The 57,377-nt window shown below is 67.8% G+C and carries 48 protein-coding genes and 1 tRNA gene (1 of these 49 running past the window's edge); 29 read left to right on the forward strand and 20 right to left on the reverse strand.

Going from position 1 to position 57,377, the window contains the following annotated elements:
* Positions 1-159: 159 nt before the first annotated feature.
* The gene (locus tag K2Y03_RS09390) at positions 160-876 is read right to left on the reverse strand and encodes a hypothetical protein (protein WP_294090317.1); all 717 of its coding nucleotides are present in this window, start codon (positions 874-876) and stop codon (positions 160-162) included.
* Between the two features lie 278 nt (positions 877-1,154).
* Between K2Y03_RS09390 and K2Y03_RS09395 the strand changes: the two genes are divergently transcribed.
* The 7 genes from K2Y03_RS09395 to K2Y03_RS09425 all read left to right on the forward strand — a co-directional run bounded on the left by K2Y03_RS09395 (position 1,155) and on the right by K2Y03_RS09425 (position 6,869).
* Complete coding sequence (locus tag K2Y03_RS09395) at positions 1,155-2,516, forward strand: TolC family protein (protein ID WP_294090318.1); 1,362 nt, start codon at positions 1,155-1,157, stop codon at positions 2,514-2,516.
* Complete coding sequence (locus K2Y03_RS09400; protein ID WP_294090319.1) at positions 2,513-4,237, forward strand: ATP-binding cassette domain-containing protein; 1,725 nt, start codon at positions 2,513-2,515, stop codon at positions 4,235-4,237. The genes K2Y03_RS09395 and K2Y03_RS09400 overlap by 4 nt, the downstream gene beginning before the upstream one ends.
* Entirely contained in the window at positions 4,237-5,547 is a 1,311-nt protein-coding gene (locus tag K2Y03_RS09405; RefSeq protein WP_294090320.1) for an HlyD family type I secretion periplasmic adaptor subunit, read from the forward strand. Before K2Y03_RS09400 ends, K2Y03_RS09405 begins: the two co-directional genes overlap by 1 nt.
* Positions 5,548-5,613: 66 nt before the next feature.
* Positions 5,614-5,769 carry a hypothetical protein gene (locus K2Y03_RS09410; protein WP_294090321.1) on the forward strand — a complete coding sequence of 52 codons (156 nt, stop codon included), beginning with the start codon at positions 5,614-5,616 and terminating at the stop codon, positions 5,767-5,769.
* A gap of 125 nt (positions 5,770-5,894) precedes the next feature.
* The gene (locus K2Y03_RS09415) at positions 5,895-6,125 is read left to right on the forward strand and encodes a hypothetical protein (protein WP_294090322.1); all 231 of its coding nucleotides are present in this window, start codon (positions 5,895-5,897) and stop codon (positions 6,123-6,125) included.
* A gap of 313 nt (positions 6,126-6,438) precedes the next feature.
* Entirely contained in the window at positions 6,439-6,597 is a 159-nt protein-coding gene (locus tag K2Y03_RS09420; RefSeq protein ID WP_294090323.1) for a hypothetical protein, read from the forward strand.
* 125 nt (positions 6,598-6,722) lie between these two features.
* Complete coding sequence (locus tag K2Y03_RS09425; RefSeq protein ID WP_294090324.1) at positions 6,723-6,869, forward strand: hypothetical protein; 147 nt, start codon at positions 6,723-6,725, stop codon at positions 6,867-6,869.
* A 35-nt stretch (positions 6,870-6,904) separates the two neighbouring features.
* Here the strand turns inward: K2Y03_RS09425 and K2Y03_RS09430 are convergent, their stop codons facing one another.
* Complete coding sequence (locus tag K2Y03_RS09430) at positions 6,905-7,795, reverse strand: hypothetical protein (RefSeq protein WP_294090325.1); 891 nt, start codon at positions 7,793-7,795, stop codon at positions 6,905-6,907.
* Positions 7,796-7,861: 66 nt separating this feature from the next.
* Between K2Y03_RS09430 and K2Y03_RS09435 the strand changes: the two genes are divergently transcribed.
* From K2Y03_RS09435 to K2Y03_RS09460, 6 genes are all read left to right on the forward strand, one after another.
* Positions 7,862-8,134 carry a PqqD family protein gene (locus K2Y03_RS09435; RefSeq protein ID WP_294090326.1) on the forward strand — a complete coding sequence of 91 codons (273 nt, stop codon included), beginning with the start codon at positions 7,862-7,864 and terminating at the stop codon, positions 8,132-8,134.
* 30 nt (positions 8,135-8,164) lie between these two features.
* On the forward strand, positions 8,165-10,102 hold the full coding sequence (locus K2Y03_RS09440; protein ID WP_294090327.1) for an asparagine synthase-related protein: 1,938 nt from the start codon (positions 8,165-8,167) through the stop codon (positions 10,100-10,102).
* A 43-nt stretch (positions 10,103-10,145) separates the two neighbouring features.
* Positions 10,146-10,628: a lasso peptide biosynthesis B2 protein gene (locus tag K2Y03_RS09445; protein WP_294090328.1), complete on the forward strand. Its 483-nt coding sequence runs from the start codon at positions 10,146-10,148 to the stop codon at positions 10,626-10,628.
* Between the two features lie 274 nt (positions 10,629-10,902).
* Complete coding sequence (locus tag K2Y03_RS09450; RefSeq protein WP_294090329.1) at positions 10,903-12,678, forward strand: ABC transporter ATP-binding protein; 1,776 nt, start codon at positions 10,903-10,905, stop codon at positions 12,676-12,678.
* 133 nt (positions 12,679-12,811) lie between these two features.
* Complete coding sequence (locus K2Y03_RS09455) at positions 12,812-13,717, forward strand: alpha-L-glutamate ligase (RefSeq protein ID WP_294090330.1); 906 nt, start codon at positions 12,812-12,814, stop codon at positions 13,715-13,717.
* Positions 13,717-14,742, forward strand: a complete 1,026-nt coding sequence (locus K2Y03_RS09460; RefSeq protein WP_294090331.1) for an LLM class flavin-dependent oxidoreductase — start codon at positions 13,717-13,719, stop codon at positions 14,740-14,742. The genes K2Y03_RS09455 and K2Y03_RS09460 overlap by 1 nt, the downstream gene beginning before the upstream one ends.
* A gap of 266 nt (positions 14,743-15,008) precedes the next feature.
* Here K2Y03_RS09460 and K2Y03_RS09465 read toward each other — a convergent pair whose 3' ends face one another.
* The 4 genes from K2Y03_RS09465 to K2Y03_RS09480 all read right to left on the reverse strand — a co-directional run bounded on the left by K2Y03_RS09465 (position 15,009) and on the right by K2Y03_RS09480 (position 23,681).
* Entirely contained in the window at positions 15,009-17,057 is a 2,049-nt protein-coding gene (locus K2Y03_RS09465; protein WP_294090332.1) for an NAD(+) synthase, read from the reverse strand.
* A 63-nt stretch (positions 17,058-17,120) separates the two neighbouring features.
* A complete protein-coding gene (locus K2Y03_RS09470; protein WP_294090333.1) occupies positions 17,121-19,361 on the reverse strand; it encodes a penicillin acylase family protein in 2,241 nt (746 codons plus the stop codon).
* Between the two features lie 137 nt (positions 19,362-19,498).
* Complete coding sequence (locus K2Y03_RS09475; protein ID WP_294090334.1) at positions 19,499-22,396, reverse strand: TonB-dependent receptor; 2,898 nt, start codon at positions 22,394-22,396, stop codon at positions 19,499-19,501.
* Between the two features lie 193 nt (positions 22,397-22,589).
* Complete coding sequence (locus K2Y03_RS09480) at positions 22,590-23,681, reverse strand: CaiB/BaiF CoA-transferase family protein (protein ID WP_294090335.1); 1,092 nt, start codon at positions 23,679-23,681, stop codon at positions 22,590-22,592.
* A 196-nt stretch (positions 23,682-23,877) separates the two neighbouring features.
* Here K2Y03_RS09480 and K2Y03_RS09485 point away from each other — a divergent pair, with 196 nt between their 5' ends.
* The 7 genes from K2Y03_RS09485 to K2Y03_RS09515 all read left to right on the forward strand — a co-directional run bounded on the left by K2Y03_RS09485 (position 23,878) and on the right by K2Y03_RS09515 (position 30,748).
* The gene (locus tag K2Y03_RS09485) at positions 23,878-24,504 is read left to right on the forward strand and encodes a response regulator (protein WP_294090336.1); all 627 of its coding nucleotides are present in this window, start codon (positions 23,878-23,880) and stop codon (positions 24,502-24,504) included.
* Between the two features lie 168 nt (positions 24,505-24,672).
* Positions 24,673-25,131 carry a DUF4402 domain-containing protein gene (locus tag K2Y03_RS09490; RefSeq protein ID WP_294090337.1) on the forward strand — a complete coding sequence of 153 codons (459 nt, stop codon included), beginning with the start codon at positions 24,673-24,675 and terminating at the stop codon, positions 25,129-25,131.
* Between the two features lie 145 nt (positions 25,132-25,276).
* Positions 25,277-25,774, forward strand: a complete 498-nt coding sequence (locus K2Y03_RS09495; protein ID WP_294090338.1) for a DUF4402 domain-containing protein — start codon at positions 25,277-25,279, stop codon at positions 25,772-25,774.
* Positions 25,775-25,876: 102 nt separating this feature from the next.
* A complete protein-coding gene (locus K2Y03_RS09500) occupies positions 25,877-26,335 on the forward strand; it encodes a DUF4402 domain-containing protein (RefSeq protein WP_294090339.1) in 459 nt (152 codons plus the stop codon).
* A gap of 279 nt (positions 26,336-26,614) precedes the next feature.
* The gene (locus K2Y03_RS09505; RefSeq protein ID WP_294090340.1) at positions 26,615-27,094 is read left to right on the forward strand and encodes a DUF4402 domain-containing protein; all 480 of its coding nucleotides are present in this window, start codon (positions 26,615-26,617) and stop codon (positions 27,092-27,094) included.
* A gap of 101 nt (positions 27,095-27,195) precedes the next feature.
* A complete protein-coding gene (locus tag K2Y03_RS09510) occupies positions 27,196-28,020 on the forward strand; it encodes a hypothetical protein (RefSeq protein WP_294090341.1) in 825 nt (274 codons plus the stop codon).
* Positions 28,021-28,051: 31 nt separating this feature from the next.
* On the forward strand, positions 28,052-30,748 hold the full coding sequence (locus K2Y03_RS09515) for a carboxypeptidase-like regulatory domain-containing protein (RefSeq protein WP_294090342.1): 2,697 nt from the start codon (positions 28,052-28,054) through the stop codon (positions 30,746-30,748).
* A 4-nt stretch (positions 30,749-30,752) separates the two neighbouring features.
* On the opposite strand, the gene K2Y03_RS09520 is transcribed toward K2Y03_RS09515, so the two are convergent.
* Positions 30,753-33,458, reverse strand: coding sequence for a PAS domain S-box protein (locus tag K2Y03_RS09520; RefSeq protein WP_294090343.1), 2,706 nt, complete (start codon positions 33,456-33,458; stop codon positions 30,753-30,755).
* Positions 33,459-33,566: 108 nt separating this feature from the next.
* Here K2Y03_RS09520 and K2Y03_RS09525 point away from each other — a divergent pair, with 108 nt between their 5' ends.
* Positions 33,567-34,175: a uracil-DNA glycosylase family protein gene (locus tag K2Y03_RS09525; RefSeq protein ID WP_294090344.1), complete on the forward strand. Its 609-nt coding sequence runs from the start codon at positions 33,567-33,569 to the stop codon at positions 34,173-34,175.
* Here the strand turns inward: K2Y03_RS09525 and K2Y03_RS09530 are convergent.
* The 3 genes from K2Y03_RS09530 to moaA all read right to left on the reverse strand — a co-directional run bounded on the left by K2Y03_RS09530 (position 34,165) and on the right by moaA (position 36,258).
* Positions 34,165-34,239, reverse strand: a tRNA-Asn gene (locus K2Y03_RS09530). The two genes, K2Y03_RS09525 and K2Y03_RS09530, sit on opposite strands and share 11 nt — an antisense overlap.
* A gap of 223 nt (positions 34,240-34,462) precedes the next feature.
* Complete coding sequence (locus tag K2Y03_RS09535) at positions 34,463-35,242, reverse strand: NAD kinase (protein ID WP_294090345.1); 780 nt, start codon at positions 35,240-35,242, stop codon at positions 34,463-34,465.
* Positions 35,239-36,258, reverse strand: a complete 1,020-nt coding sequence (gene moaA, locus K2Y03_RS09540; protein WP_294090347.1) for a GTP 3',8-cyclase MoaA — start codon at positions 36,256-36,258, stop codon at positions 35,239-35,241. Before moaA ends, K2Y03_RS09535 begins: the two co-directional genes overlap by 4 nt.
* A 393-nt stretch (positions 36,259-36,651) precedes the next feature.
* Between moaA and K2Y03_RS09545 the strand changes: the two genes are divergently transcribed.
* Entirely contained in the window at positions 36,652-38,676 is a 2,025-nt protein-coding gene (locus tag K2Y03_RS09545) for a bifunctional diguanylate cyclase/phosphodiesterase (RefSeq protein ID WP_294090348.1), read from the forward strand.
* A gap of 84 nt (positions 38,677-38,760) precedes the next feature.
* Here the strand turns inward: K2Y03_RS09545 and mfd are convergent, their stop codons facing one another.
* Both mfd and K2Y03_RS09555 read right to left on the reverse strand, forming a co-directional pair.
* A complete protein-coding gene (mfd, locus tag K2Y03_RS09550; RefSeq protein ID WP_294090349.1) occupies positions 38,761-42,210 on the reverse strand; it encodes a transcription-repair coupling factor in 3,450 nt (1,149 codons plus the stop codon).
* 32 nt (positions 42,211-42,242) lie between these two features.
* Positions 42,243-42,509, reverse strand: a complete 267-nt coding sequence (locus tag K2Y03_RS09555; protein WP_294090350.1) for a succinate dehydrogenase assembly factor 2 — start codon at positions 42,507-42,509, stop codon at positions 42,243-42,245.
* Between the two features lie 77 nt (positions 42,510-42,586).
* On the opposite strand from K2Y03_RS09555, the gene recG reads away from it, so the two are divergent.
* Complete coding sequence (gene recG, locus K2Y03_RS09560) at positions 42,587-44,641, forward strand: ATP-dependent DNA helicase RecG (protein WP_294090351.1); 2,055 nt, start codon at positions 42,587-42,589, stop codon at positions 44,639-44,641.
* Between the two features lie 143 nt (positions 44,642-44,784).
* Here the strand turns inward: recG and K2Y03_RS09565 are convergent, their stop codons facing one another.
* From K2Y03_RS09565 to serS, 5 genes are all read right to left on the reverse strand, one after another.
* Positions 44,785-45,108: a PilZ domain-containing protein gene (locus K2Y03_RS09565; RefSeq protein WP_294090352.1), complete on the reverse strand. Its 324-nt coding sequence runs from the start codon at positions 45,106-45,108 to the stop codon at positions 44,785-44,787.
* 109 nt (positions 45,109-45,217) lie between these two features.
* A complete protein-coding gene (tyrS, locus tag K2Y03_RS09570; protein ID WP_294090353.1) occupies positions 45,218-46,444 on the reverse strand; it encodes a tyrosine--tRNA ligase in 1,227 nt (408 codons plus the stop codon).
* A 59-nt stretch (positions 46,445-46,503) separates the two neighbouring features.
* Complete coding sequence (locus K2Y03_RS09575; RefSeq protein ID WP_294090354.1) at positions 46,504-47,598, reverse strand: M23 family metallopeptidase; 1,095 nt, start codon at positions 47,596-47,598, stop codon at positions 46,504-46,506.
* A 12-nt stretch (positions 47,599-47,610) separates the two neighbouring features.
* Positions 47,611-48,375, reverse strand: coding sequence for a 5'/3'-nucleotidase SurE (gene surE, locus K2Y03_RS09580; protein WP_294090355.1), 765 nt, complete (start codon positions 48,373-48,375; stop codon positions 47,611-47,613).
* Positions 48,375-49,655 carry a serine--tRNA ligase gene (gene serS, locus K2Y03_RS09585; RefSeq protein WP_294090356.1) on the reverse strand — a complete coding sequence of 427 codons (1,281 nt, stop codon included), beginning with the start codon at positions 49,653-49,655 and terminating at the stop codon, positions 48,375-48,377. The genes surE and serS overlap by 1 nt, the downstream gene beginning before the upstream one ends.
* Before the next feature lie 184 nt (positions 49,656-49,839).
* Here serS and K2Y03_RS09590 point away from each other — a divergent pair, with 184 nt between their 5' ends.
* From K2Y03_RS09590 to K2Y03_RS09600, 3 genes are all read left to right on the forward strand, one after another.
* On the forward strand, positions 49,840-50,658 hold the full coding sequence (locus tag K2Y03_RS09590; RefSeq protein WP_294090357.1) for a hypothetical protein: 819 nt from the start codon (positions 49,840-49,842) through the stop codon (positions 50,656-50,658).
* 663 nt (positions 50,659-51,321) lie between these two features.
* Positions 51,322-51,789 (forward strand): RNA polymerase-binding protein DksA, encoded by a 468-nt coding sequence (gene dksA / locus K2Y03_RS09595; protein WP_294090358.1) that lies wholly within the window; start codon positions 51,322-51,324, stop codon positions 51,787-51,789.
* Between the two features lie 80 nt (positions 51,790-51,869).
* The gene (locus K2Y03_RS09600; protein ID WP_294090360.1) at positions 51,870-52,241 is read left to right on the forward strand and encodes a PilZ domain-containing protein; all 372 of its coding nucleotides are present in this window, start codon (positions 51,870-51,872) and stop codon (positions 52,239-52,241) included.
* Between the two features lie 78 nt (positions 52,242-52,319).
* Here K2Y03_RS09600 and K2Y03_RS09605 read toward each other — a convergent pair whose 3' ends face one another.
* Entirely contained in the window at positions 52,320-52,475 is a 156-nt protein-coding gene (locus tag K2Y03_RS09605; RefSeq protein ID WP_294090361.1) for a YdcH family protein, read from the reverse strand.
* A 182-nt stretch (positions 52,476-52,657) separates the two neighbouring features.
* On the opposite strand from K2Y03_RS09605, the gene K2Y03_RS09610 reads away from it, so the two are divergent.
* Both K2Y03_RS09610 and K2Y03_RS09615 read left to right on the forward strand, forming a co-directional pair.
* Complete coding sequence (locus K2Y03_RS09610; RefSeq protein WP_294090375.1) at positions 52,658-52,855, forward strand: DUF465 domain-containing protein; 198 nt, start codon at positions 52,658-52,660, stop codon at positions 52,853-52,855.
* A gap of 78 nt (positions 52,856-52,933) precedes the next feature.
* Positions 52,934-53,386, forward strand: coding sequence for a DUF1465 family protein (locus tag K2Y03_RS09615; protein WP_294090362.1), 453 nt, complete (start codon positions 52,934-52,936; stop codon positions 53,384-53,386).
* A 10-nt stretch (positions 53,387-53,396) separates the two neighbouring features.
* On the opposite strand, the gene K2Y03_RS09620 is transcribed toward K2Y03_RS09615, so the two are convergent.
* Positions 53,397-54,377 (reverse strand): nitronate monooxygenase family protein, encoded by a 981-nt coding sequence (locus K2Y03_RS09620; protein WP_294090363.1) that lies wholly within the window; start codon positions 54,375-54,377, stop codon positions 53,397-53,399.
* A 112-nt stretch (positions 54,378-54,489) separates the two neighbouring features.
* Here K2Y03_RS09620 and K2Y03_RS09625 point away from each other — a divergent pair, with 112 nt between their 5' ends.
* Positions 54,490-57,084 (forward strand): M1 family metallopeptidase, encoded by a 2,595-nt coding sequence (locus K2Y03_RS09625; RefSeq protein WP_294090364.1) that lies wholly within the window; start codon positions 54,490-54,492, stop codon positions 57,082-57,084.
* Positions 57,085-57,100: 16 nt separating this feature from the next.
* Here K2Y03_RS09625 and K2Y03_RS09630 read toward each other — a convergent pair whose 3' ends face one another.
* Positions 57,101-57,377 carry the 3' portion of a gamma carbonic anhydrase family protein gene (locus tag K2Y03_RS09630; protein WP_294090366.1) on the reverse strand. Its footprint extends 251 nt past the window's final position, so the window shows 277 of its 528 coding nt (coding positions 252-528); its start codon lies beyond the right edge, outside the window; its stop codon occupies positions 57,101-57,103.

Genomic DNA, 57,377 nt, shown 5'->3' on the forward strand with positions numbered 1-57,377 from the left:
CGCCCGTAGCTCAGCTGGATAGAGCATCAGACTACGAATCTGAGGGTCGGACGTTCGAATCGTTCCGGGCGCGCCAATGAAAACCCCGCCAAAGCAATCGCTTGGCGGGGTTTTTGTTTGCCGGTCGCGCTGGCGCTTCTGACTTTCGTCCGGCGTCGTTCAAGCGATCGGAATACCCGCCAGCGGCGCCCAGTCGAGCGGCATGTCGCCAACCAGCAGGGTTGCGGCATCGCCGCCAAAGGCAACGGCGCCATCAAGCGTTGGCGTTGCCGGCGCGTCGAGCAGCGCCTGTACCGATTGCGGGAAGATCACTGCCTGAGCCGGGCCGCCAAAGCCGCGCTCCGCGGTTGCCAGCGACAGTTGGAGCAGCGGCGGCGCAACTGCCACCGATGCGCTTTCGGCCGGAACGGGAGCGGTCGCTGGCGTCACCACGACAAAGGCCGGCAGCGACTCGGCAATGCCCGTCGGCGGCGTGCCCGGCGTGGCGGCGGCCGCAGGCGGTGCAGCGGTGATTGCGGGTGCAGCCGGCGTGACAACGTCTTGCGCGGGCAGCGATTCGGGCCGGCCGACCGGCGTGATCGTCGCTTCCGCCGGCAGCGACACCGGCGCCACATCGCGCACCGGGAGCAGCGCGGCGCTGTCGACGACGGCATCGACTGCGGGGACGATGATGCTGGCGGCCGGCGCCGCTGCGGCTGGTGCCGCGCCGGTTGCCGGCAGCAATGCCAGATCAGGGGTCAACAGGCTGGCAAAGCTTGCAAGTTCAGCCTGCTGCTCCCCCCATGAAGGGGCAAGGCCGCCATCGACGAAGACGGGCAGAATGCCATCCGCCGTAATGGTGGCGTTTGGCGCAGCATTGACCGGACGGCGCACCATCGACCCAGCTCCAAAAATAGTCCATCCCAAAGGGGTCGAGAGCGGATTGGCTTCCAAACAGCGCCGCTCGATCGACATCCTTGCCGATAGGGAAGGATTGTGACGATTCTGTTGCAAATTCAAAACTTAGCATTGCCATTGACATGGCGATGTCACCCCCGAAAAGGCACCACGATGCTGGCGCCGATTCGGGCGCGGCGCAGCCCGGTTAGAGGCGGTCCGATAGTCCAGTGGTTTCGCGGTTGCTCAGCGCTTCGGTCGCGCGGCGGGGATTCGGCGTGGGTGCCGCGCTTGCCCTTTGCGCCGCCGCTGCCGCGCCCGCGCAACAGGCGCCGCAGGGCGGCCCCGCGGAGGCCGGCGATCCCGTGCTGGCACTGAGTGAGGCGCGTGCGAACCCGGAGTCGTTCCGCGCTGCGATCGGCGCCGCGATCGAGCGGCAACCCAATCTGGCGGTGGCGCTGGCGATTGCCGATCAGGCCGAGGCGCAGGTGGGCCAGGCCCGCGCCGCTCGCTTGCCGAGTGCCGAGCTGAACCTCACCAACTTCCGCGTCATCTCGCGCGATTTTTCCAACGATCCGCTCAACGTGCTGGAACGGACGCGGCCATCGCTGCGCACCGACGTGCAATTGAGTGTCAACCAGACGCTCTTCGATTTCGCCGCCGGCGCCAACCGGCTGAAGGCGGCAAAGCTGCGTGCTTCTGCGGCGATTGCCGATGCCGAAGGCAGCGCGGCGCAGATCGCGGCGGAAACGATCACCGCCTGGTATGAGGTGACCGGTTTTCGCGCGCTTGCGCAGTTCACGCGCGGCTTTCTGGAGGTGGAGCGCGAGCTGCTGGAAGGCCTTGACGCCCGGATTGAGCGCGGGGTTGCGGCACCTGTCGACCGTGCGCGGGCGCAAGCCGCGATCGCGCGCAGCACGGCACGGCTGGCGGACTTCGAACGGCGCAGCGCCGGAGCGGCGGCGCGGTTTCAGGCGTTCACCGGCCAGGCGCCGCCGCCCGGGCTGCAGCGCGCGCCAGCGGCGTGTGCGCTGCCCGCCGATGCCGAGAGCGCTGCCGCCATCGCGGCCCGCCGCGCGCCCGCCGTGCGCAGTGCCGATGCCGTGGCACGCGCCGCCGCGCGCGACGCTCAGGCGGCGGAAAGCGACCGGTTGCCGCTGATCACCGGCGGGATCGACGCCGGCCGCTTCGGCCTGATCGAAACCCCCTTTGATTATGAAGTGCGCGCGCGGCTGGGCCTCAGGATGCGGCTGTTCGGCGGGATCGATTCGCGCATTGCCGAGGCCGGCGCCCGCGCCCGCGCAGCACAGGCCCGCGCCGACCAGGCCCGGCAGGATGCGGTGCGCGACGCGACCGTCAGCTTTGCCGATGCCAGCGCGCTTGCCGACCAGCTGCGCGCCGTGGAAGCGCAATATCTCGCCGCCCGCCGCACCCGCGACGGCGTGATCGAGCGCTTCCGCGTCAATCGTGGCACGCTGTTCGATGTGCTCGCCGCGCAGGAAGAGATGTTCCAGGCGGCAGTCAGCTATGTCCAGGCCCTCTCGGATCTGGACGCGACGCGCTATATTGTGCTGGCGCGCACCGGCAGCCTGTTGCAATGCCTGCGCGTGGAAGCGCCCCGGCAAGGCCAAGTGCAATGAGCGTCGACCCGTTGATCGTCCCGCCCAAGCCGCGCTTTGCAGCATGGCTGATGGCGCCCATGCGGCGCAACAGCAGCGTTTACGCCAAGGTCGTGATCGCCGCCGTTCTCATCAACGTCTTCGGCTTCATTGCCTCCATCTTCTCGATGGTGGTTTATGACCGGGTGATCCCGCACAATGCGATCAATTCGCTGATCGGACTGTCGATCGGCCTGGGCGTTGTGGTGCTGTTCGATTTCGCGCTGAAGCTGTTGCGCGCCTATTTCGTCGACGTGGCCGGTGCCGATATCGACCAGCAAGTGGGCGAAACCGTGTTCCAGCGGATCATCGCCATGCGGATGGAGCTGCGCAAAGGCTCCACCGGCGCGCTGGCCGGCATGATGCGCGAGCTGGAGGTGCTGCGCGAATTCTTCGCCTCGGTCACGATGGTCGCGATTGTCGATGTGCCGTTCATCATCGTCACGCTGATCGTGATCGCAGCGATTGGCGGCTGGCTGGTGCTGGTGCCGGCGCTGCTGGTGCCGCTGGTCATCCTGGCCGGCTTCCTCACCCAGCCGGCGATGGATCGGCTGTCGTCCGACACGATGCGCGAGGGGTTGGCCAAGCAATCGGTGCTGGTCGAGGCGATCGGCGCGATTGAAACGGTGAAGGCCGCCGGCGCCGCGCCCATGCTCAGCGGGCGCTGGCGCCAGGCGCTCAATGCGCAATCGGGGCTGGCGCTGCGTCGGCGGCTGATCGGCTCGATCGCCACCACCTTTGCCGGATCGGCCGGCACGCTGGCCTATTCGGGCGTCGTCATTCTGGGCGCGGTGCTGATGGGCTATGGCTATCTGACGGTCGGCGCGCTCACTGCCTGTTCGATCCTGTCCAGCCGGGCGATTTCGCCGCTGGGGCAGATCGCGCTGCTTGCCTCGCGCCTGTCGGCAACGCGCACGGCCTATGCGCAGATTTCGGCGCTGATGGAGCAGCCGGTGGAAGGGCCGGCGGGGCAGGGCCTGAGCTTTGCAACGCTGACCGGCGCGGTCGAGCTGCGCGGGGTGTCGTTCCGCTATCCGGGTGCGGCGGAGCCGGTGCTGCGCGACGTGTCGCTGAAGGTGGCGCCGGGCGAACGGGTCGCGCTGCTGGGCAAGGTCGGCTCGGGCAAATCCACGCTCGCGCGGCTGATCCTGGGGCTTTACCCGCCCGAGGAAGGCGTGGCGATGCTCGACGGCACCGACATTCGCCAGCTTGACCCGGTGTTCCGCAATTCAATGGGCGCCGCGCTGCAGGAAAGCGTGCTGTTCACCGGCACCATCCGCGAGAATATCACGCTGGGCCGCCCTGGCATTGACGATGCGGAGATGCTGCGCGTGGCCCAGCTGGCAGGGGTGCATGAGTTTGTCGGCCGGATTGCCAATGGCTATGATCTGCGGCTGGCCGACCGGGGTGAGGGGCTTTCGGGCGGGCAGCGCCAGTCGATCGCGCTGGCCCGGGCGCTGGCGGGGCGGCCGCAGCTGCTGGTGCTAGACGAACCGACGAGCGCGATGGACAACCATACCGAACTGGCGCTGATCCAGCGGCTGGCGGAGGAAGTGCAGGGGCGCACGTTGATCCTCATCACCCACCGCCCGCAATTGCTGGCGCTCGCCAACCGGGTGATCGTGTTCGACCAGGGGCGGATCGCCGCCGATGGCCCGCGCGACCAGATTTTGCGCAGCAACATCCAGACCCGGGCCGCCTGATGAACGCGCCGATGGCCGCCCCGCCCATTCCCGAGATGGCAAAGCCGCGCGTGCGGCGGGCCTCGGCCTGGCTGCTCTGGGGCATTGTCGGCTTTTTCCTGCTGTTTCTGGTCTGGGCATGGCTGACCCGGCTGGATCGGACGGTGCGGGCAGAAGGGCGCGTCATTCCCACCTCGCAGCTGCAGGTGATCTCCAACCCCGAAGGCGGGATTGTGGAGGCGATCCGGGTGCGGGTGAGCGACACGGTGGCGCGCGGCGACCCGCTGCTGATGCTGGACCGCACGCAAATGGGCGCGGAACTGGGCAGCGGCCAGGCGCAGGTCGGCGCGCTCGACCTGAAGATCGCGCGGCTGGAGGCGGAAGTGGCCGGCCGGGTGCCGCGCTATCCGGCCATCGCCAGCGCTGCGCTGGGCAGCCAGATCGCGGTCGAGCAGGCACTGCACGGCGCGCGCATGGCCGATCTGGAAAGCCTGCGCGCTGCTGCCGATGCGCGGCTGACCCAGGCCGAGCGCGAGGCGGCGGCCGCCCGCTCGATGCTGGCCGCGCGCCGCACCATGGCAACCGCGCGGGCGACCGAAGCCGATCTTGTCGCGCCGCTGGTCGACAAGGGGCTGGAGCCGCGCCTCAGCCTGGTTCAGGCGCGTGCATCGGCCGATGCCGCCCGCAGCGAAGCGATGGCGGCGCAGTCGGCACTTGCCCGGGCCGAGGCGCAGATTGCCGAGGCGCGTGCCCAGCGCGCGGTGGCCGTTGCCCAATGGCGCGCCCAGGCCGCCAACGAGCTGGCCACCGTGCAGGCCGAGCGCGCTGCAAAGGGCGAGGCGCTCCCCGCGCTTGAAGAGCGCGCCGCGCGCACCATTGTCCGCGCGCCGGTTGCCGGCACCATCAACCGCGTGCTGGTAACGACGACGGGCGGCGTCGTGCAGCCGGGCCAGCCGCTGGTCGAGATCGTGCCGGCGGGCGAAAGCCTGCTCATCGACGCGCGCGTGCTTCCGGAGGATATCGGCACGGTGGCGCTGGGCCAGCGCGCGCGGGTGTCGCTCACCGCCTATAACCGCGCCACCTATGGCCAGCTGGAGGGGCGCGTGGTCGCCATCTCGCCCGACGCAACCGTGGATGAGCGCACCGGCCGCAGCCACTACACCATCCGCGTGAAGACCAGCCTCGGGCATCTGATCGGCCCCGATGGCAAACGCCATGCGATCGGCGCCGGCATGGTGGCGGAGGTCGACCTGCTCGGCGAGCCGCGTACCATCCTGGAATATCTTTTATCTCCGGTACTTGAGGTTGGCCGAACAGCGTTTCGGGAGTAGAATGTAACGCAGGGGTCATATTCCCGCGCAAAGGTCGGCGTGCGGGGAGCAATGGAGCCAAGTCGGATGACCAAGAAACCTGAACAGCTGTCGTCGCGGCAAACCAAGCGTGCCCAATCCGCGCGCAAGCCCTGGTCGCGCCCCACACTGACGATCGGCCGCGTGGCCGAAGCCGAAATCGGCGTGCTTGCCCGCAGTGACGGCGCCTTCACGACGTCTTGAGCGCCAGCCGGTACCAGTCTGACTAGGCCAGCCCGTTGCCGGCGCGGCCGATGCGTTCGCAGCATGATTGATCACAATATCTTCCCGTGCGGCCGATCCTCGGCATGTCGCGGAAGGGGAAGATGATGCCGAACGCGAACGATCATGCCAGGAGCGTGCTGCTGAACCGCGCAAGCCCAGGGGCGCCACCCAGGATTGGCATCGACCGTGTTGAGGAGGCGCAAGTCAACTTTATAAGGAGCAATGACGGCGTTATCAGCGCCGCCTCATCGCTTTATCAGACGATGGACCAGCACTGCTGGAGCGCATCGTGGCTGTTGGTCGCCACCGTTGATGGTCCTGCCAATCTGCTGTAGCCTAGACCATTGTCTTGTTGACGGAGATCAGGATGACGGTGTCGAAGCTTCATGAACAACCTCATCGCCATGCCACCCCGGCCGCTAAGCAGCGTCAGCGCTGGGCGCGACCCACGCTCAGCATTGGTCGCGTGGCGGAGGCGGAAATGGGCCCAATCGCGCGTAATGATGGGGGTTCTTTTTCTACTTCCTGAGCGTCTCGATCAGCGCGATGGACCAGCACTGCTGGAGCGCATCGTGGCTTTGGTCGCCACCGTTGATGGTCCGCCAATCTGCTGTAGCCCAGATCATTGTCTTGTTGACGGAGATCAGGATGACGGTGTCGAAGCTGCATGAAGAACCTCATCGCGATGCCACCCCGGCCGCTAAGCAGCGTCAGCGCTGGGCGCGACCCACGCTCAGCATTGGCCGCGTGGCGGAGGCGGAAGTCGGCAGGTTTTTACGCTTCGACAGCGTCTTCGATCTGTCTTGAGCGCTAGCCGGTGCCGGCCTGACTAGGCCAGCCCGTTACCGGCGTGGCAGATGTCCTTGCAGCGTGATTGATCCCGGCACATTCCCGTGCGAACGTCCCCCGGCATGTCGCGGAAGGGGAAGATGATGCCGAAGTCGAACGATCGCGCGCAGGGGCGTGCCGCTGCTCCGCGCAAGCCTTGGGCACCGCCCAGACTTAGCATCGGCCGTGTGGCGGAGGCGGAACTGCAGGGCGTTACCCGGTTCGATGGCGCCGTCTTTTTTGCCTCCTGACGCCGCATTAGCTTTCTGCCCATCGTTCGGGCGGTTCAGCGCACATTGGCGCCAACCGCCGCTTCGATCAGCGCAATCGTCGGCGCCAGCATGCCGAAATTCATCGGCCGGCTGAGCCGATAGCCGGGGCAGGCGCGGCCGATGCCAGTGGCGGCCTCGAAATAATCACCTTCCTGCCCCATCGCGCCGACCAGCCAGGGGCGATAGGCATTGGCGCGGATCAGCGTGATCATGTCGAGCGCGCGCAATGGCTCCAGCCGGGGCGCCCCGTCGGCCTGATCAAGCGCGATCAGCGCGCCGACCGGTGCCCAGTCCATCGTCATCGCCGGCGGATCGACGAAGAATTTGTCCATCCGCGCGGCCACTTGCGCGCCGCGCCGGTCGGCCAGATTGAGCCCTGCGACCGATGCATCCCACAATTTGTGCCGCCGGCCATCGGGCGCCACCCAGGGCTGGCCGGCCGCGTCAAAGCGGATCGCGCAGAAATCATCGGCGACATGGCCATGGCCGGCCTGGACGAGCGCGGCCGCCAGCGTCGATTTGCCTGCGCCCGACGCGCCGCAGAACAGCACCACCTGCGCGCCGATCCGCACCGCACTCGCATGCAGCACCACCTGCCCGCGCTGATGGACGAGCGCGCCAAAGCCCGTGCCGCCCAGATAGAGCGCCACCAGCGCCATGTCCGCGTCCGGGGCGGGGTCATAGGTGATGGCCTGTCCGGCGCGCATCGCCATGCGCACCACGCCGGGCACGTCCACTGTCATCAGCTCGCGCGGTGCTGGCGGCGGATCGGCGGCGGGCGCCACCGCGCCACGCTGGATGACGACATCGGCGACACCCGCCGGCGCCGGGATCAGCCCGGGCAGGACCAGATCGCTGCGCGTGCGCAGCCCGCCAATCGCATAATGATAATCGGCTTTGCGCAACCCCGGCTCCCTCTCTAAGCTGGTATCAGGGCCGGCTTGCCGGCGCCATATTGGGCGAGGGGCGCAATGCAGATTATCCGCAGCACCGAATGGCTGTCTGCCAAAGTTGGCGATGAAGTGATGATGATGAGCGCAGCAAGCGGCGTTTACATGGGGCTGGATGCGATTGCTGCGCGCATCTGGGACTTGCTGGAGGAGCCCAGCGACATCGACAGCCTGTGCGCGCGGCTGGTTGGCGAGTTCGAGGTGGAACCCGATGAGTGCCGGCGGGATGTGGAGGCATTTCTGGACGATCTGGCGCGGCAGGGCGCCGTCACTCTGGCCGGCGCGCAAGCCTAGCCGGGCCGAACCGCGCGTGGCGCTGCCCCGATGACAGCGATTGCCGCCTGCTGGCACAGCAATGGCAGACCTGGTGCCGCCGCTGCCCTTGCGCGGATGCAGGCGGCGCTCAAGCCCTATGGCCCGGATGACCAGCGCCACTGGCATGATGATGATGTGGCACTGGGGCGCAACCTGTATCAGCGGTTGCCCGAGGATCGCCATGACCGCCAGCCGCTGATCAGCGGCTGCGGGCGCTATGCGCTGGTCGCCGATGTGCGGCTGGACAATCGCGACGAGATCGCCGCCGCGCTGGGCGAGCCGGCGTCCTCCGCCGATACGCGCTGCGACGCGGCCTGGCTGCTCGCCGCCTGGGAGCGCTGGGGCGAGGGGGCGTTCGACCGGCTGTTCGGCGATTTCGCGCTGATCCTGTGGGACCGGCACGAGCGCCGGCTGCTGCTGGTGCGCGATCCGATGGGGCGCCGGCCGCTCTTCTTCCATCGCGCCGGCGCCCTGGTGGCGGCTGCGACCATGCCCAAGGGACTGCACGCGCTGGCCGACGTGCCGCGTGCGCCCAGCCGCGATGCCGCCGCCGAGTATCTGCTGCTGATGCCCGCCGCCGAACGCGCGACGATGTGGGAAGGGGTGGAGCGCGTGCCGCCGGGCGCGGTGGTGACGGTGACGACGGACCGGGTGGCCGTGCGCCACTGGTGGCAGCCGCGCCGGCCCGAGCCCGATGGCACGCCGGGCGACTATGCCGAGGGGCTTCGCCATCATCTGGACCAGGCGGTTGCCGCCCGGCTGCGCGGGGCGGGCGATCTGGTCGCCACGCATCTCAGTTCCGGCTTCGACAGTTCGTCGGTCACCGCGACTGCTGCGCGGCTGATGGCGGCGCAGGGTGGCCGGGTCAGCGCCTTTACCAGCGTGCCGGCGGCGGGATATCCCCCCATCAACAACCCGGACGCGATCATCGACGAAGGGCCGCTCGCCGCTGCCACCGCTGCGCTCTATCCCAATGTCGAGCATGTGCTGCTGCGCACCGGGCATGTGTCGCCGGTGGAAACGCTCGACCGCGATTTCTTCCTGTACGATCTGCCGGTGCTGAACCGCTGCAACATGACGTGGTACACAGCGTCGCTGGATGGCGCGCGGCAGCGCGGCGCCAACGTGCTGCTCACCGGCGAAGTCGGCAATATGAGCCTGTCCTATAATGGCAATGAATATCTGGTCGAGCTGCTGCTGGCGGGCCGCTGGGGCCGGCTGGCCCGCACCGCCTGGGCGCTGAAGCAGCGCGGCACGCTGCGCTGGCGTGGCATTGCCGCCCGGCTGGCGCGCCCCTTCTTCCCGCCGGCGCTGGAGAAAAGGCTGCGCGGCGACCGGTCGTCAGTGATCGGCGACCCGCTTTACCATAGCGCGCTTCGGCGCGAGATTTTCGAGCGCGAGGCATTTCGCGAACGCGCGGCGGCGCGCGGGCACGACGTGGATTACCGGCCCTGGCGCAATGGCTGGGACATGCGCCGCTGGGTGCTGGGCCGGGTGGATATGGGCGCTTATGCCAAGGGTTTTCTGGCCGGCTGGGGCGTGGATGTGCGCGACCCGACCAGCGACCGGCGGCTGGTTGAGTTCTGCCTGTCGGTGCCGATGGGCGAATATGTGCGCGACGGCCAGTTCCGCAGCCTGGCCCGCCGCGCGCTGGCCGATCGACTGCCGGCCGAGCTGCTCAACGCGCGCGGCAAGGGCGTGCAGGCGATCGACTGGCATGTCGGCGCGGGCGCGGCGCGCGCGGCGATTGCCGGCGAGGTTGCCCGGCTGGCCGAAGACCCGCTGGCCGCCGAGCTGATCGATCTGCCCCGGCTCAACGCGCTGCTCGCGGTCTGGCCGGAAACCGGCTGGGATAATGTGGCGCAGACGGATGCCTATCGGCTGGCCCTGTTGCGGGGTGTCTCCACCGGGCATTTCCTGCGGCGCGCGCGCGGCGGCAATGGATGATCGCGCGGTGGACGCCGGTGCGCGCGGCGGTTAGCTTGAGCGGATGCGCCAGTCCCCCGTCCTTCGCCGCGCGCGCACGCTGGCCAGCCTTGGCCCCGCGCGGCTGGCGCTGCTCGCGGAGGCGGCCCTGGCGCTGGCCTGGGCGCGGCTGACCATCCTGTTGACGCCATCAATGGCGCCCGCGTCGCGCTGGGGTGTGCTGGTTCCGGCGGACGATCCGGGGGCGGGATCCGGCCTGATCGCGAGCGACGCGCACCGGCTGGCAACCGCCAGGCAGATCGGCTGGGCAGTGGCGACGGCGGCGCGGCTGGTGCCGTTTCGCGCAGTCTGCCTGCCTCAGGCGCTCGCCGCGCGCGCGATGCTGGCGCGGCGCGGCACCCCGAGCGTGCTGCACTTCGGCGCCCGGCGCGATGACGCGCGCGCGATGGTGGCGCATGCCTGGCTCGACGCGGCCGGCGCACGCGTGACCGGCTATCCCATCGACCCCGGCATCGCCGAGATCGGGGCGTTTGTTAACCATCAGTAATGATGTAAAATTTTGTAGCTATTCTTTGCTGGTTTTGAATGGCGATCTGCATCGCAGCGCAGTGATGGGGCAAGGGATCGCTTCTTTCTCGCCGATCGCTGATTGTCGAACTTGGCATAAACTTGCGACAAAGGGATGCGACGCTTGGCTCGTTGATGCCATAGTGGTGAACTCGCCTATCCCTTGTAGCAGATAGTAGATTTACGATGGTTGTTTTGTTTGCACTGCACGCGCCGATATGCGGGTCGTCAAGCCCATCGCAGGGGCAGAGGTAATGCTTACGCAGAACAAGTCCGAAGCTCGCGTGATCGTTGCCCTGGCGACGTTCTTGAACGCCTTTGCGCGCCATGCCGGGATCAAGGGGCTGTGGGCTGTGGCGCTGTCGGTGGGGGCTGCGCTGACGGAGGCGGCGTCGCTGTTCCTCGTCGCGCCGGTGCTGGGCATCATTGCCGGCAGCCGCAGTGGCTGGTCGGGCTGGGGGGCTGACTATTGGACGCAGCTTTCGCCCATCCAGCAACTTGGCGTCGTCGTGCTTGTGCTGGGCCTGTTGTGGTTTACGCGGTCGATCATCGCGTGGCTGCGCGACCGCATCCTGGTCGAGCTCCAGCTCGGTTTCGTTGAATATCAGCGGACCAGCCTTGTCCACGCGCTTGCCCGCGCGCCCTGGCGCCAGGTGGTCGCGCTGGCGCATGTGCGCGTCAATCATGCGCTGGGGCAGGATGTGCTGCGCGTCGGGCTGGCGCTCCAGATGCTGATCCAGGCGGTGGTGGCGCTGATGGTGCTTGCGGCGCTGGCGACGGCGGCATTCGCACTGTCGCCGCCCTTGGCGTTGTTGGCATTGTCGATGATGGCACTGGCCGGGTTCAGCCTTCGCCTGGCGATGCGGGAGGCGCACGCACAGGGGTCGACCATGGTACAGGCCAATCTGGATCTGGCCGATACGCTTGCCCGGTTTCTGGGCGGGTTGCGGGTGGCGGCCAGCCAGAATCTTCAGGACGCCTTTGTCGACCGGTTCCGCCAGGGACTGGCCGATGTGCGGCTGAGCAACATCCTGTATCAGCGTCGCCAGAGTCAGGCGCGGCTGGTGGTGTCGGGTGCAGCGCTGATGGTGGGTGGCGCGGTAGCGTTTCTGGGGGCGGTGTGGCTGCAAACGCCGATCCCGCAGCTTGTTGCGCTGATCTTTGTCCTGGCGCGGATGGGCTGGCCCGCGAGCCACGTGCAGGAGACCGTTGCCCAAATGCTCCACGCGCTGCCGGCCTATGCCCAGCTGCGCGCCGTGATCGACGAGCTGGCCGCGCCGCCGCCCGCGCCCGACACCGCAGCAGCGCTGCCCGCAGCGGGCGGAGCGATCCGGCTGGTCGACGTCCGTTATCGCCACCCGTCGCGTGACGGTGCGTCTGCCCCGGCACCGACGCTGGAGGGCGTCTCGCTCACCCTGCGGCCGGGCGTGCTGACCGGGCTGACCGGCGCATCGGGCGCCGGCAAGTCGACGCTGGCGGACATCCTCGTGGGGCTGCTCGAACCTGATTCGGGCGCGCTGATGCTGGGCGATCAGCGGCTGGGTGCGGCTGATCTGGTCCGCTGGCGCGACGAAATTTCCTATGCGGTGCAGGAGCCCTATCTGTTTCACGCCAGCGTGCGCGACAATCTGCTCTGGGCGGCACCGCACGCCGACGCCGGCAGCATTGCCGCCGCGCTGCGCGATGCGGCGGCCGATGATCTGATCGCCGCGATGCCGCAGGGGCTCGACACCATCGTGGGCGAGCGCGGCACGCTGCTTTCCGGCGGAGAACGGCAGCGACTGGCGTTGGCGCGCGCGCTGCTGCGCGGCGGACGGCTGCTGGTGCTGGACGAGGCGACCAGTGCGATCGACGTCGCCACCGAAGCGCGCATCTTTGCCGCCCTGCGCCGGCGCGTCGCACATCAGGCAGTGCTGGTCATCGCTCACCGTGCCGAAACGCTGGCCTTTTGTGATGAAATGCTGCTGCTGCGCGATGGCCGCCTGTTTCCGGCGCGGCCGGTGCTGCCGCTGGCCGGCGTGGCGGGTTAGGGTTTTTCTGAGCTTCTCCGAAGCCGCACCAGCCCGCCCTGCCGCCCGTAACGCCACTGGCAAGTGCTGCGTATATTTGGCAAGCACCTCTTCCCGCGCCGATTCCGGCGTTTGACCGCAGATACGAGACGCTATGCACGATCTTGCGATTTTCTATGAACACCCCGCCTGGTTCACCCCGCTATTCGCCGTGCTCGATGCGCGCGGGGTCGATTATGTCCGCATCGGCATAGAGGGGCACCGGTTCGATCCTGCCGGATCGCCGCCACCGGCCCGCGTGGTGCTCAGCCGGCTCGCCATGTCGAGCTTCCTGCGCTCCCCCGATCACGCCATCTACTACAGCCACGCGCTGTTCGCGCATTGGAAGGCGCAGGGCGCGCGCATCATCAACGGAGCGGATGCGCTGGCGGTCGATTCGAACAAGGCGCGCCAGCTTGCGCTGATGAGCGGGCTGGGGCTGGCCGTGCCCGAAACCCGCGTCGTCCACCGCCCGGCAGACATTGTCGCGGCCGCCGCCGAACTGCGCTTCCCGCTGGTAGTGAAGGCCAATGTCGGCGGGTCGGGCGCGGGCATCATGCGTTATGAAAGCCCGGAGGAGCTGGCGGCGGCGGTGGCCGAGCGCTTCCTGCCGACCAGCATCGACGGCGTTCTGCTGGTGCAGGAATATGTGCCGGCCGAGGGCGGGCGCATCACCCGGATCGAAACGCTGGAGGGGCGCTATCTCTACGCCATCGACGTGGCGGGCGGCGGGTTCGATCTGTGCCCGGCCGATGCCTGCCAGGTGGATGGCAAGCCGATCGAGATGGTCGCCGCGCACCCGGCGCCCGAGCTGATCGACGCGGCCGAGCGGATCGCCCGCGCGGCCGGGCTGGACGTGGGCGGGATCGAGGTGATGATCGACCACCGCGACGGCACGCCGCGCTTTTATGACATCAATGCGCTGTCCAATTTCGTCGCCCGGCCGCTCGACGTGCTGGGCTGGGATCCGCATGAAAAGCTGGTCGATTATCTGCTGGCCGAGATCGGGAAGGTGAAGTGATGCGTTACGGTTACTGGATGCCCGTGTTCGGCGGCTGGCTGCGCAATGTCGCGGACGAGGGGATGGAGGCGAGCTGGGCCTATACCAAGCGGCTGGCGCAGCGGTCGGAGGCGATCGGCTATGACCTGTCGCTGATCGCCGAGCTCAACATGAACGACATCAAGGGCGTGGAGGCGCCGACGCTGGATGCGTGGTCGACGGCGGCCGCGCTGGCGGCGGTGACCGAGCGGCTGGAGCTGATGGTCGCGGTGCGCCCCAATTTCCACCACCCCGCGCTGTTCGCCAAGGCGGCCGCCAATATCGACCAGATTGCCGGTGGTCGGCTGGCGCTCAATGTCGTGTCGAGCTGGTGGGCGGACGAGGCGCGGCGCTATGGCCTGCAGTTCGACCAGCATGACGACCGCTATGCCCGCACCAGCGAGTGGCTGACCATGGTCGACGGGCTGTGGAGCGAGGACGAGTTCGATTTTGCCGGCCGCTATTATTCGGCCGAACAGGCGATCTGTAGCCCCAAGCCCGTGAAGAAGCCCACCATCTATGCCGGGGGCGAAAGCCCGGCGGCCAAGGCGTTGATCGCCAGCCAGTGCGATGCCTATGTCATGCATGGCGATCCCGTCGAGGCGGTTGCCCCCAAGATTGCCGACATGGCCGCGCGGCGAGAGCAGATGGGCAAGCCGCCGATGCATTACGGCATGGCCGCCTATGCCATCGTCCGCGACAGCGAGGCGGAGGCAAAGCGCGAGCTGGCCCGCATTACCGAGGTGAACGAGCTGCCCGCCGGCTATGACAATTTCGATCAGTGGCTGTCCGGCACCCAGCTGGAACGCGAAATGAAGATCCAGGAATATTCGGTCTCCAATCGCGGGCTGCGCCCCAATCTGGTCGGCACGCCGGAGCAGCTGCGCGAGCGGATCGAGGAATATGAAGCGGCCGGCCTCGACCTGCTGCTCCTCCAGATGAGCCCGCAGGAAGAGGAAATGGAACGCTTCGCCGCGCAGGTGATCAAGGCCCCGGTCGCGGCTTAGGTTGGCCATACTCCTCCTCCCCTTCAGGGGAGGAGGTCGGGAGGAGGGGCGTTGATGCCGGGCACGGCGCTTTTTTTGGCGAGGCCCCACCCCAACCCCTCCCCTGAAGGGGAGGGGCTTTGTTCAGTAGCGGCTTGAGGTGGTTTCAGCGGGGCTGAAACCGTTACCGCACCGGCCCGCTCCCCCACCCGGCCACCCATGAAATACTGCCGTTGGGTGGCCGGGTGGGGGAGTGGGCCGGTGCCGCGTCAGCGTAGCCAAAAAATCTAAGGCACGCCGGCGCGCAGTTCATCGATCCACACCGTCGCTTTTGCGTCGCTGGGCGCGCGCCAGTCGCCGCGCGGCGAGAGCGCGCCGCCGGTGGACACTTTGGGGCCGTTGGGGATCGCCGAGCGCTTGAACTGGCTGGTCTGGAAGAAGCGGTGGCAAAAGCGCTCCAGCCAGTGCTTGATCACCGGCAGATCATAGGCGACGCGCGCCGCTGGCGGCAGGTCACGCGGCCAGCGCCCCGCGTCCGCATCACGCCAGGCATGCCAGGCCAGGAACGCGATCTTCGACGGCGCCAGGCCATAACGCACGACATGGTGCAGGAAGAAATCGTTGAGCGCATAGGGGCCGACCGCCGCCTCGGTCGACTGGATCGCGCCCGGCGCATCGGCGGGCACCAGTTCCGGGCTGATCTCGGTCGCCAGGATCGCCGCCAGCACCCGGTCGGTCTCGGCATCGAACTGCTCGGTCGAGATCGTCCAGCGGATGAGATATTGAATGAGCGTCTTGGGCACGCCCGCATTCACCGCATAATGGCTCATCTGGTCGCCCACGCCATAGGTGCACCAGCCCAGCGCGAGTTCGGACAGGTCGCCAGTGCCCACCACCAGGCCATGGTGCAGATTGGCCAGCCGGAACAGATAATCGGTGCGCAGGCCCGCCTGCACATTTTCAAACGTCACGTCATACACCGGCTCGCGCTTGGCATAGGGGTGGCGCAGGTCGTGCAGCATCTGCTCCGCCGCCGGGCGGATGTCGATCTCGTCGCCCGCCACGCCCAGCGCGCGCATCAGCGCCCAGGCATTGGCCTTGGTACCGGCGCTGGTGGCAAAGCCGGGCAGGGTATAGGCCAGAATATGGTCGCGCGGGCGGCCCAGCCGGTCCATCACCTTCGCCGCCACGATCAGCGCATGGGTTGAATCGAGCCCGCCCGACACGCCGATCACCAGCCGCTCGGCCCCGGCCGCGCGCACCCGCTGGCATAGCCCCTCCACCTGAATGTTGAACGCCTCGTAACAGTCGGCATCCAGCTTTTCGGGCGTGTTGGGCACGAAGGGAAAGCGCCTGAGCGGCCGGCGTAGGCCGATATCGGCAAAGTCCGGCCGATGGTCGAAACCGATGCGGCGATAGCGGGGGACGGCCAGCCGCGCGGCGTCGGCAAAGGTGCCGTTGCGCTGCCGCTCCAGCCGCAGCCGGTCGGCGTCGATATCGGCAATGGTGAGCGCGTCGCCCGCGCCGAACCGCGCGCTTTCGGCGAGCAGCTCGCCCATTTCGTGGATCAGGCTCTGCCCGTCCCACGCCAGATCGGTGGTGCTTTCGCCAGGGCCGCTGGCTGAAAACACATAAGCACACAGCGCCCGCGCCGATTGCGCGGCGGCCAGCATCGCCCGTTCGCGCGCCTTGCCGATCACGATGTTGGAGGCGGACAGGTTGCAGCAGATCAGCGCGCCGGCCAGTGCCGCCTGGGTCGAGGGCGGGGTGGGCGCCCAATAATCCTCGCAGATTTCGGCGTGAAAGACGAAGTGGGGCAGGTCGTCGGCCGCGAAGATCAGGTCGGTGCCGAACGGCACGTCATGCCCGCCGATGCGGATGGTGGCGCCGGCAATGCCGGCACCGCTCGCAAACCAGCGCTTTTCATAATATTCGCGGTAATTGGGCAGGAAGGTCTTGGGAATGCACCCCAAAATCCGCCCGCGTGCGATGATGACCGCGCAATTGTACAGCCGGCCGCCATGGTCCAGCGCGGCGCCCGCCACCAGCACCGGCCGCAGCTTGGCGCTGGCCTCGGCCAGCTTCACCAGCGCGGCCTGTGTTGCCGATTGCAGCGCGTCCTGCAGGTGCAGGTCGTCGATCGCATAGCTGGACAGGTTGAGCTCGGGGAACACCAGCAGGTCGACATGCTCGGCATGGGCGCGGTTGGCGAGCGCGATGGCGGCGGCGGCATTGGCGGCCGGATCGGCCACTGCCACCGCCGGCGTGGCCGCGGCCGCGCGGATCAGGCCGTGCCGGTGGATCGAGTAGAAGGGGTGCGGGCGGGCTTTCAGCATTGGCGGCCTTCTACGCGCGATTGCGCGGCCGTGCCAGCCGCGCGCGGGCGCAGAGCGGCGGCCTTACCGGCCGGGGCGATAACGGCGCTCGATATGATCGTTCAGATCCTCTGTGTAGAAATAGACCGGGCGCAGATCGCCGGTTGCGTAGCGGTCGGCCTGATCGTTGAAGTGGCGCGATTTGGGGTCACCGCTTTCGCCGCCGGCCGACACCGCGATGGCGCGCACGCGCGGGCCGAACTCCACAATGGCGACGAAGCTGTTGCCAAGCGTACCATAGCGGCGCTTTTCGCCCGGCGGCGTGCGCGTGCCGAACGAGGCGAGCGAGCCCCATTGCGCGCTGGTGAAGCCCACCGGCACGCTGTCCTCTCCATCGCTGAAGCGCGCGGTGATTGCCGGGCTGATCCGCTGGAAGCGGTTGACACTGCCCCAGGGCACTTCCCACCCGCCGAAATCGGCGGTCAGCCGGTCGAGCGCCTTCGCCAGTGCTGCCAGCTGAACCTCTGCCGGGGCCTCCGCCATCAGGCGATAGCGGTCCAGCCCGACCGCATTTGTGCCCGCGCCGGCGGTGGCCAGCCACAGCGCCTCGCCCCAATGCACGGCAAGCGTCGTCGCGGTGGAGCCGGTGCCCCAGCGCCGGTCCCACCCTTTCAGCAGCGCAACCGGCGCCGCCAGCCGTGCCTTGAGCGGATGATCAGCGGCCAGCTTGTCCCAGGCGCTGACCAGCGGCGGGATCATCGGGTCGAACGCGGTCAGATGCGGGTCGTAGGCGGCCACGCGCAGCGCCTCGATCGACCAGTCGCTGCGCCCGGTGCCGAGCAGTTCGAGCGCATGCAGCCCGCGCGGATTTTCCCCCACCTGGTCCATATAGCGCGGGAAGCGCCGGGCGCTGGGGCTGGCACTGCCCGCCGCGCTCCACGGCCAGTTGTTGGTGTTCACCACCCAGCCGGGCGCGGGCGAGATGATCTGGGGCAGTTCCTGCACCGTGTGCAGCCCCTGCCAGTCGGTCGCGGTCACGCTGCCGTCGACCGGGCGGCGATAATCGAACCGGTCGTTGCGCTTGGGCACGAATTGCGGGTGGAGATAGGCAATGTCGCCGCTTTCGGACGCGAGGATCGTGTTGTTGGAGCTGTTCGCCCGCCGCGCCGATTCCTTGATGTAATCGGCCAGCGTCGTCGCCTTGGTGCGCAGGAAGCTTTGCGAGAGCGCGGCGACCGGGCGGTTCATCAGCGCGGTGGCGATCCATTTGCCATCCGCCACGCCCGTCACAGGGCCGTGATGCGTGGCATAGGTGGTGAAGCGCCGCTCGGCAAAGCGCCCGTCGCGGGTGCGATAGCGCAAGCTGATCACCTTGGTGCGCACCGGCCGCTGCTCGCTGCCATAGCGATAGAAGCGGTCGCCGCCCTTCTCCAATATCGTCTCGGCGAATTCGTCGACGGTGTCGACGCCGCTCGATGTGTGCATCCACCCCAGATGCTCGTTGAAGCCCTGATAGATGAAGAACTGGCCCCAGGTGGCGGCGCCATAGGCGTTGAGGCCGGTGTCGCTCGTCACCTGCTGTTCAGCGCGGAAGAAGAAGCTGGTGTGCGGGTTGATCAGCAGCAGCGCATGCCCGCCCTGCGTCAGCCGCGGCGCGATGGCGATGCCGTTCGAACCCCTGGGCTCCTGATAGGCGCCGGGCGTGCCGGCGGCGGCGAGCAGCGCACGGCGATAAGCGGCGCTTGCCGCCTTGCCGCCGTAAAAGGCCTGCAACCGGTCCAGCGGCACCCGTTCGATATCGCCGCCAATGCTGCCTTCAGAAAAGCTGAGCGCCATCCACGGCTCGAACTGGCGGATGACGCGCGGGCGCACCTGCGGATGGGTGAACAGATAATAGTTCAGCCCATCGGCCCAGGCGACCATCAGCTGTTGCAGCCAGGCCGGGCTTTCGACGTAGCGGCGGCGCAGATCGGCCGGGTCGACATAGAGCCGCTGGCGCAGATCCTGCCAGATTGCGCGCTCGCCCTCTGCCTCGGCCAGCCGGCCCAGCGCGGTGAGATAGTTGGTTTCGATGCGGTTGAAGTCGTCTTCTGCCTGCGCATAGATCATCGCGAACACCGCGTCGGCGTCGGTCGGCCCACGCACATGCGCGATGCCCCAGTCGTCACGGGTGATCATGGTGCGCTGGGCGCGCGCGGCCCAGCGGGCGCGTTCATTGGTGTCGGCGCCAACCTGGGCGGCAGCGGGGGCGGCAAGGCTGAGCACGATACTGGCAGCGCCGGCCAGCAGGACGGTCGATTGGCGGGCGAAAATCATGGCCGTCATGCCTATCAGCCATGCCGTGCCGCGCAAAGAAAAACCCGGCGCGCCACGAATGACGCGCCGGGAGTACCGGGGAATGATGCGCTTCCCAAATTCTGGAACGATCAGGCCGCCATCTGGTTGCCTGATCGCTCCCTTTATCAGTTGAACGTGATGCGAACCCCGGCCACGAAGCGACGGCCGAAGCGCTCGAACTCGATCGTGCGCTGGCTGACGCCGGCATAGCGGCGGCCCTCGCCGTTCAGCAGGTTCGACGCATCGGCATAGACTTCGAAATTGGGCGTGATCGCATAGCGCGCCGAGACGTCGAGCTCGTCGTCCGCCGCCCAGTAGAAGTCACCGCCCGTCGTCGTCGCACCAGTCGCCAGGTTGAGGTCGCCCAGGCCGTCGAGCCAGTCCGAGCGATACTGATACTGCGCGCGGATCGAGAAGCCGTATTTCTCGTAATACGGCCCGATGTTCAGCACATAGTCCGACGTGCCGGGCAGGCGCACCGTGCGGGCATCGGCGCCGTTGGAGGTGCGCGCCGAGCTGCGGTTGAGCGTGGCGTTCATCTGGATGCCGAAGCCGCCCAGCCAGCTGTCGCTCTTGTCGAAATCGTCGACCTGGAACTGTGCGGTGGCTTCCGCGCCATAGATATAGCCCGAGCCGCCATTGACGATGGTGCTGAACACATATTGCGAGCGGTCAACACCTTGGGTGTTCAGCACGTCGCTGCCAAAGGTACGGGTGGAGCCGAACAGCACGTTGCTGACATCCTTGTAGAAGGCACCCAGCGAGAAGAAGCCGCCGAACTTGGGATAATATTCCCAATAGACGTCAACGCCGCGCGCACGTTCCGGCCGGGCATCGGGATTGCCGCCCGAAATCGTCAGGTTCGCGTCGTTGAAGGTGAAGTTGGGGCGCAGCACCGGATAATCCGGGCGAGCGGCGCCGGTGTTGAACGAGAAGCGCAGCTTGTGCTCGTCGGTGATGTTCCAGTTGACGTGCAGGCTGGGGAACACGCCCAGGAAATCACGCTGGACGGTCTGCAGCACCTGCGGCAGCGCATTGGCCGGCTGGCCGGGGCGCAGCGCCGGGTTCTGCGAGAAGGCCTGCGAGGTGTTGCGCACATTTTCCACGCGCAGGCCGTAAACGATATTGCCCCAGTCGAGCGTCGTTACCCCCATCGCCCAGCCCGAGGTGACCTGCTCGTTCACCTTGAAGAAGTTGCCCTGGGCAAAGACCGGCTGGGCAAAAGGCGAGACCGCGTTCACCAGGCCCTGGATCGCATCCTTCGAGAAGTAGCGGAAGTTGAAGCCCAGCGGCAGCTGGCCCAGATAGGGCTGGGGAATGGTGATCGCATCAAGCGTGGTCGGCACGCCAGAGCGCGCGAACACCGTCTGCGTGCTGCCCGGCACCAGGGTGGCCGGGTTCACGTCCAGCAGGAACTCGTGCACTGTCTTGGTGCGGGTGTCGAACTGGAAGCCGGCGGTGAACTTGGTGTCGCCGAACAGCTCGGTGCGGCGCGAGGCAACGATGCGGCCGGTATAGGCGTCGGTCACGTCGGCCGCCCGCAAGCTGCGGATGCGGCTGAGCGGGATGGCGAAATCCTCGAACTGCTGCACGCGGGCGCCGCGCGACAACGTGCCGTCCGCCGCGCGCAGCGTGCGGTACAGCTCGACACGCGCATCGCTGGGGTTGCGCAGGTCATAGAACACCGTGGGGCGCTGCGTGGCGGTGGCGCCGTTGGTGCCGAAGCCGGGGCTTTCATAGTTGATCTGCGCCGGGGCCGAGCGGTCATCGACCGACTGGGTATAGTTCACCCGCCAGTTGAACTCCCACTTGCCGACTTCATGGTCGCCGCCGATGGTGTTGGTCTGCACCGACTGCAGGAATTCGCGGCTGAGCGCGTTATAGTTGATGTCGATGCCATAGACCGTGCCCAGGAGCGGCGTGTTGCCGGCGCACACATCGGCATAGCCCGTCGTGTTGGGCGCCAGCACCGGCGTTGCCGGGCAGGCAGTGGTCAGCTGCGGCACGCGGCCCTGCTGATCGTCAAAGTCGTAAATGCCGTTCCAGCGCAGCTCGTTGTCGGTGAACGCCGAATAGACCGAATAAGCGAATAGCCGGTTCTGGTCATTGGGGCGCCAGTCGAGCCGGATGGTGCCGCTATAGTTGCGGCGCATCAGGCGATAGAGCTTGTTTTCGGTTTCGCGCGCCCAGATGCGCGGGCCGACTTCGCCGGCACCCAGCGGGCGGCGGTCCTGATCGACCGATTCCCAGTCCGTCTCGAAATTGTCGGTCGCCATCTTGCGTTGATACCAAGTGCCGGACACCAGCACGCCGATATCGCCGATGCCGGTGTTCCAGCGCTTGGAAAGCACCGCCGTGCCTTCAAATTCGGTGCCGCCACCCAGATCGCCATAACCGCCGCCCAGACGGAATGCGGCGTGGACGTCGCGGTAATCCAGCGCCGAACGGGTGACGACGTTGACCTGACCGGCAATGGTTTCGGCGGTCAGATCGGGCGTCACCGCCTTTTTCACGATGATCTGCGCGGCAATTGCCGAGGGGATCGAGTCAAAGCGCGCGTCGCGGCCTTCCGGGCTGATGATGTTGATGCCGTCGAACGCCAGCGTCGTCCAGTTGAGCGGCGCGCCGCGGATCGAGATGTAGCGCGCCTGGCCCTGGTCGCGCTGCACGGCCACGCCGGGCAGGCGGCCGGCCGCCTGGGCGATGTTCTGGTCGGGCAGGCGGCCCACCGAGTCGGCGGACAGCACGCTGACCAGCGAGTCCGAATTCTTCTGCACGCGCAGTGCCGCATCCTGCGATTCGCGGATCGGGCGGGTGCCCGAGACGACGACTTCGTCGCCAGCGGCGGTTTCGATGGTGGTGGTGTCGCCGGTCGGCGTCGTCTTGGGCAGCGAGGGGGTTTCCTGCGGCTTGGTCTGTGCCTGGGCGCCGGTGGCCGCCAGTGCGGTGAAGCAGGCGCCGCCGAGCAGCAAGGCACGAACAGCAACCACCGCGCGGGCGCGCGGGTTGAGCATCGACATCATCATTTCCCCCTAGGCCGCGCGACGATTCGCTGCGGTAGGTCGCGCCTAGGGGAGATTTGCTACATTGATTTTGCGCAATGGTGACTAAAGAATTGCCATTAAATGACGATATCGCGTCCTTATGATGACATTATTATTGCAGCGGAAGGCATCATTGCGGTCGCCCAACCCAAAATAGTTGCTTTCGTTCAATTTACGCGCTGGCGCTCGCGATATCGGCAACCAGTGCCTGATCCGCCCCGGCAGTGGGGGCAGCCACAGGTATCGGCGCGGGTGTTGCCGAAAAGCGCGGCGCCGGCGCCGGCTGAACCGCGCCGCCCACCGTCACAAAGGTTTCGCGCGCCACATTGTGCGGGTGGGCGGGCGCTTCCGCCAGCGAGAGAACGGGCGCGAAGCACACGTCGCTCGCTTCCATCAGCGCGCACCAGTCGGCGCGGCTGCGCGTGCGGAACACCGCCGCCAGCTTCTGCTTCAGTGCCGGCCAGGCGGCGCGGTCGAACTGCGCGTCGAACGCCGGGTCGTCGGCCAGCCCCGCCTTGGCGCGCAGCAACGCATAGAATTGCGGCTCGATCGACCCGATCGCCACATGGCCGCCATCGGCACATTCATAGCAATCATAAAAGGGCGCGCCGCCGTCGAGCAGATTGGTGCCGCGCGTGTCGCTCATCAGCCCCTGCGCGTGGAAGCCATAGCTCATCGCCGCGAGCAGCGCGCTGCCGTCGGTCATCGCGGTGTCGATCACCTGGCCCGGCGCGCCGTTCTTCACTGCCAGCAGCGCGGCGACCATGCCGAACGCCATCACCATGCCGCCGCCGCCGAAATCGCCGATATAATTGACCGGCGGCACCGGCGCCTCGCCCGGCCGGCCGATGCCGTGGAGCACGCCCGACAGCGCGATGTAATTGATGTCGTGCCCGGCCGCCTGGGCATAGGGGCCGGTCTGCCCCCAGCCGGTCATCCGGCCATAGACAAGGGTCGGATTGTCGGCGAGCAGCACGTCCGGCCCCAGCCCCAGCCGCTCCATCACGCCGGGGCGGAACCCCTCGATCAGCCCGTCCGCCTCGCGGCACAGCGCGCGGGCGGCGGCGACTCCCTCGGCGCTTTTCATGTCGAGCACCACCGAGCGCCGGTTGCGCAGCAGCGCTTCGCGCGGGTCCAGCCGGGCGCCGGGGCGGTCGATGCGGATCACCTGCGCGCCATGGTCGGCCAGCATCATCGCGGCAAAGGGGCCAGGGCCGATGCCGGCAAATTCGATGATCCTCACCCCCGCCAATGCGCCCGCCATGCTGCTCTCCCTCGTCGCTTGCGAACGACGCTAGCCAGATGGCGCGGCGCGCGCAAATCGGCGCTGGCGGCGCTGCCGATGGTCGTGCGGGCCGGTGTCGCGATACCGTAGATGCAGGTCTTTGCTACCGTAGTTCTACGATGTATATCCGCCAACGTTGTCATGAAGACGTGGGCTTTGGGGGAGGCATCCGACAGTGGCGCGGACGGTTTATGTTGTTGATGACGATGCGCTGGCCCGCGACTGGCTGGAGGAAACCATCACCCTGCTGCCCGATGTCCGGGTGGAGCAGATGACGTCGGGGCATGAACTGCTTGCCGGGCTCGACAGCCTGGAGAATGGCGTGGTGCTGATCGACCTGGCCATGCCCGGTCTGACCGGCATCGAAACGCTGGCCAAATATCGCGAGAATGTGGCCCGTTTCCCCACGATCCTGATGTCGGCCCAGCCCGATATCCGCGATGCGGTGGCGGCGATGCGGCTGGGCGCGCTGGATTTTCTGGAAAAGCCCTGCTCGCCGCGCGACCTGTTCGACAAGCTGCGAATGGGCTTTGACAAGATCGAGGAACAGCAGCGCGCGGACGAGGCGCAGGCCGACCTGGTCGAGCGCTTCGCGTCGCTCAGCGAGCGCGAGCGGCAGGTGCTGGAACAGCTGATCGACGGCCGGGTGAACCGCGAAATCGCCGCCGCGCTCGACCTCAGCGTGCGCACGGTGGAGGTGTATCGCGCCAAGCTGATGATGAAGCTGGGCGTGTCCAGCCTGGCCGAGGCAGTGACCAAGGCCATCTCTGCCGGCTTCGCCGCTGCCCCGGCGGGCGCCTAGCCGCCATTGTCCGGCAACAGAAAAATCGTCCGCGCATTCGTCGTTAACGCAACGATAAGCCTGTTTCCTTACGTAACAATACGACTCCGGTGGCAAATCGGGGTCATGGCAACGGTTCGCAGCTTCTCACACCCCTTGATGCGGTCGCTGTCATATTTTGGATCGGCCTTGGGTCTGTTCGCGTTTTCCAGCGGCGCGAACGCCGAGACCCGGCCGGCACCCACCGCCGATGCGGCCGTTGAAATATTACGGGCCGCATCGGCGGCGCAGGCGCAACCGCTTGATTTCGGGCGGGTGCTGCCATCGCCATCGGGCGGGGACTTTGCGGTCCACCCCGATGGCCGGATCGATTGCACCGGCGGCCTGGTGTGCGACCAACGCGCCCGGCCGGCCGAATTTCGTGTGACCGGCTCGGGCGAGCAGGTGGCGGTCGGCGTCTCCGACGCCGCCGCGCTGGTGGGGCCGGAAGGCGTGACGATTCGCCTGGTGCCGATGCTGTCGACGCGCACCTTGCAGCTGAGCGGCGGCGATGCGCTGTTAACAGTGGGCGGAACGATTGCGATCGGCCCTGCACAGCCCCCGGGCCGCTATGCCGGGCAATATGAAATAGATATTCAATATCAATGATTTGAACGAACATCGCCACCCGTGCCGCGCACCAAATTGTGGTGAGCACTCCCTTAACCAATCCCAATAACCGACTGTGGAGGGCTTGGCGGCATGTTGTGCCTCGCCGGTCGCTGGGACCGGTTGAAGTGTTCAAGGAGTGCATATGAAGAGCTTTGTTGCAAAGGCCCTCGGCGTAGCCGGGGTCGTCGCTGGTGGTGCGCTGTTCGCGGTGCCGGCGCAGGCGCAGTCCGCCACGGGCGACGCGACCGTTCGTATCCTGCAGGCGATCACCGTCACCAAGGCGGCCGATCTGAACTTCGGCAAGGTGCTCCCCTCGGGTGCGGCCAGCACCGTGGCGATTGCGGCCGATGGCAGCCGCACTTGCGGCGCGGGCCTTTCGTGCTTCGGCACCACCACGGCCGGTGCGTTCAATGTCACGGGTTCGGCCGGTGAAACCGTGTCGGTGGCGATCGACAATCCCACGATCACGCTGTCGAACGGCGCGCAGTCGATGACGGTCGCGCTGACCGCTTCGACCAACTCGCTGCAGCTGGTGGGCGGCAATGGCAGCTTCCGCGTTGCCGGCACGCTGAACGTCGGCGCGAACCAGGCCGCTGGCACCTATAACGGCCAGTATTCGGTCTCGGTCAGCTATCAGTAAGCAACACCCCCGTCACGCCGCCGGTTCCCCCGCCTTGATCTCCCCGGCGGCGGCTTGAGGGTTAAGCCGGGCTTCACCTATCCGTGTAATGCTTGCCGGATGGTGAAGCCCGGTCTTTACAGCGCACTGGTCGCCGGTGCCGCCTTGCTGGCGGTGCCGGCGCACGCGCAAAATCCACGCCGCGCGCCCCGCGTGGAGGCGGCAACCCCGCTCAGCTTCGGCAAGATCGCCGCCGGCACGCTGGCCGGCACCGTCACCGTCAGCCCCGATGGCGCGCAGAGCTGCACCGGCGTGCGCTGCCTGGGCGGCGCGCGTGCGGCCCAATTCACCATCACCGGCGCCAAGGATTATCTGGTCGCCATCACCCTGTCGCCGGCAACGCTCAGCAACGGGCAGGGGGCGACCATGCCGGCCAGCTTTGTCGCGTCGAGCGCGACGATGGTGCTGCGCCCGGGCAACAACAAGAACCCGTTCACCGTGGGCGGCACGCTGCGCATCGCCGCGCGCCAGCCGGAGGGGAGCTATGCCGGCACCTATATGGTGACGGTGGATTATCTCTAAGCGCCGCCCCGGTGCGCTGATATTGGCTGTTATCCCGTCATCCCGGGCTTGACCCGGGATCCCGCTTTTCCACGGCCGCTGCAAAGGCAGCTGGACCCCGGATCAAGTCCGGGGTGACGGGTCTCTCTGCTTCCGCGCATGCCCACCACACCAAAATCACGGTTAGCGGGATGCTAACCATATTGCGGCATCACTCCCCGTCAGCCGGCCCGCTGGAAACGTCGTCGGCGATCGAGATTTGATCTCTTGGGGTGTGGGATGACGCGATTGACATTGATGATGCCCGGCGTTGCCGCCGGGGTGATGCTGGCGTGCATCGCGGCGCCGGCAGCGGCGCAGAGCGCGCGCGGCGATACCACCGTGCGCGTGCTGCAGCCGGTGACGGTGGTGAAATCGGCCGATCTGAACTTTGGCCGGGTGCTGCCCGCCGCCACCGCTGCAACCGTGGCAGTGGCGGAGGATGGCACGCGCACCTGCGGCGCCAATCTGCGCTGCTTCGGCAGCACGACGGCCGGCGCTTTTACGGTGACGGGCAGCGCCGGTGAAACGGTGAGCATCACTCTTGCCAGCCCGACGGTGACGCTGCGCAACACCGGCGGCGCGCAGACGATGACGGCGACCATCGCCATCTCGATCCGCTCGCTGGTGCTGACCAATGGCACCGGCACCTTTCGCGTCGGCGGCACGCTGAACGTGGGCGCCAATCAGGCGGCCGGCACCTATACCGGCCAATACACCGTATCGGTGAATTACCAGTAGAATTGAAAACCAAAATGGTTCGCACGCTGGACCCGCGCGAACCCGCAACACAGCAGCCGGCACGCTGGAACCGACGCCGGCCACAGCAAGGGGTAAGGCAGATGTTGGGCAGGATGATGATGGCAGCGCTGGTGGCGCTGGGGGCTTTCGGTGCGGCGCCCGCCCGGGCGCAGGGCGACCTGCTGGTCGCGCCGACGCGGCTGGTGGTGAACGGCACCGGCGGCGGCGAAGTGGTGGTCAGCAACACCGGAGACCGCACCACCACCTATCGCATTTCGCTGGTGCTGCGGCGGATGGACGCCAATGGCCAGATCCGCGCGGTGGACGAGGCCGAGGCCAAGCCCAGTGAGGCGATTGCGCTGGAAATCATGAACTATGCGCCGCGCAAGATCACGCTCGCGCCGCAACAGGCGCAGACGGTGCGCATCGGCGTGCGCGTGCCGCCGACGCTGGCGCCGGGCGAATATCGCGCGCACCTGCTGTTTCGCGCGGTGCCCGATGCGGCAGCGGCGGATGCCGCCCCCACGCCCGCGGCCGATGGCATGTCGATCGCGCTGACGCCCATCTATGGCGTTGCCATTCCCGTGATCGTGCGGGTGGGCGAGGTGCCGGGCGAGGCGCGGCTGGTCGGCGCACAGGTGGCGACCGCCGGCGCGCCGGGCATTCAGGTCGATCTGGCGCGCAGCGGCAACCGCTCCGTCTATGGCACCATCGACGTGATGGCGCCGGGCAGCAAGGCGCCGATCGCGACCGTGAAGGGCATTGCCGCCTATCCCGAAATCACCCAGCGCAGCGTGCTGGTGCCGGTTGATCCGGCCAAGCTGGCGGCGGTGCGCGGGCCGCTGACGGTGCGCTTCACCGAAACCGATCCCGCCGGCAAGGGCGGCGTGAGCGAAGTGCCGGTGCGCGCGACCGCCGCGCGCTGACCGGGGCCGAGCGGGGCAGGGGACGAACACGGTGTCGGCGCCCTGGCGCCGTGGCGCGCGCCGCCCGGGCGCCTGGCACTGGCCGGGCGTGCGGGCGGCGCTCGCGCTGCTGTGGCTGATGGCGGGGCTGGCGCTGGCCGGCCCCGTTGCCGCACAGCTGCGCACCGACCCCGATGACCAGCTGCTGTTCGATGCGCGGGTCGGCAATCTGCAGGTGGGCAATGGCGTGCGCGCCTATAACACGCGCGCCGGGCTGTGCCTGGATTTCAACGACGTGGTCGATGCGCTGCAGATCGCGATCACGCTGGACCCCGGCGGGCGCAGCGCGCGCGGCTGGGCATTTGAGGAAAGCCGCCGGATCGAGATTGACCGCGACAAGGGCGAGGCGCGCTTCGGCAACGAATATGCCAAGATCGGCGCGGAGACGATCTGGGAAAGCCGCACCGGCTGGTGCGTGCTGGCGGACGATCTGGGCAAATGGCTGGGGCTGGGCTTCGACCCCGACGTCACCAACGCCATCCTGACCATCCGCGCGACCGGCACATTGCCGCTGGAAGCGGCCGCGCGGCGCGCGATCAACGCCGAAAAGCTGCGCACCCGCCCGGGCGACGACAAGCCCGAGCTGCCGCGCGTGGCGCTGCCCTATCGCGCGTGGCGCATGCCCGTCATCGACGTGAACGCGGCGCTCGCGGTCGATCGCTCAGGCACCGGTCCCATCACCAGCGTGCAGCGGTGGGAGGCTTTTGCCGCCGGCGAACTCGCGTTCCTGTCGGCCGAGGCGCGGCTGTCCTCCACCCCGGGCGGCGCGCCCCAGGCCTTTCGCCTGCGGCTCTATCGCAGCGACATCGACGCTGGCCTGCTGGGGCCGCTAAAGGCCACCGAATTCGCGCTGGGCGATGTGATGAGCCCGTCGACCCCGCTCACCGTGCAGGCGACGCCGGGGCGGGGCGCGTCGATCACCAACCGCCCGCTTGGCAGCGCAACCCGTTATGATCTGATCGATTTTTCCGGGCCGCTGCCGCGCGGCTGGGACGTGGAGCTGTATCGCAACGGCGAATTGCTGCGCAGCACGACGGGCGGCGCGATTGGCCGTTATGAATTCCGCGATGTCGAGCTGCGCTTCGGCGTCAACAGTTTCGAGCTGGTGCAATATGGCCCGCAGGGGCAGGTGCGGCGCGAGCGGCGCAGCTATAATATCGGCCAGCAAGCCCCGCGGCCCGGCGAGACCTGGTGGTATGCCGGCATTGTCGAGGACCGGCGCGACCTGATCGAATTTTCGCCCCCCATCCAGGCCGGGCTCAGGCGGCTGGGCTGGCGCGCCGATGTGGGCGTGGAGCACGGCCTGGGCAGCGGCGCGTCGCTGGCGCTGGCCGGCCACCGGGTGACGACGCCCACCGGCGCCGCCGACTTCTTTGGCGAGGCGAGCGTGCGCGCCAGCCTGATGAGCTTTCTGGCCGAGGTGAATGTCGCCCAGGCGGCGCAGGGCGGCACCGCTTTGCGCCTCAACGCCTTTGGCCGGGTGTGGAACACGACGGTGTCGGTCGAGGCGATCCGCAACCGCGGGCTGACCAGCGAACGGCTCGACGCGAGCCAGCGCGAGGTGACCGCGATCACGCTCGACCGGCCGTTCCGGCTGGCCGGGCTGTTCCTGCCGGTGCGCTTCGATTTGCGCTCCACCGTCTCGCGCGCGGATGAAACGCTGCAATTCCAGTCGCGCATGTCGGTGGCGACGCGGCGCGTGTCGGCCAGCGTGCTGTTCGGCTGGCAGCAGGTCAGCCCGCGCGGCGGCAGGCCGGTGTCGGAGGCGATTGCCGGGCTGCTGTTCAACACGCGGCTGAAGGGCATCAGGCTGCGCGGCGAGGCGGGCTGGACGGTGGCGCCGTCGTTCCGGCTGAACAACGCGATCGGCACCGCCAATTTCTCGCTCTCGCAAAAGGATGAGGTGCAGGCGAGTCTCGGCTATGCCGGGCGCGGCGTGGGGCCTTATGCCGCGCTGGGCTATACGCGCGATCTGGGCGCGGTGTCGCTGACCGCGAGCGCGCAGGGCGACAGCAAGGGCGGCTTTTCGCTGGGGCTGGGGCTGCAGTTCAGCATCGGGCGCGACGGGCAGGGGCGCTATGGCAAGTTCCGCTCGGTGGCGCAGGCCAGCTCCGGCAGCATCCGCGTGACGGCGTTTCAGGACCTGGACGGTGACGGCCGCCGCGATGCCGACGAGCCGGTGGTGCCGGTGCCCGGGCTGCTGGTGAACGGCGTGCCCCAGCCGATGCACCGGACCAAGGGACAGGCCGACGCCGCGCAGCTGCTCGACGGCTTCGATCCCGCCCGGCCGGTGGCGATCGCGCTCGACGAAGGCGCGATTGCCGACCCGTTCGAGGTGCCGACCAGCAAGGGGGTGGCGGCGATTCCGCGCGCCGGGCTGGTAACGGCGGTGGAGCTGGGCATCACCGGCACCTCCACCGTCGATGGCACGCTGATGGTCGGCGGGCGCCCGGCACCGGGCGAAGCGATCGAGCTGGTCGATGCGGCCGGCACCGTCGCCTACAAGCTGCGCACCGAATTTGACGGCTTCTTCACCTTCGAACGGGTGCGCTATGGCCGCTACACCCTGCGGCTGGCGCGCGGCGGCACCCCGCTGGCGACGACGCGGATCGAGGTGGGGCCGGACCGGCCCGCCATCCGGCTGGGCAATGTGCTGATCACGGATGCTGCGCGGCTGGCGGCGAAATAGGCGCTCAGGCGCGGGCCATCAGCAGGGGGTCGAGCGCGGCCTGGGTGCTGGCGATGGCGGCGGCCACGCCGGCCGCTTCGACGCGGCGCAACTCCTTTTCGCAGCGCGCCGCCGTCTCCCCCAGATCGATTTCGCCGAAGAAGCCCGCGGTTCCTGCCAGCTTGTGGAGCGCATCGGCAAGGATGACGGCGTCCTCCACGCCCGGTGCCTCCCCGGCGGCGGCAAGCGCCGCGCGCACGGCCATTTTGCGCTGCTCGAACCGCTCGCGCAGCCGTTCGGGCGGGGCAGCGGACGCGGTGGGGCGGGGCGGCGCGTTGATCGCGTGCCGCTCGATCGCGCGCGCCAGCGCATCGAGCGAGACGGGTTTCGCCAGATGGCCCTGCATGCCGGCGGCGGTGCAGGCGGCAATGTCTTCGGGATAGGCATTGGCGGTCAGCGCGATGATCGGCAGTGCGTCTGCCGCCAGCCCGCCCTCGCGCAGCGCCCGCGCCGCCGCCACGCCATCCAGCACCGGCATCCGCATGTCCATCAGCGCCAGTGCATAGGGGTGGCCGTCTGCCGCCGCACGCCGGGCGAGGGCCACCGCTTCCTCGCCATTGCCGGCGATGGTGGCGTTGATGCCCAGCGCGCCGGCCATTGCCCGCATCAGTTCCTGGCTGATCGGGTCATCCTCCGCGATCAAAATATCGAGCCCGGCAATCGCGGCCTGGGCCGTGTCTGCGGCGGGTGCGGCCGGCTCTGCCTCGTCGCCCGCCGGCACCAGCGGCAGGGTGAGCATGAAGGTGGAGCCGGCACCCGGCACGCTCTGCGCGTCGATCGATCCGCGCATCAGCGCGGCAAGCTCGGCCGAAATCGCCAGCCCCAGCCCGGCCCCGTCATGGCGCTGGTCGCGCGCCGGATGGCTCTGCGCGAAGGGGTCGAAAATCGCCTTCAGCGCGGCCGGTGAAATGCCGATGCCAGTGTCGCGCACCGCAATCCGCAGCACCGGCGCACCATCGGCCATGTCCTGCCGCGCCGACAGGGCAACGCTGCCCTTTTCGGTGAACTTGGCGGCATTGCCGAGCAGGTTGACGACGATCTGGCGCAGCCTCAGCGCGTCGCCCATCACCCGGCGCGGCAGTGCCGGATCAATGGCAAGCTCCAGCGACAGCCCCTTGGCCGCCGCGATCGGATCGAAAAGGCGCAGACAGGTGGTCAGCATCTCGCCCAGATCGAAACTCTCGCAGGCGATGTTCAGCCGCCCCGCCTCGATCCGCGACAGATCGAGAATGTCGCCCAGCAGCCGCATCATCGACGTGCCCGATTGGGCGATCAGATCGACATAGCGGCGCTGCACCTCGTTAAGCGGGGTGTTGTGCAGCAATTCGGTAAAGCCGACCACGCCGTTCATCGGTGTGCGGATCTCGTGGCTCATATTGGCGAGAAAGATGGATTTGGCGGCGGTGGCGCGTTCGGCCCGCTCCTTGGCGCTGTTCAGTTCGTCTTCAAGCGCCTTGCGCTCGGTAATGTCGAGATTGATGCCGGTATAGCCGATCACCTTGCCCTGCTCGTCGCGCAGCGGGCTGGACAGCGTTTCCACCCACACCACCTTGCCGTCCGCCCGTAGCCAGCGATGGGTGACCCTGACGCCGCTGCCCCGGTTGATCGCCTCTTGGGTAAGCTGCAGAATATTGTCTCGGTCGTCGGGGTGAAGCAGGCGCAGCCATCCATCGCCCAACGCCTCGAGCGCGGTCATCCCGGTCAGTTCGGTCCATGCCGGGTTGACATAGGTGCACAGGCCCGTGTCATCGATGCGGAAAATCCCCACCGGCGACATTGCCGCCAGCACCTCGAAACGCTGTTCGCTGGCGGCCAGTTCGGATCGCGCCGACATCTGCCCGGTCAGGTCGATGATCACCCCGAAAAAGCCGGTCAGCGTCTTGAAGCTGTCAAACTCGGCCGTGGTTGTTACCTGCACCCAGACATCGGCCCCGTCGGCGCCGCGAAAGCGCATCATCCGCGTGCGTTGCGGCTGAGTGGGTGAAAAGCCCTGCCATAGCGGCGCCTTGTCGAGCCCGTCTTCGCTGGCGAGCGTCGCCACCCATTGCATGCCGCGCACCTGATCCATCGTCATCCCGATGCGCTCCAGCGCGACCTGGTTGACATAGACGACGCGGCCCTGCGCATCCGCCTGGAAGATGCCGACCGGCGCCAGTTCGCTCATCCGGCGGTAGCGGCGCTCGGTATTGAACAGTTTTTCACGCATGGCGCTGTTTTCGGTCACGTCGCGGATGCGGCCGCTGGTGCCCGCCGGCACGCCATTCTCTATCCGGCGGGTGGCGGTCACCTCGGCATGGCGCCAGGTGCCGCTCTTGTGGCGATAACGCTGAACGATCGACGGCTTCTGCAGCTCACCGCTCAACAGGCGGGGGAACAGCCGCTTTGCCTCGGCGAAATCTTCCGGGTGCAGCAGCCGGGTAGAGGGGGTGCCGATCGTCTCCGCGACCGAATAGCCGGAAAACGCCTCCCACGCGTCGCTCAGATAGTCCCAGCGCCCTTCTGCATCGACGCTGAACACCACCTCGCCGACATGAGCGAGCACGGTATCGGCGCGTTCATTGGCTTCCTTCAGCGCTCCCCGCAGCCGCGCCCGGTCGCGCAGTGCCATGACCAGCGCCGCCGCCAGACCGGCCGCCACCGCAAACAGCATTGCCCCCGCGACCAGCCCCATCAGCGCCCGTCCTCTGCCCCCTACCCATCACGGTGTAGCGTGCCGGTGCACGCTTTGCCAGAATCCGGCTAAGACACGGTTCACGCCCGGTGAAAGCAGGTGAATGGCATGGCGGAGGGCAAGGCCGACAGCGTGCGCGCGCTGCGCGATCAGATCGCGGCCTGCGTCCATTGCGCGGCCATGCTGCCGCACGATCCGCGCCCGGTGGTGCAGTTCGGCGAGGGCGCGCGGCTGTTGATCATCGGCCAGGCGCCGGGGTCGCGCGTTCATGCCAGCGGCGTGCCGTGGGATGATGACAGCGGCGACCGGCTGCGCGACTGGACGGGCATTGGCCGCGCCGACTTCTATGATGCCGACCGGGTCGCGCTGGTGCCGATGGGGTTCTGCTATCCGGGCAAGGGCGCCAATGCCGATCTGCCGCCGCGCCCCGAATGCGCGCCCTTGTGGCATGCCCGCGTGCTGGCGCTGCTGCCGCCGGACCGGCTGACCTTGCTGGTGGGCATCCATGCGCAGGACCATTATCTGGCTGACCGGCGCACGTTGACCGAGCGCGTGCGCGACTGGGCGACGGCCGGCCCGCGCGTGTTTCCGCTGCCCCACCCCAGCTGGCGCAGCACCGGCTGGATGAAGCGCAATCCCTGGTTCGAGGCGGACGTGCTGCCGGCGCTGCGCGCGGCGGTGACGGCGGCGCTGGGCAAGGCGGAAATGGCTCCCTGAGTAGGATTCGAACCTACGGCCGCTCGATTAACAGTCGAGTGCTCTACCGCTGAGCTATCAGGGAATGCCTGCGGGAGAGCGCGTCTATAGCGCCCGCCGCCCGCGATGCAAGAGGCTTTGGGCGCCGGGTTCAGAGTCCGCTTGGAAATGCGATTTCATCGCATTTCGGCGGTGCCGGCCCGCTCCCCCGCCCGGCCACCCAGCGGCAGTATCTTATGGGTGGCCGGGCGGGGGAGCGGGCCGGCACCGTGCAAAAACTGGCTCTCGCGCCAATTTCCGAACACCCCTCAGACCGCGAACTGCTCCATGGTGATGCGGTCGTCGAGCGCATGCGCGGGGTCGAACAGCAGCGACAGCTCGCGGCTGCGGTCGATCGCTACGTCCACCACGGCCACGTCGCGCACTTCATGCTGGTCGGCGACCGCGCTCACCGGCCGCTTGTCCGGCTCCAGAATGCGCAGGGAAATCCGTGCCTTGTCGGGCAGGATGGCGCCGCGCCAGCGCCGCGGGCGGAACGGGCTGATCGGGGTCAGCGCAATCAGCGCCGAGCCGAGCGGCAGGATGGGGCCGTTCGCCGACCGGTTATAGGCGGTGGAGCCGGCCGGCGTCGCCGCCAAGATGCCGTCGCACACCAGCTCGGGGATCACCACGCGCTCGTTCAGCGTCACTTCGATCTTGGCGGTCTCGCGCGTTTCGCGCAGCAGCGAAACCTCGTTGATCGCGGGCAGCAGGTGGCGCGCGCCGGTCATCGTCTCGGCGCTCATGCTGAGCGGCGACACTTTGAACGTCTTGGCCTCGGCCAGCCGCGCGTCGAGGCCGTCCACGCGCCATTCGTTCATCAAAAAGCCCACCGTGCCCAGGTTCATGCCGAACACCGGCAGCGGATCGCCCGGCCGGTCGAGCAGGCGGTGCAGCGTCTGCAGCATGAAGCCGTCTCCGCCCAGCGCCACCAGCACATCGGCCTCGTCCTCGCTCACCCATTCGGCGGTGTCGCGCAGCGTGCGTGCCGCCGCCTGCGCCTGGGGCGTGGGCGATGCCGTCAGCGCGCGGCGGGGATAGGGGCTCATCCGCCGGTCACGCTCATGTGCCGCGCCACCGCCGGCGCCGCGCCCGCGCTGATGCGGAAGTCGTGCGCAGCGGGTTTTGCCGCCAGCGCCGCATCGATTGCGGCATCCAGCCCCGCGACGCCGCCATCGCGCAGCGCCGCCTTCAGGTCGACCCGGTCTTCCTGCCCCAGGCACATATAGAGCAGCCCTTCCGTGGTCAGCCGCACCCGGTTGCACGCGTCGCAGAAATTATGGGTGAGCGGGGAGATGAGGCCGAGCTTCGTGCCCCAGGGCGCCACCCGCCAGTATCGCGCCGGCCCGCCGCTGCTGTGGTCGCTGGGGGTGAGCGTGAAGCGCGAAGACAGGTCCGCAAACACCCGCGTCAGCGGCAGGAAGCGGTCGGCGCGGTCCTCGTCGATGCTGCCCAGCGGCATGGTTTCGATCAGCGACAGATCGAAACCGTTTTCGCCGCACCAGGCGAGCATCGGCGCGATCTCGCCCTCGTTCAGCCCGTGCAGCGCGACCATGTTGATCTTCACTGCCAGCCCGGCGTCGCGCGCGGCGAAAATGCCCGCCAGCACGCGCGCCACATCGCCGGTGCGGGTGATGAAGCGAAACCGCTCGGGGTCGCGGCTGTCCAGGCTCACATTGATGCGGCGGATGCCGGCGCGATACAGCGCGTCCGCGTGCTCGGCCAGGCGCGTGCCGTTGGTGGTCATGGTCAGCTCGTCCAGCCCGGCGCCGACATGCCGGCCCAGCCGCCGGGTCAGCTCGGCCACATCGCGGCGCACCAGCGGCTCGCCCCCGGTCAGCCGGATCTTGCGCACCCCGCGCGCGATGAAGCGCTCGGCGATGATCGCGATTTCCTCCAAGCTCAGCAGCTGGGCGCGCGGCAGGAAGGTCATTTCCTCCGCCATGCAATAGCGGCAGCGCAGGTCGCACCGGTCCGTCACCGACACGCGCAGATAGCGGATCGCGCGGCCATGACCGTCAACCAGCGCCGGGGCGGGGATGGGGGCAGGGGGCGCGCCGTGCATGCGCCAAGAGCTAGGGCTTCGTGGCTCTGGCGGCAAGGGTGCGGGCGATGGTGCGGGGCGGTGTTGCCGCAACCGGAACAGGTCGTCACGTCGGCGGCGGCGTTCGTGTCGACTGTAGCGGCGGCGCGGGGGCCGGGTGGCGGGCTTGTCAAACGCCCGTCGAGTTCGCGCGGCGCGAGCGGGTGAAGGGCGGCGCCGACGCGATCAGGCTGCGGCCCGCCACAGAGTAGCCGTCACCCCGGCCCCCGCGCCGGGGTCCCGCTTCTTCTTCCGCAAAGGCAGCGGGACCCCGGATCAAGTCCGGGGTGACGCGAGGATGGTGGTGCCCGGCCGCATGCCGCTCCGGCTGCTTCATGGATTGGCTTCGCGCGCAGCGCCCGCTACGCTGGCGTGATGATGACGGCGGCCAGCGAGGAGGGGAGCACCGTGCCCGATGGCGCGCTGACGCCGCTGTTCGTGCTGTCGTTTCGCCAGCGTGACGAACTGGCCGCGCTTGCCGCGCGCGGGGGGTGGCAGGTGATTGCCGCGCGCCGAGCCGATGGCGTGGCCGAACGCTTTGCCGCAAGCGGCGCCAGCGTTGCGGTGGTCGATGCGCGCGGCGCGCTGGGCGACGGGCTGGCGGCGGTGGCAGCGCTGGGCGGGCCGGCGGCGGCGCGCGGGGCGGCGCTGCTGGTGCTGGTGTCACGCGGGGATACCGGCTCGGTCGCGGCGTTTCATGACGCGGGCGCCACCCATTTCCTGTCCAGCCCGCATAGCGAGGTGGAATTTGTCCAGGCGCTGCGCTTTGCCGCGCGCCATGCGGAGCGGCTGGCCGCCCCCATGCGGGAGAGCGAGCCGGCGCAGCCGCTGGGCTGGCGGCTGGAGGGGCGGCGGCTGGTGCTGACCCCGGCGCTTGCCGCGCTGCTCGACCTGCCGGAGGTGGTGCCACCGCGCCGGCTGCTCGCGCTGATGTCGCGCGCCGACCGGTCGGTGGCGCTGGCCACCGCGCGGCGGCTGTTGCTGCACCGGCTGCCGACCGCCTTTGCGCATGACACCATCGGCATGGGCCGGGTGGTGCAGCATTTGCAGCTTTGCCCGGCAAGCGGCACGCCGGAGGCGCTGATCGAGCGGCTGGCCGGCGTGCCCGATGCCGGCGCGGTGATGCGCGATGCGATGTCTGGCGTGCGCGACGCCGCCACCGCGCGGCGCTGGCTGGCGCGCCAGCTGGCGGAAGGGCGCGGGCAGCAGGCGGCGCTGATCGCGCTCAACCGCTTCGACATCGTCAACACCGCTTATGGCCGGGTGACGGGGGATACGTTGCTGCGCGCGGTGCAGCGCCGGATCGAGGAAGTCGCGGCAGAGGCCTTTGGCCGGGGGGCCGTGGTCGCGCGGATGGGCGGTTCCGACTTTCTGCTCGCCGCCGATGCCAGCACCGCGCGGATGGAGGCCGCCGCCGGGCGCGTGGCAGAGGCGCTGTCACGCCCCTTCATTGCCGGGGGTGCGGTGGTGGTGCTGGGCTGCCGCATCGGCATTGCCTCGGCAGAGCCCGATGACGATGCCGCCGCCCTGCTGCGCCGCGCGGGCGAGGCGCTGGAAATCGCGCGGACCAGCGACACGCTGACGCTCTACGTCGCGCGCGCGGGCCAGCCCGGCGCGATCGACACGCTGGCGGTCGACCTGCGCCAGGCCATCGATCAGGGCGAGATCGACATCGTGTTCCAGCCACAGGTGGCGGTGGCAACGGGCGCGATCACCGGGGCGGAGGCGCTGGCGCGCTGGGAGCATCCGGTGCTGGGGCCGCTGGGCGCGGAAACCTTGTTCGCCGCCGCCGCCCGGGCCGATCTGGTGATCGGCCTGTCGGACCATATCCAGCGGATCGCGCTGGCGCAGGCGGCGGCCTGGCCGGCGGCGCTGGCGGGGCTGCGCCTGGCCATCAACCTGACGCCTGCCGACATTGCCCGGCCGGGCTTTGCCGACATCTTTCTGGACCGGGTGGACAGCAGCGGCTTTGCGCGCGCGCGGCTGACCGTGGAAGTGACCGAGAACGGCCTGATCGAGGATCTGGGCGCGGCATCGGGCCTGCTCGCCACGCTGCGTCAGGCCGGGTGCCGGGTGGCGATCGACGATTTCGGCACCGGCTATTCCAGCCTGGCCTATCTGAAGGCGCTGCCGCTCGACTATCTCAAGATCGACAAGAAACTGGCGCAAGACATCACCGGCAGCGCGCGCGACCGCATCGTGGTGCGCGGCGTGATCGATATGGCGCGCTCTTTGGGGCTGTCTGTCATCGCCGAAGGGGTGGAGACGCCCGAGCAGCTCGACCTGCTGGCGCGCGAAGGATGCCAATATTATCAAGGGTTTCTGTGCGCGGGGCCAGTTGACGTGTTGGAACTGGAGCGGCTGGCGACGACCACGCGCCAATCCGTGCGCGCGGGGTGATTTCCAGCTAAATCAACGGGTTGCGTGGAAGTGGAATGCTGGACAACGCGCCCTTAGTATCCACGAGACGCTCTACTTAACCCCTCACCCCGCCGCTTTGGCCAACCCCCGTGCCAGCTGCAGCGTGCCCTGCAGCCGTGCCTTGCCGTCGGTCCAGGCGCGGGCCAGCACCAGCTTGCTGTCGGGCCGCAGCTTGGCGATGCCGCCCAGCCGTTCGACATAGGCAAGGAGCGCCGGAACATTGGGTGGCCGGTCGTCGTGAAACGCGACCAGCGCGCCGCGCGGGCCGACATCGATCTTGGCCACCCCGGCGCGCTTGGCGTGGAGCTTGATCTCGATCAGCCGGATCAGATTCTCGGTCGCCTCGGGCAGGGTGCCGAACCGGTCGATCAGCTCGGCGGCGAACGCCTCGATCGACTGCGGCGCGTCCAGCTCGTTCAGCCGGCGGTACAGCCCCATCCGCAGGTCGAGATCGGGGACATAGTCCTCCGGGATCAGGATCGGCGCGTCGATGGTGATCTGGGGGCTGAAGTCGCGGCGCTCCTTCAGCATGCCGCCGGCCTTTGCCTCCAGGATCGCCTCCTCCAGCATCGACTGGTAGAGTTCGTAGCCCACTTCCCGGATATGGCCGGACTGCTCGTCGCCCAGCAGATTGCCGGCGCCGCGAATGTCCAGATCATGGCTGGCCAGCTGGAAGCCGGCGCCCAGCGATTCGAGGTCCGACAGCACCTTCAGCCGCTTCTCCGCCGTCTCGGTCACGATGCGGTCGGCAGGCGTGGTGAGATAGGCATAGGCCCGGGTCTTGGCGCGCCCCACCCGGCCGCGCAGCTGGTAAAGCTGGGCGAGGCCAAAGCGGTCGGCGCGGTGGATGATCATCGTGTTGGCGCTGGGGATGTCGAGCCCGCTTTCGACGATGGTGGTCGACACCAGCACCTCGAACTTGCGGTCGTAAAAGGCGGACATGCGCTCCTCCACCTCGCTCGGGCTCATCTGGCCATGGGCGACGACGTAGCGGATCTCCGGCACCTGCTCGCGCAGGAATTCCTCGATGTCGGGCAGGTCGGCAATGCGCGGGGTGACGAAGAAGCTCTGCCCGCCGCGATAATGTTCGCGCAGCAGCGCCTCGCGGATCACCACCGGGTCCCACGGCATCACATAGGTGCGCACCGCGAGGCGATCGACCGGCGGGGTCTGGATGACCGACAGCTCGCGCAGGCCCGACATCGCCATCTGCAAGGTGCGCGGAATGGGCGTGGCGGTGAGGGTGAGGACATGGACATCGGCCTTCAGCGCCTTCAACCGCTCCTTGTGCGCGACGCCGAAGCGCTGCTCCTCGTCGACGATCACCAGCCCCAGCCGCTTGAAATCGACCTGCTTGGCCAGAATGGCATGGGTGCCGACGACAATGTCGAGCGTGCCATCGGCCAGCGCCTCGCGCGTCGCCTTGGCTTCGGCCGGGGTGACCAGACGGGAAAGGCGGCCGACGCGCAGCGGAAACCCCTCGAACCGGCTGGCGAAATGGTTGAAATGCTGGCGGGCGAGCAGGGTGGTGGGGCACACCACCGCCACCTGCAGCCCGGCCATCGCCGCGACGAAGGCAGCGCGCAGCGCAATCTCGGTCTTGCCGAAGCCGACATCGCCCACCACCAGCCGGTCCATCGGCTTGCCGGCGGCAAGGTCGTCCAGCACATCGGCGATGGCACGGTCCTGATCGTCGGTTTCCTGATAGGGGAAGCGGTCGACGAAGGCGGCAAAACCGCTCTCGTCGGGCAGCGCCACCTCGCCCGAGCGCAGCGCGCGTTCGGCGGCGACCGCGATCAGCTCACCGGCAATCTCGCGGATGCGCTCCTTCATCCGGCTCTTGCGACGCTGCCAGGCTTCCCCGCCCAGCCGGTCGAGCGTGCCCGTCTCGTCGCTGCCATAGCGGCTGAGCACGTCGATATTCTCGACCGGCACATAGAGCTTGTCGCCGCCGGCATATTCCAGCGCCACGCAGTCATGCGGGCTGGTGCCGACGGGGATCGAGACCAGCCCGGTATAGCGGCCGATGCCATGGTCATTATGGACGACCAGATCGCCCGGCGAGAGCGTCGCCAGTTCGGCCAGGAAGGCATCGGCCGATTTGCGCCGCTTGGCCCGCCGCACCAGCCGGTCGCCCAGCATGTCCTGCTCGGTCAGCAGTGCGATGTCGGGCGCGGTAAAGCCATGGTCGAGCGGCAGCACGACGAGTGCGACATTGCCGCCGGCGGCCAGGCCCAGGGCCTCCTGCCAGCTGTCCGCCTTCATCAACCGCTTCACGCCATGATCGGCGAGCAGGCCGGCCAACCGCTCGCGCGCGCCGGTCGAATAGCTGGCGAGCACCAGCTTGCGCTCACGCGTCACCCGCGCGGCATGGGCGGCGACCGCTTCATAGACATTGGCGCCGGTCGCGCGTTCGGGCGCGAAATCGCGCGGGCCGTCGATGCCGAAGCCGATCACCTGCGCGCTGTCCGGCTCGTGGAAGGGCGTTGCCAGATGCGCGGTCGCCGCCGTCAGCGAGCCCGTCCATTCGTCGGCGGAAAGATAGAGCAGCTCGGGCGGCAGCGGGCGATAGCTGCCGGGATCGGCCGACTGGGCCTTCACCCGGTTGGCGTGATAATCGGCGACTGCCTCGAACCGCGCTTCGGCCGCCCCGGCAACGCCGCTGGCCCGCACGATGACGGCATCGTCGGCCAGATGATCGAACAACGTCGCCAGCCGTTCCTCGAACAGCGGCAGCCAATGCTCCATGCCGGCCAGCCGCCGCCCCTCCGAAATCGCCTGATACAGCGGATCGCCGGTGGCGCTGGCGCCGAAGCGTTCGCGGTAGCGGCTGCGGAACCGCTTCACGCTGTCCTCGTCGAGCAGCGCCTCCGATGCCGGCAACAGGGTGAAACCGTCGATCCGGCCGGTGGTGCGCTGATCGGCGGGGTCGAAGGTGCGTACGCTTTCAATCTCGTCGCCGAAGAAATCGAGCCGCAGCGCCTGTTCAGCACCGCTGGGGAACAGATCAACGAGCCCGCCGCGCACCGCGAATTCGCCGGCATCGGTCACCGTCTCGACGCGGGTATAGCCGTTCGCCTGCAGCAGCGCCGCCACCCGGTCGCGCGCAATCCGGGCGCCGGGCGCCAGCGTTGCGACCAGCTGGCGGATGCGGAAGGGCGTCAGCGTGCGCTGGCTGGCGGCGTTGGCGGTCGTCACCAGCAATTGAGGCTGGCGGCGCGGCGCCTGCAGTGCGTGGAGCGTCGCCACCCGCTCCGCCATCACGCGCAGCGTGGGCGAGGAGCGATCATAGGGCAGACAGTCCCATGCCGGAAAGGTCATCACCGCCAGCTCGGGCGCGAAATAGGGCGCGGTCGCGGCAATTGCGCGCATCTCCGCCTCGTCCGCCGCGATCAGCACCGCGCGCCCCTTTGCCCGCGCCAGATCGGCCAGCAGCCAGGGCAGGAAGCCGCCCGGTACCCCCGCCAGCGTCAGCGGCTGCGCGGCGGCCAGAATCATGTGAAGGTCGGTCATCGCAATGTCCTTGGCGCGGCGCGGGCCGGTGCTCAGTCGGCTATCGGCACGTAGTTGAGCACCTTCAGCGCGGCCAGGATGGGCCCTTGAAAGGCGGGCGGGGGCACCGCCATGCCGGTTGCCCAGGCCATGATATCGACGTCCTGCTCTTCCAGCAGCGCCTCGACAATAGCGATGTCGGCGTCGTTCCAGCCGGGATGCGCGGCGTCGAAGAAGCCGCCGATCAGCAGATCGGCCTCCTTGGTGCCGCGGTGCCAGGCGCGGTAGCGCAGGCGCTTCAGCCGTGTCTCGCGATCCATGCCCGTTTTCCCATCGCCAATTGGCCGACAGCGCTTGGAGAACGCCGCCGGCTCGGGTTAGAGCGAGGCGCATAGCCATGCGCCCGCAAATCCTCAATCCACTGTTTGCCGAGGTCACCGCGCTGAAAGGCGTGGGGCCGGCGCTGGCGCGCCCGCTTCAGCGGCTGAAGATCGCGCGGGTGCTCGACGTCGCGCTCCATCTGCCCAGCGGCTGGATCGACCGGGTGCCGCGCGACACGCTCGACATGGCCGATGCCGGGCGCACGATCGTCATCACGCTGACCCCGTTCGATTATCGCCAGGGCGGGCGCGGGCCGGTCAGGGTGCAGGCGCTGGATGGCGCGGGCAACCATGTGTCGCTCGTTTACTTCGGCGGCAATGCCGGCTGGGTGAAGAAGCTGCTGCCGCTGGGCGAGGCGCGGCGCGTGTCCGGCCGGCTGGAGATGTACGGGCAGGAATTGCAGATCATCCACCCCGATTATGTGCTGCCGCTGGACGAGGCGGACGGCATTGGTGGGCGCGAGGCGATCTATCCGCTGTCCGAGGGGCTGACCTCGAAACGGCTGGGTCAGCTGGCGGTGCAGGCAATCGAACGCGCGCCGGCGCTGCCCGAATGGATCGAGCCTGGCCTGCTGGCGCGGCGTGGCTGGCCGGCGTGGCGCGATGCTCTTGCGCAGGTGCATGCCGATCCGCAGGACGCGGTCGCGCGCGCGCGGCTTGCCTATGACGAGGTATTCGCCAACCAGCTGGCGCTGATGCTGGTGCGCGCGTCGAGCCGGGCGCGCACGGGGCGGGCGCTGGCCGGCGACGGACGGCTGCGCGCGGCGCTCCAGCTGCCCTATGCCCCCACCGGCGCCCAGGCGCGCGCAATTGCGGAGATTGAGGGCGACCTAGCGCAGTCGGCGCCGATGCTGCGGCTGCTGCAGGGTGATGTCGGTTCCGGCAAGACGCTGGTTGCGGCGATGGCGCTGCTGATCGCGGTGGAGGCGGGGGCGCAGGGGGCGCTGCTTGCCCCCACCGAAATTCTGGCGCGGCAGCATTTCGACAATCTGCAACGCCTGCTCGCCGGCCTGCCGGTGAACCTTGCGCTGCTCACCGGCCGCGACAAGGGCCGCGCGCGCGAGGCGACGCTGATGGGGCTTGCCGATGGCAGCATCGACATCCTGATCGGCACGCACGCCATTTTTCAGGAAGCGGTTGCCTATCGCGACCTGGGGCTGGTGGTGGTGGACGAGCAGCACCGCTTTGGCGTTGCAGAGCGGATGATGCTGACCGCCAAGGGCCAGAACCCGCATCTGCTGGCGATGACGGCCACCCCCATTCCGCGCACGCTGACGCTGGCCGTCTATGGCGAGATGGACGTCAGCCGGCTGGACGAAATGCCCCCCGGCCGCCAGCCGATCGAAACGCGCATCATCAGCGAGGATCGGCTGGACGCCGTGATCGATGGCCTCGGCCGGCATCTGGCCGCCGGTGGTCAGGCCTATTGGGTATGCCCGCTGGTCGAGGAAAGCGAAAAGACCGACCTTGCCGCCGCAGAGGCGCGCGCGGCGGCCCTTGCCCTGCGATTTCCGGGTCAGGTCGGGCTGGTGCATGGCCGGATGAAGGGCGCGGAGAAGGACGCGGTGATGGCCCAGTTCGCCGCTGGCCGGCTGGGCGTGCTGGTTGCCACCACGGTGATCGAGGTGGGTGTCGATGTGCCCAATGCGACGCTGATCGTGATCGAGGCGGCCGACCGCTTCGGCCTTGCCCAGCTGCACCAGCTGCGCGGGCGGGTGGGGCGGGGGACGGGCGCCTCCAACTGCCTGCTGATCCGGGGCAGCCAGCTGAGCGACACCGCGCGCGCGCGGCTGGCGCTGCTGCGCGAAACCAATGACGGTTTCCGCATCGCCGAGGAAGATCTGCGGCTGCGCGGCGCCGGCGAACTGCTCGGCACGCGCCAGTCGGGGGAGGCGCAGTTCCGGCTCGCAACGCCCGAGATGCTGGGCGAGCTGCTACCGATCGCCACCGATGATGCCCGGTTGCTCATCGACCGCGACGGTGGCCTGAACGGACCCCGGGGCCAGGCCGCGCGGCTGGCGCTCTATCTGTTTGAGCGGGATGCGGGTGTCGCACTGCTCCGCTCGGGTTGAGTTTTTTTGTTTGATTGAAGCGGTACCGGCCCGTTCCCCCACCCGGCCACCCATCAAGGATACCATCGTGGGTGGTCGGGTGGGGGAGCGGGCCGGTGCCGACGCTGGTTCAGTGAAACTGAAACCAATGGCCAGCGCGCGGCTTATCCCTTGCCCTTCAGAAGCGCAGCGAGCAGGTCGTAATAATCGGCCACCGCGATCTTGCTCGCCAGTTCGCAGCCGATCCGGCCACCCAGCGCCCAGCGCACCTCGGCGGGAACGGCGCCAAGCCCGGGCAGCGTCACCGCGATCCGGTCCCCCGGCGCCAGCGGTGCATCGCATCGCGCCATCAGCCCCTGCGCGGAAATGTTGACAAGCAACAGCTCCAGCGGGCGCTTGTCCGGGCCTGTTGCCCGGGTGCGGTAATGCACCTCGTCGCGCGTGGCGGCGCGGTCGTCCCTGAATGCCAGTGCTGCGCGTATCGCCATCGCACCATCCTTTGCTGCTAAACGCCGGATAAGGTGCGTGCGGTGAACGAGGCCGATAGGAAAATGCTTAACGCGGCCAACCCCGTATATATGCCGGGGGTGAAACGGTTCAGCCCGGCAGTAGCAGGCCGTGATGCTTCTTGCCGGCCGACACGCGCACCGGATCGGGGCTGACGTTGATCGTCATGCCCTCGTCGGCGGCCTTTTCGCCGTCCACACGCGCGCCGCCGCCCTTGATCAGTCGCCGGGCCTCTCCCTTCGACGCGGCTAGCCCCAGGCCGACCAGCGCATCGACCAGCGTGATCGTGCCGCCGGGCACCACCAGCCGGGGCAGTGCGTCGCCAGCGGCCCCTTCCTCGAAGGTACGGCGCGCCGTTTCGGCCGCCGCAAGGGCGGCATCCTCGCCCCGGCAGAGCGCGGTTGCGGCGTCCGCCAGCTGCTTCTTCGCCTCGTTGATCTCGGCGCCCTGCAGCGCTTCCAGCCGGGCGATCTCGTCGAGCGGAAGATCGGTGAAGAGGCGCAGGAAGCGGCCGACATCACGGTCATCGGTGTTCCGCCAGAACTGCCAATAGTCATAGGCCGGCAGCGCATCCTCGTTCAGCCACACAGCACCGGCGGCGGTCTTGCCCATCTTGGCGCCATCGGCGGTGGTGATGAGCGGGCTGGTCAGGCCGAAAAGCTCTGCCCCGTCCATGCGCCGCGCCAGTTCGATTCCGTTGACGATATTCCCCCACTGGTCAGACCCGCCCAGCTGCAGCCGGCACCCCATCCGCTTGGCCAACTCGGCAAAGTCATAGGCCTGCAGGATCATGTAGTTGAATTCGAGGAATGTCAGCGGCTGTTCGCGGTCCAACCGCAGTTTCACCGAATCGAACGCCAGCATCCGGTTGATGGTGAAGTGGCGGCCCACGTCACGCAGGAACGGAATATAGTCGAGCGTGTCGAGCCAATCGGCATTGTTGACCATCACCGCATCGGTTGGCCCGTCGCCAAAATGCAGGAACCGCTCGAAAACGCGGCGGATCGACGCGATGTTGGCGGCAATGGCCACGTCGTCCAGCAGCTTGCGGCTCTCGTCCTTGCCGGATGGGTCCCCGACCTTGGTGGTCCCGCCGCCCATCAGCACGATCGGCTTGTGACCGGTCTGCTGTATCCGCCGCAGCATCATGATCTGGACAAGGCTGCCGACATGGAGCGACGGCGCGGTGGCATCGAAACCGATATACCCTGCCACCGCCTGGCCGACGGCTAATGCATCAAGCGCGGCGGCATCGGTCGCCTGGTGGATATAGCCGCGCGCATCGAGCGTGCGCAGCAGGTTGGATGAATAGGTCATGGTCCTGCTCGTCTAGGCAAAGCGCCCGGTCATTCAAGCGGCAATCGCTGGGCGCCGGTTCAGCGGCGCGGCAACTGGCTCAGCGGGTCCACCGGCGCGCGGCCTTTGCGCAGCTCGAAATGAAGCTCGGGTCGGTCGGCAAAGCCGCTGTCGCCCGACAGCGCAATGGTTTGCCCGCGCTTCACCGATTGGCCACGCTGCACCAGCACCTGCCCGACATGGCCGTAAAAGCTGCTCCAGCCATCGCCATGTTTCAGCATGACCAGCCCGCCCAGCCCGGCCACGCTGTTGCCGCTATAGGCCACGACGCCATCGGCCGAGGCCAGCACCGGCGTTTGCAGCGGCACTGCGATCTTGATGCCGTCATTGCGCTCCCCGCTTGCCCCGGGGCCGAAGCGCCGCACCACCGTGCCGGTCACCGGCCAGCCCCAGCCACCGGCGAAGCGCGCCGGGGTGGTGACGCTGGTTTCCGGCGGCAGCACCCGCGCGGGGCTGGTGGTGGGGGCCGCCGGCGGCGCGGTGCTGGCAACGGCCGGCTCGCCGCCGGTCACGATATCCTCGATATCGACCATCAGCGCATCGGCGCGCTCGGCCGGGCTTTGCGGCGTGGTGCGCGGAATCAGCACGCGCTGCCCGGCGCGCAGGATGAACGGCTCCTCCAGCGCATTGTCGGCCACCACCTGCCGCCACGGCACGCCATAGGCGCGGGCGATGGCGATCCCGGTCTCGCCCGCGCGCACCAGGTGATAGCGCCCGGCCGGGATCTTCAGCAGCTGGCCCGGCTTGATGATGAACGGCGCCACCAGCCCGTTCGCCCGCGCGATCGCTTCCGACCCGGCGCCGGTCTTGTTGGCGATGGCGCGCAGCGTGTCGCCCGGCTGTACGACATAGTCTTGCGCCGCCACATCCTGCGCATCCGGGGTTACCGGGCGCGCCTCCCAGACGGGGCGGGCAGGGGCGCCGGGCATCGCCTGGCTCGTCGCGGGCGCGGCGGCAACCGGTGGCGGCGGCTGGTCGGGCGGCAGCTGGTCATAACCGGCCGGTAGGCTTACCTGCGGCCCGCGATCGCTCGCCCGCTCGATCGGCGGTGGAATGCACCCGGCCAGCACCGCGCCCTGCACCAGCGCCATTCCGAGAAACGCCATGCCCCGCATCACCAGCTCCGCTTACTCATAGGCTGCGCGGATCATATCGATCGATTGATGGTGTGTCAGGTCAAGATGCAGTGGCGTGACAGCGACATAGCCGTCGGCGACCGCCTCGAGGTCGGTCGCGTGCGCGGGCGTCTCGATTGTCGGCCCCAGCGCGAACCAGTGATATTCATAGCCACGCGGATCGCGATTGGTGACGATCCTGAGCCGGCCATAATCGCGCAGGCCCTGGCCCACCACGCGCACGCCCTGCACCTGCTCCGCATCGCATGGCGGGAAGTTGATGTTGACCAGGGTGCGCGGCGCGAGCGGGGCCTCCAGCAGCGGCTTGAGCACTTTCGCGCCCCAAGCGCGGGCAGCGGCGAAGGGCACCACATCGCCCATCCCCTCGCGCGCATAGGCCTGGCTGAGCGCAATCGAGCGGACGCCGGCCAGCGCCCCTTCCATCGCCGCGGAAACGGTGCCGGAATAGGTCACATCTTCCGCCAGATTGGCGCCGCGATTGACGCCCGACAGGATCAGGTCTGGTTTGGCATCGGCCATGATCCGCGCCAGCGCCATCATCACCGCGTCGGTCGGAGTGCCGGCCACGGCAAAGCGGCGCTCGCCGTGCTGCCGCACGCGCAACGGGCGGGTGAGGGTAAGCGAATGGCCCGCACCCGATTGTTCCTCGGCCGGCGCCACGATCCACACATCGTCGGAAAGCGTGGCGGCGATCTCCTCCAGCACCTTCAGTCCCGGCGCGTGATAGCCGTCATCATTGGTCAGCAGGATGCGCATCAGGCGAGCTCCAGCCGGTTGACGCCGCCCATATATGGCCGCAGCGCGTCCGGCACGGTGACGCTGCCATCCGCATTCTGGTAATTCTCGATCACGGCGACGAGCGTGCGCCCGACCGCAAGGCCCGAGCCGTTGAGCGTGTGGACGAATTCGGTCTTCTTCTGCTCGCCCGCCACGCGGTAGCGCGTGTTCATCCGCCGCGCCTGGAAATCGCCCGTGTTCGAGCAGGAACTGATCTCGCGATACGTGCCCTGGCCGGGGAGCCAAACCTCAAGATCATAGGTCTTGCGCGCGCCAAAGCCCATGTCGCCGGTGCACAGCAGCAGCTTGCGATAGGGGAGGTTCAGCTTTTCGAGGATCGTCTCCGCCGCGCGGGTCATCCGCTGATGCTCGGCCTCGCTGTCCTCGGGGCGGACGATGCTGACGAGTTCGCACTTCTCGAACTGGTGCTGGCGGATGAACCCGCGCGTGTCGCGCCCGGCGGCGCCCGCTTCGGAACGGAAGCACAGGGTGAGCGCGGAGAGGCGGATGGGCAGGGCGGCTTCGTCGAGCAGCTCGCCCATCACACTGGCGGTGAGGGAGACTTCGCTGGTGGGGATGAGCCAGCGGCCATCGCTGGTTCGGAAGCTATCCTCGGCAAACTTCGGTAATTTATCGGTACCATACATTGCGCCATCGCCCACCAGCACAGGCGGGTTGCACTCGGTATAGCCATGCTCGCGGGTCTGCGTGTCGAGCATGAACTGGCCGAGCGCGCGGTGGAGGCGGGCCATGTCGCCGCGCAGAAAGGTGAACCGCGCGCCGGACAGCCGCGCGCCGGTCTCGAAATCCATGCCGAGCGCGGGGGCGAGATCGGCATGTTCCTTGGGCGCAAAGTCGAACGCGCGCGGCGTGCCCCAGCGCGAAACCTCGACATTGCCGGCTTCGTCCGCGCCAACGGGCACATCGTCGGCCGGCAGATTGGGGATCAGCGCCAGCGCCTGTTGCAATTCCTCGCCGAGCGCCTTTTCTTCGGCTTCCAGTGCGGGAAGCTCGGTCTTCAGCGCGGCCACTTCCGCCATCAGCGCCTGGGCGGTGGCTTCATCCTTTGCTGCCTTGGCCGCGCCGATTGCCTTGGAGGCGTCGTTGCGGCGCGCCTGGGCGGCCTGCATCCGCGTGGTGACGGCGCGGCGGCGCTCGTCGAGCGCGATCAGCTCGGCCGCGCGCGGTGGCAGGGCGCGGCGCGCCAGCCCTTCGTCAAAGCGTTCAGGGTATTCGCGGATGAAGCGGATGTCGTGCATGGCCCCGCGCTATGGCGGGGCCAATGCCAACAGGCAAGCGCGGGATTAGGCGGCTTCGCCCTGCGCGACTTCGGCCGGCGCCGCGCGGCGGGCGAGCCGCTTGCGCGCGACCAGCGCTGCGGCTGCCGCGCCGAACAGCAGGACCATCGGCGGTGCCGGCACCGGCTCCGGCCCGCCCGACGAGGTGCTGCCGCCCGACGAGCTGGCGCTCGACGTGGAGCTGGAGCCCGAGGTCGAAGTCGAGCCCGAGGTGCTGCTGGTCGTGCTGAACCCGCCGGTCGAGGTCGAGAAACTCGACGAGGCGCTGGTGCTGGTCGACGAGGCCACCACGCCGCTCGAACTGGCCGAGCTGGTGATGTCGCCCGACGACGAGGAGGTCACCGCGCCGCTGGAGCTTGCCGAGCTGGTGATGTCGCCCGACGAGCCACCGCTCGCCGACGTCACATTGCCGCTCGACGACGAACCACCGGTCGAGGAGCCGCCGGTCGAGGACGTGCTCGACACACTGCCCGACGAGGTGGACGAGCCGCCCGTGGACGAGGTGCTCGACACGCTGCCCGACGAGGTAGAGGACGAGATATCGCCCGACGACCCGCCGCTGCCGCCGCTCGCCGACGAGATGTTGCCGGAGGAGCCGCCGCTGCCACCGCTGGCCGACGAGATATTGCCCGACGAGGTCGACGAGATGATGATGTTGATGCCGCCGCTGGTGCCGCTCGACGTGGTGCCGCTGCTCGTGCCGCTCGACGTCGACCCGCCCGAGGTCGATCCGCCCGACGTCGACGAGGACCCGCCCGAGGTGGAGGTCGACGATGCCGAACCGCCGCTGCCGCCCGAGGATGAAATCACCACGCCGCTGCTGCCGCCACCGCCGCCGAAGAAACCACCGCCAAAAAAGCCACCACCAAAGCCGCCGCCGAATCCGCCCGTGCCGCCGATGATCACCGGCGCCACGCCACCGCCGCCGCCGGCGATCGGGAAGTCACCGCTCGACCCGGCATAGGGCGGGGGCAGCGGCACGGGTGTGCTCGCCACCGTCACGGTGGCGGGCGGGCAGGTCGCCGTGGTCGTGGTCCGTGTGATCCTGCGCACGCGCGTGGCCTTGCCGGCGACCTGGCGCACGGCCGTGCGATGCACGACGCGCTTGGTCTTTTTGACATAGGCGACACGCGGCTTTGCCGATTCGGTCATGTGAACGGCGCCGCCGCCAACCACGGCGCCACCGCAAGCGCACGCACATAGTTTTGCCAAAGCCATCCGAACTGACATGCGCCACACTCTCTCTTGGTCGGCTTGCCCCGCCCAGCCCGCTTTGGATGAGCGGGCTATGACGGGACCGTATCTAATAAAGTGCAGAACAAACTATTAATTACAACGAGATTAACCACGAAAGCTGCCCAGCTTTGGGATTGCGCCATCAGTGATTTGATATTGGGCGCGATGATGTATCGAAATGGGACATTTTTCTTGCTGCGGTCTTTCCCATGTGCCGGAGGCAGGCATCCGGTCTTGATCGCAAATTTCAAATCCTGTGGGATCATGCGCAAGAAATGCCATGAAATGCGGATGCTTGGCGCAAACGTTGCTTGTTCCCAACGCCCAGTGCGGTTATAGGCGCGCCGGGTGGGACAAAAGCGCAACAGCGCAGTCGCGTCAGGAGAGTAGCATGGCGTCTGTAGTCAAAAGCGTTAGCGAGGCGGAGCAACCTGGGCCGGTTGCCGCCAACGACCCCGAAAACGAGTATCGGCCGAACGCCGACGAACCATTTATGAACCCGCGACAGCAGGCCTATTTCCGGCAGAAGCTGTTGAAGTGGAAGGACGCCATTCTCGCCGAAGCCCAGGGCACGCTGAACCAGCTCCAGAGCGACAGCCTGCGCGAAGCCGACCTTACCGATCGCGCATCAAGCGAGACCGACTGGTCAATCGAACTGCGCACCCGCGACCGGCAGCGCAAGCTGATTGCGAAGATCGATGCGGCGCTCCGCCGGATCGATGAGGGCGAATATGGCTATTGCGAGGTCACCGGTGAGCCGATTTCGCTCGCCCGGCTGGAAGCGCGGCCGATCGCTACCATGACGGTGGAGGCGCAGGAGCGCCACGAGCGCAACGAGAAAGTGTCGCGAGACGACTGATCGCGCGCCCGATTTAAGCATTTTGCTAAGCATTGCTGCTCTAATGCCGTTCCGTCGAGGGACGTCAATCAGAGTGAGCAATGGACCAGTTTCCGCAAGATCCTTTTGAGTCGGTTGACGCGGCCGCCAATGCTGATCGGCATCGTGTGCGCGACAGCCTGTTCCTGATGGCATCGGTGCGCGTGCCCGGCATGCGCGATCTCGTGCCGGTGCGCGTGCGCAACCTGTCGAGCGGCGGGCTGATGGCGGAAACCCCGAAGCCGATCGACAAGGACATCCCGGTCGAAGTCGATGTTCGCGGCATCGGCTGGGTCAGTGGTCGCGTTGCCTGGTGCACTCAGGGGCGGCTGGGAATTTCCTTCAACGCGCCCATTGATCCGATGCTGGCGCGCAAGCCCGTTGTCGGCCGCGGCAAGGCCACAATTGCCAAGCCGATCACGACGCTATTCTAGCTATCGTTGTGATCATGGGGACGGCGCTGGCGCAATTTGGTGCCCGGCCGGACGAAGCGCCCGGCCCGGGCAACCTGCTCAGTGCGCCGACATCTCTTCCTTGATTTTCAGCTTCTGTTTCTTCAGGTCGGCGATCACCAGCGCATCAGGCAACGGTCGCTGCGATTCGAGCGCAATGCGCCGGTCCAGCGTGGCGTGTTTGGCCATCAAAGATGCGTGATGAGCGCTGTTCATGGGGGATCGACTCCTTTCCCGAAACGCCCCGGAAAGCGACCCGGGGGCACCAAGCTAATCACGATTCGCATGGGTTGGCGAGGGGGGTGGCGCCGGCTCTGCCGATTTTTTCGACGAAGCGATTTTGGCCGGTGCGCCGGCGCCAAAACTTGCTATTGGCCGGTCGCGATCAGGAAGCGCCGATGGATCAACGCAATCTAAAACAGCAGCTGGAAACGCTGCGCTGTGAGCATAGAGATCTGGATAGCGCGATTGCGGCGCTGTTTACCCAACCCAATGCCGATGAGCTGCAGATCGCGCGACTCAAGAAGCGCAAGCTGCGCCTGCGTGACGAGATCGCCATGATCGAGGATCAACTTATCCCCGACATTATCGCCTGACGCGCAGTTTTGGGACGGTCGCGCGTGCCCGCGGACGTTTTCGTGCCGCGATCGTTCTGGCATATTCCGGGCATGGGGATGGACGTTGATAATGCACTTCTGCACCGCCGGCTGATCGACCAGCTCTACGTCGAGGCGATGGTGATGGCGGATGAGGCGCGCAGCTATTTCGATGAGGGCGGGCGCGAGGAGCGCGAGGCGCTGGACCCGATGGCGCGGGTGAGCTTCTCGTGCGAGTCGTTGAAGGTCACCACGCGGCTGATGCACGTGATTGCCTGGCTGCTCACCCAGCGGGCGGTTGCCGCCGGCGAAATGAGCCCGCGCGACGCGCGCGATCCGTCGCGCCGGCTGGGCACTGGCCCGTCGAGCGATACGGCGGCGTTGCAGTTGATGCCGCCACGCGCGCGGCAGCTGATCGACGCCAGCATCGACCTGTTCCGCCGCACGGCACTGCTTGATTCAGCCGAAGAAGACGTGCCGACCGTCAGCCCGGCGCGCGCAATGCTCGCGCGGCTGAACAACGCTTTCTGAAACGATCGCCCTAGGCCGGCACCGCGACCGGGAGCGCGCCGATCCGCTCGCGCGCCGCGTGATATTCGCGCTCGAGCTTGTCGACATATTCCGCGACCGTCGAGACGCGATCAATGGCGCCAACGCCCTGGCCCGATCCCCAGATATCGCGCCAGGCCTTTGCTTTGCTGCCTTCGTTGCCGCCGAAGTTCATCGTGCTCAGGTCGCCCTTGGGCAGATTGTCGGGGTCGAGCCCGGCGCGCTCGATCGAGCCGCGCAGATAATTGCCCCACACCCCGGTAAACAGGTCTGAATAGACGATGTCGCTGGCGCGCGACTTGACGATCTCATCCTTGTACCCGTCGACCGCATTGGCTTCCTTGGTGGCGATGAAAGCGGAGCCGATATAGCCAAGATCGGCGCCCATCGCCTGTGCGGCCAGCAGCGCGCCGCCCGTTGCCATCGATCCGGACAGTGCGAGCGGCCCGTCGAACCACTGGCGGATTTCCTGCACCAGCGCGAAGGGGCTCTGCCGCCCGGCATGGCCGCCGGCGCCGGCGGCAACCGCGATCAGCCCGTCCGCGCCCTTTTCGATTGCCTTGCGCGCGAAGCGGTCGTCGATGATGTCGTGCAGGGTGATGCCGCCCCAGCCGTGCACGGCGGTGTTCAGGTCTTCACGCGCACCCAGCGACGTGATGATGATCGGCACCTGCCATTTGGCGCAGGTGGCAAGATCGGCTTCAAGCCGGTCGTTCGAGCGGTGCACGATCTGGTTGACCGCAAATGGCGCCGCCGGCCGATCCGGATTGTCACGGTTCCAGGCCGACAGTTCCTCGGTAATGCGGTGCAGCCACTCGTCAAGCAGCGCCTGCGGCCGCGCGTTGAGCGCCGGGAACGCCCCGACAATGCCCGCCTTGCACTGGGCAATCACCAGATCGGGTCCGGAAATGATGAACAGCGGGGAACCGATCAGCGGCAGCCGCAGGCGATCGAACAGAGGAGGCAGGCTCATAAATCAAGTTTCATACGACAACGAATTGCGTTGTCCAGACCCCGCGCAATTGCATCACGGCGAAAATCGCCTAAGGCAGCGCACGATGATTTCCTTTGGCGGAGAGAATGGCATGAAGCGATCGGCACTGGTGATGGGCGTGTTGATGATGGGGGCTTCGGCGCCGGCCATGGCGGCTGGTCAACTGCCCAAGACGGTGGTGCCGGTGCGTTATGACATCACCGTTGATCCGGATGCCGCCACCAAGCGCTTCACCGGGCGGGAGACGATCACGGTTACCGTGAAGGCGCCGACGCGCACCGTGACGCTGAATGCCGCCGATCTTGATATCGGCTCGGCCACGATCGACGGGCGCAAGGCAACGCTGACCGCTGACGACAAGCAGCAGCGCATCACGCTCACCGCCGCTGCGCCGTTGAAGCCGGGAACCCACACGCTCGCTTTCCAGTGGAAGGGCAAGATCAACGACACCGCCGCTGGCTTCTTCGCGATCGACTATAAGAATGCGGATGGCACGTCCGCGCGCATGCTTGCCACGCAGTTCGAGGCGCCCGATGCCCGCCGCTTCGCGCCGATGTTCGACGAGCCGTCGTTCAAGGCGCGGTTCAAGCTGTCGGCGGTGGCGCCGGCGGGGCAGCTGGCCTTCTCCAACATGCCGGCCACCGTCAGCAAGCTGGCCGATGGGCGCCAGCTCTACAGCTTTGCGACCAGCCCTGTCATGTCCAGCTATCTGCTGTTCCTCGGCATGGGCGATGTCGAGCGCAAGACGGTGATGGCCGGCAAGACCGAGATCGGCATCATCACGCGGCGCGGCGTGGTGGATCAGGGCGACTATGCGCTGGCGGAGGCCAAGCGCCTGCTTACTTACTACAATGACTATTTCGGCCAGCCCTATCCGCTGCCCAAGCTCGACATGATCGCCGGCCCCGGCTCCAGCCAGTTCTTCGGCGCTATGGAGAATTGGGGCGCGATCTTCTATTTCGAGCCCACATTGCTGTTTGATCCCAAGCGCGCGACGGAAAGTGCTCGCCAGCGCATCTTCACCGTCGTGGCGCATGAAATGGCGCACCAGTGGTTCGGCGACCTGGTCACCATGAAATGGTGGGACGATCTGTGGCTGAACGAAGGCTTCGCCTCGTGGATGGAGAGCAAGGCCTCCGCTGATCTCAACCCCGCATGGAATGCGCGCGCGTCCGCCGTGACCGAGGAGCGTGAGGGCGCGATGGGCATCGACGCGACCGCCGCCACGCACCCGATCGTGCGGCATGTCGAAACGGTCGACCAGATCGGCGAATCGTTCGACGCGATCACCTATCAGAAGGGGCAGGCCGTGATCGGCATGCTCGAATCGACGCTGGGGGCGGACACGTTCCGCGCCGGCATCCGTCGCTACATGGCGCGCTACAAATACCAGAACACCGAAACCGGCCAGCTCTGGGCCGAACTGGCGGCGGCCGCCGGCAAGCCGGTTGCCGAAATCGCCAATGACTTCACCCGCCAGGCCGGTGTGCCGATGGTGACAGTGTCGGCCGGTGCCTGCGCCGGCGGGCAGACGCCGGTTACGCTCACACAGTCGCGGTTCGGGCTCGATGCGGCCTCCAAGACGCCGCAGCGCTGGCGGGTGCCGATGGTGCTGTCGACGCTCGGCGGCAAGGCAACGCCCGCTATTGTGACCGCCGGCGCGCCGAACAGCATCCGGCTGGCCGGGTGCGGCACCGTGGTCGGCAATCTGGGCAAGGGCAGCTATGCACGCATTGCCTATGACGCGCCCAGCCATGCCGCCATCGTCGGCGATTATGCCAAGCTCGATCTGGCCGACCGGCTCGGCACGCTGAGCGATGATTTCGCGCTCGCTTTGTCGGGGGATCAGACGCTGACGCCCTATTTCGCGGTGCTGGGCCAGGTAAAGCAGGACGCGAGCCCGCTGGAATGGTCGACCGTCAATGGCCAGCTGTCCAGCCTGATCGGCCTGTTCTTCGGCACCCCGCTGGAGGCGCCGCTCAGGGCGCGCAGCAACCAGATCCTGTCGCCGGTGCTGGCGCGGATCGGCTTCGTCGCCAAGCCGGGCGAGGAACCGCTGGTGACGACGCTGCGCGAATCGCTCATCAGCCGGCTGGGCGTGAATGGCGATCCGGCCGTGATGGCGGAGGCGCGGCGCTATGTGGCGCAGCTGGCAACCAACCCGACCGCCATTCCGCCCTCGATCCGCCAGCCCATTCTGAACAGCTTTGCGGCAAACGCGACGCCTGAGGAGTGGGACGCGCTGTTTGCGCTGCTGAAGTCGACGTCCGACCCGGTGGTGAAGAACGGCTATGTCCGGCTGCTGGGCCAGTCGCGCAATCCGGCGCTCGCGACCCGCGCGTTGGGCCTGCTGTCAGGGGCAGAACTTACTGCGCCGCAAAAGGGCAGCCTGCTCGCCACCATTGCCGGCCGCCACCCGGACTTGGCGTTCGACTGGGCCGTTGCCAATCTGGAGACCGTCAACGGCTTTCTGGAGACGAGCACGCGTGCGCAATTTGTCGTCGGCCTGGGGGCGGGGTCGAGCGATCCGGCGATGCCCGGCAAGCTGAAAGCCTTTGCCGAGAAGAACATTCCGGTCGAGTCTCGCGGGGGGCTCACCCGGGCACTGGCGACCATCGCTGTCAACAAGGCCGCGGCGGACCGGCTGCGCGAGGCGGTGACCGCCTGGCTTGCCGACGCGAAGTAATCCTGCGCCGCCGGGTTCAGTCGATCCGCCTGAGCCCGGCGGCCATGGCCTGCGCTTTTTCGACATAATGCTGGGCGGAGGCGCGCAGGAGCGCGGTGCCGCGTTCGTCCACCTGGCGCACGGCCCGCGCCGGGCTGCCGACGATCAGCGTGTTGGCCTCAAACACCTTGTCCTCGGTCACCAGTGCGCCGGCGCCAATGATGCAGCCTTCGCCAATCACCGCGCGGTTGAGCACGATCGCGCCCATGCCCACCAGCACCAGATCGCCAATCGTGCAGCCGTGGAGAATGGCG

Source organism: Sphingomonas sp., assembly GCF_019746015.1.
Classification (GTDB): domain Bacteria; phylum Pseudomonadota; class Alphaproteobacteria; order Sphingomonadales; family Sphingomonadaceae; genus Sphingomonas.

Bases quoted from the DNA above. Each gene is read 5' to 3' on its own strand.
- K2Y03_RS09545 (WP_294090348.1), top strand. From the start codon at position 36,652: ATGATGACGGCGGCCAGCGAGGAGGGGAGCACCGTGCCCGATGGCGCG.
- K2Y03_RS09605 (WP_294090361.1), bottom strand. From the start codon at position 52,475: ATGAACAGCGCTCATCACGCATCTTTGATGGCCAAACACGCCACGCTG.
- mfd (WP_294090349.1), bottom strand. From the start codon at position 42,210: ATGACCGACCTTCACATGATTCTGGCCGCCGCGCAGCCGCTGACGCTG.
- tyrS (WP_294090353.1), bottom strand. From the start codon at position 46,444: ATGACCTATTCATCCAACCTGCTGCGCACGCTCGATGCGCGCGGCTAT.
- K2Y03_RS09440 (WP_294090327.1), top strand. From the start codon at position 8,165: ATGACAGCGATTGCCGCCTGCTGGCACAGCAATGGCAGACCTGGTGCC.
- K2Y03_RS09465 (WP_294090332.1), bottom strand. From the start codon at position 17,057: ATGCTGAAAGCCCGCCCGCACCCCTTCTACTCGATCCACCGGCACGGC.
- K2Y03_RS09505 (WP_294090340.1), top strand. From the start codon at position 26,615: ATGCCCGGCGTTGCCGCCGGGGTGATGCTGGCGTGCATCGCGGCGCCG.
- K2Y03_RS09620 (WP_294090363.1), bottom strand. From the start codon at position 54,377: ATGAGCCTGCCTCCTCTGTTCGATCGCCTGCGGCTGCCGCTGATCGGT.
- K2Y03_RS09480 (WP_294090335.1), bottom strand. From the start codon at position 23,681: ATGGCGGGCGCATTGGCGGGGGTGAGGATCATCGAATTTGCCGGCATC.
- moaA (WP_294090347.1), bottom strand. From the start codon at position 36,258: ATGCACGGCGCGCCCCCTGCCCCCATCCCCGCCCCGGCGCTGGTTGAC.
- K2Y03_RS09455 (WP_294090330.1), top strand. From the start codon at position 12,812: ATGCACGATCTTGCGATTTTCTATGAACACCCCGCCTGGTTCACCCCG.
- surE (WP_294090355.1), bottom strand. From the start codon at position 48,375: ATGCGCATCCTGCTGACCAATGATGACGGCTATCACGCGCCGGGACTG.
- K2Y03_RS09470 (WP_294090333.1), bottom strand. From the start codon at position 19,361: ATGACGGCCATGATTTTCGCCCGCCAATCGACCGTCCTGCTGGCCGGC.
- K2Y03_RS09565 (WP_294090352.1), bottom strand. From the start codon at position 45,108: ATGGCGATACGCGCAGCACTGGCATTCAGGGACGACCGCGCCGCCACG.
- K2Y03_RS09405 (WP_294090320.1), top strand. From the start codon at position 4,237: ATGAACGCGCCGATGGCCGCCCCGCCCATTCCCGAGATGGCAAAGCCG.
- K2Y03_RS09390 (WP_294090317.1), bottom strand. From the start codon at position 876: ATGGTGCGCCGTCCGGTCAATGCTGCGCCAAACGCCACCATTACGGCG.
- recG (WP_294090351.1), top strand. From the start codon at position 42,587: ATGCGCCCGCAAATCCTCAATCCACTGTTTGCCGAGGTCACCGCGCTG.
- K2Y03_RS09425 (WP_294090324.1), top strand. From the start codon at position 6,723: ATGCCGAAGTCGAACGATCGCGCGCAGGGGCGTGCCGCTGCTCCGCGC.
- K2Y03_RS09460 (WP_294090331.1), top strand. From the start codon at position 13,717: ATGCGTTACGGTTACTGGATGCCCGTGTTCGGCGGCTGGCTGCGCAAT.
- K2Y03_RS09625 (WP_294090364.1), top strand. From the start codon at position 54,490: ATGAAGCGATCGGCACTGGTGATGGGCGTGTTGATGATGGGGGCTTCG.
- dksA (WP_294090358.1), top strand. From the start codon at position 51,322: ATGGCGTCTGTAGTCAAAAGCGTTAGCGAGGCGGAGCAACCTGGGCCG.
- K2Y03_RS09600 (WP_294090360.1), top strand. From the start codon at position 51,870: ATGGACCAGTTTCCGCAAGATCCTTTTGAGTCGGTTGACGCGGCCGCC.
- K2Y03_RS09615 (WP_294090362.1), top strand. From the start codon at position 52,934: ATGGACGTTGATAATGCACTTCTGCACCGCCGGCTGATCGACCAGCTC.
- K2Y03_RS09475 (WP_294090334.1), bottom strand. From the start codon at position 22,396: ATGATGTCGATGCTCAACCCGCGCGCCCGCGCGGTGGTTGCTGTTCGT.
- K2Y03_RS09525 (WP_294090344.1), top strand. From the start codon at position 33,567: ATGGCGGAGGGCAAGGCCGACAGCGTGCGCGCGCTGCGCGATCAGATC.
- K2Y03_RS09610 (WP_294090375.1), top strand. From the start codon at position 52,658: ATGGATCAACGCAATCTAAAACAGCAGCTGGAAACGCTGCGCTGTGAG.
- serS (WP_294090356.1), bottom strand. From the start codon at position 49,655: ATGCACGACATCCGCTTCATCCGCGAATACCCTGAACGCTTTGACGAA.
- K2Y03_RS09420 (WP_294090323.1), top strand. From the start codon at position 6,439: ATGACGGTGTCGAAGCTGCATGAAGAACCTCATCGCGATGCCACCCCG.
- K2Y03_RS09495 (WP_294090338.1), top strand. From the start codon at position 25,277: ATGAAGAGCTTTGTTGCAAAGGCCCTCGGCGTAGCCGGGGTCGTCGCT.
- K2Y03_RS09575 (WP_294090354.1), bottom strand. From the start codon at position 47,598: ATGCGGGGCATGGCGTTTCTCGGAATGGCGCTGGTGCAGGGCGCGGTG.
- K2Y03_RS09450 (WP_294090329.1), top strand. From the start codon at position 10,903: ATGCTTACGCAGAACAAGTCCGAAGCTCGCGTGATCGTTGCCCTGGCG.
- K2Y03_RS09535 (WP_294090345.1), bottom strand. From the start codon at position 35,242: ATGAGCCCCTATCCCCGCCGCGCGCTGACGGCATCGCCCACGCCCCAG.
- K2Y03_RS09410 (WP_294090321.1), top strand. From the start codon at position 5,614: ATGACCAAGAAACCTGAACAGCTGTCGTCGCGGCAAACCAAGCGTGCC.
- K2Y03_RS09555 (WP_294090350.1), bottom strand. From the start codon at position 42,509: ATGGATCGCGAGACACGGCTGAAGCGCCTGCGCTACCGCGCCTGGCAC.
- K2Y03_RS09415 (WP_294090322.1), top strand. From the start codon at position 5,895: ATGCCGAACGCGAACGATCATGCCAGGAGCGTGCTGCTGAACCGCGCA.
- K2Y03_RS09435 (WP_294090326.1), top strand. From the start codon at position 7,862: ATGCAGATTATCCGCAGCACCGAATGGCTGTCTGCCAAAGTTGGCGAT.
- K2Y03_RS09510 (WP_294090341.1), top strand. From the start codon at position 27,196: ATGTTGGGCAGGATGATGATGGCAGCGCTGGTGGCGCTGGGGGCTTTC.
- K2Y03_RS09445 (WP_294090328.1), top strand. From the start codon at position 10,146: ATGCGCCAGTCCCCCGTCCTTCGCCGCGCGCGCACGCTGGCCAGCCTT.
- K2Y03_RS09520 (WP_294090343.1), bottom strand. From the start codon at position 33,458: ATGGGGCTGGTCGCGGGGGCAATGCTGTTTGCGGTGGCGGCCGGTCTG.
- K2Y03_RS09400 (WP_294090319.1), top strand. From the start codon at position 2,513: ATGAGCGTCGACCCGTTGATCGTCCCGCCCAAGCCGCGCTTTGCAGCA.